Below are 55,092 nucleotides of genomic sequence, written 5' to 3' on the forward strand. Positions count from 1 at the left end.
TCCGGACGAACGCCTGGACCGCGGTGAGCAGGCACAGCACCGCGGTCACCCAGCCGTTCCAGCCGGGCGGAGTGCCCAGCAGGGCTCCGATGCTGTACTTGCCGGTGAACAGGTTCTCGTAGGAGCGCGTTCCGTACGTGTCGGAGCTGAACGTGCGGATGTCGTACACCTGCCAGGCGGCGCTCACCAACCCCAGAATCGCCAGCAGCACGCCCGCGAAGACGGCGGGGCCGGTCCGTGGCGGCGCGGGCGGAACACCGGGGGACGTATCCGACACCGCCGCGCGGCCCGCGATCACGGTGATGATCATCGCGATCGCCCCGACGACACCGGCGATGCCGGTGAGCAGCAGCCAGGTACGGTGCGGTGCGCCCTTGGTCCAGTCGGCGCTGTAGATCCACACCGTCGGCGTCCGGTAGGCGAGGGTCAGCGCCGCGGCCGTGACCAGGGCGGCGCCACCCGCGGGCTTCCCGGACGTCAGGCAGACGACGATGTACACCACCAGGAGCACCACGTCGGACGCGGCGGTGGCCAGCAGCGGATGGTGCTGTCCCGGCAGCATCGCCCCGGACCAGGTCCACACGGTGTCGTGCAGCCCGACGTCCTGGATGTCCCGGATCACCCAGACAAGCTCGATCAGCGCCAGCGCCGCACAGATGATCGCGCCGACGACACGTGCACCGGACGTGGGAACCGTCCCACGGCTCATGGCCATCTCCCCCCAGGCTCACCGTCCAGCCGGAAACCCCGGCCGACGGAGAGCCCAACCCTAGTGGCGGCTTTCCCGACGCGGCACTCCCGCACGGCAGTTGACGCATTGGGTCCTGTGCGGTGCCCGCGGTGTCCGGTGCGTGCTCTGGGGGTCCCCCGGCCGAAGGCTGGGGGAGTGCCGGACGAAAGCCCTCGTACTGGACGTACTTGGGTTTTCGGCCGGTGCGGCGAGTGGGGGTGCCCCCTCTGGGGGAGCGTGCCGGGCGCCGTGGGTGCTGTGCGGGACTTCCGAAACACCCCCTAGGCGCCCCTAGGCGTCCAGCACCGCTCGCAGTCGGTCCAGCCCTCAGTCCAGGTCCTCCTCGGAGACGACGGGCACCGCCGGGGCGATGTCGATCCCCGCCCACAGCCCGCGTCCGCGCACCGCCGTCACCCGGCCGGTGCCGGTCAGCGCGCCCAGCTCGCGCAGCATGCGCTCGTCCAGTTCCGCCGCCCGCGCCTGGTACTCGCGCCAGCGGATTCCCGCCGAACGTCGACCCGTGCACGATCTCGAAGTCCGGCGTGTACGGCCCGAAGTCCGCCCGCGCCTCCGGATCCGCGGAGAAGCTGATCACACGTCGCTCGCATGGTGGACGTGGAACCGGCGTCCGACGGCCCGCCCGGTAGGCTGATCGGCGGGCCGTGACTGGCGCGCTGGGATGGGACCGACCATCGGGGAGCGGCCCGGTCGGGAACGAGTGCCGTGCGCCTGGGCCGAGCCGTGCACGCGAACGCTGTACGAACACGCCGTCCGGAGGCCGACATGCCAGAGCAGCAGCCCCTTTCCACCGAGTCCACCGCCTTCCGTGCCGCCCTCGACGTGATCCGCGCCGTCGAGCCGCGGGTCGCCGACGCCATCGGCCAGGAGGTCCACGACCAGCGCGAGATGCTCAAGCTGATCGCCTCCGAGAACTACGCCTCCCCGGCCACGCTGCTGGCCATGGGCAACTGGTTCAGCGACAAGTACGCCGAGGGCACCGTCGGCCGCCGCTTCTACGCGGGCTGCCGCAACGTCGACACGGTGGAGTCGCTGGCCGCCGAGCACGCCCGCGAGCTCTTCGGCGCCCGCCACGCCTACGTACAGCCACACTCCGGCATCGACGCCAACCTCGTCGCCTTCTGGGCCGTCCTCGCCGACCGCGTCGAGGTCCCCTTCCTGGAGAAGACCGGCGCCCGCCAGGTCAACGACCTCTCCGAGGCGGACTGGGCCGAGCTGCGCCAGGCCTTCGGCAACCAGCGCATGCTCGGCATGTCCCTGGACGCCGGCGGCCACCTCACCCACGGCTTCCGCCCGAACATCTCCGGCAAGATGTTCGACCAGCGCTCCTACGGCACGGACCCGGCGACCGGCCTGATCGACTACGACGCCCTGCGCGTCCAGGCCCGCGAGTTCGAGCCGCTGATCATCGTGGCGGGCTACTCGGCCTACCCCCGTCTGGTGAACTTCCGGATCATGCGGGAGATCGCCGACGAGGTCGGAGCGACCCTGATGGTCGACATGGCCCACTTCGCGGGGCTGGTCGCGGGCAAGGTGCTGACCGGCGACTTCGACCCCGTCCCGCACGCCCAGATCGTCACCACCACCACCCACAAGTCCCTGCGCGGCCCGCGCGGCGGCATGGTCCTGTGCGACGACTCCCTGAAGGACCAGGTCGACCGCGGCTGCCCGATGGTCCTCGGCGGCCCGCTCCCGCACGTCATGGCCGCCAAGGCGGTCGCCCTGGCGGAGGCCCGGCAGCCCGCCTTCCAGGACTACGCCCAGCGGATCGTGGACAACTCCCGCGCCCTGGCCGAGGGCCTGATGCGCCGCGGCGCCACCCTCGTCACCGGCGGCACGGACAACCACCTCAACCTGATCGACGTCGCCGGCTCCTACGGCCTCACCGGCCGCCAGGCCGAGGCGGCCCTCCTCGACTCGGGCATCGTCACCAACCGCAACGCCATCCCCGCCGACCCCAACGGCGCCTGGTACACCTCCGGCATCCGCATCGGCACCCCCGCACTGACCACGCGCGGCCTCGGCACGGCGGAGATGGACGAGGTGGCGGGCTTGATCGACCGCGTCCTGACCACCACCGAGCCGGGCACCACCAAGTCGGGTGCCCCCTCCAAGGCCGCCCACATCCTGGACCCGAAGGTCGCGGAGGAGATCTCCCAGCGCGCGACGGACCTGGTCGCGGGCTTCCCGCTGTACCCGGAGATCGACCTCGGCTGACGGCTCCCCGCCGGAGCCCGGAGCCCGGAGCCCGGAGCCCGGAGCCCGGAGCCCGGAGCCCGGAGCCCGGAGCCCGGAGCCCGGAGCCGGAGTCCAGAGTCACAGCTCAGAGATCGATCAGCTCCTGCCGTGGCTCCTCCCGCGGCGGTCCGGCCTCCCGCCGGGCCGCCGCGCGGCATGCCAGGAAGCCGCCCGCGAACCCGGCGGCGAGCCCACCGGCCGCCCACCACAGGGCATCACCGGACCCGAGCCCGCCACCGCCGGACGCCTCGCGGCTCTCGGCCATGAACCCCTCCCGGGCCAGCCGGTCGTAGACCGCCCGCGGCGCCCGGTGCCACCGGACGTCGTCGTCCTGCACCCCGGGCGTGCCGTCCTTCGCCAGGAACAGCTGGTCCTGCCGCTCGACGGCCACGTCCCCGCCCGGCGCCCGGTGGCTCTGCGGCCAGCCGCCCACCCCGGTCAGCCCCCACACCACGGTGAGCCGCACGGCTGGATACCGCCCCTGGGACCAGGCCGTGGGCACCGGCTCGGTCCGCGTGTACGTCGGCTGCAGCAACTGCCAGAGCCGGTCGAAGGCGGGTTCCCCGGAACGCAGGGCCGTCGTCGTGGTGCCCGTGCCGCCCGAGACGATCATCGCGAGGTCGGGGGAATCGGCCGCCCGCGCCCCGGACGCCCCGGTCAGGGCGAGCGCGCACGCCGTCGCCGCCACCACCCCTGCGCTCGGCGCTCGCCGGCGCCCACCGCGCCCCTGCCTCATCCCCGGTACGTCGTCCGCTCCCCCACGCATACCCCTTCTGCTACACCACCCGAGGCGGATCACATCCCCTCTGTTCCGGACCAGTTCGGGATCGGGCGCCAACACCTGAGAGAATGGTGAGCATGGCCTCTGACCGACCCCGCGTGCTCTCCGGAATCCAGCCCACCGCAGGCTCGTTCCACCTCGGCAACTACCTGGGCGCCGTCCGCCAGTGGGTGGCCCTTCAGGAGACCCACGACGCGTTCTACATGGTCGTCGACCTGCACGCGATCACGGTCCCGCAGGATCCCGCCGACCTGCGCGCGAACACCCGTCTCGCCGCCGCCCAGCTGCTGGCGGCGGGGCTCGACCCGGACCGCTGCACCCTCTTCGTGCAGAGCCACGTGCCCGAGCACGCCCAGCTCGCCTGGATCATGAACTGCCTCACCGGCTTCGGCGAGGCCTCCCGCATGACCCAGTTCAAGGACAAGGCGGCCAGGCAGGGCGCCGACCGCGCCTCCGTCGGCCTGTTCACGTACCCGGTCCTCCAGGTCGCCGACATCCTGCTGTACCAGGCCAACGAGGTCCCGGTCGGCGAGGACCAGCGCCAGCACGTCGAGCTCACCCGTGACCTCGCCGAGCGCTTCAACGGCCGGTTCGGCGAGACCTTCGTCGTCCCGAAGCCGCACATCCTCCGGGAGACGGCGAAGATCTACGACCTCCAGGACCCGTCCCTCAAGATGAGCAAGTCGGCGGCCACGCCGAAGGGCGTCATCAGCCTCCTGGACGAGCCGAAGGCCACCGCGAAGAAGGTCAAGAGCGCCGTCACGGACACCGACACCGTGATCCGGTACGACACGGAGAACAAGCCGGGCGTGTCGAACCTCCTCACCATCTACTCCACGCTCACCGGTAAGACGATCGCCGAGCTGGAGCGGGACTACGAGGGCAAGATGTACGGTGCGCTCAAGACGGACCTCGCCGAGGTGATGGTCGAGTTCGTGACGCCGTTCCGGGAGCGCACGCAGCAGTACCTGGACGACCCGGAGACGCTCGACTCGATCCTGGCCAAGGGCGCGGAGAAGGCGCGTGCCGTGGCCGCGGAGACCCTCGCCCAGGCGTACGACCGGGTGGGCTTCCTGCCCGCGAAGCACTGAGGCGCACGACCGCACACACGTCCCGTGGGCAGAGCGCCGCACATCACTTCGCTCGCGCCTGCCCACAGGACACCCGTGGCCGTACAGTCGATAGCCGGACGGCTGTGTACGTACCGGACGAGAAGCCGGACGAACACGCCGGACGAACAAGCCGGACGAGAACCAAACAGAGCGACGACAGGAGACGACGTGGGGACCGTAACGATCGGCGTGTCGATCGCGGTCCCGGAGCCTCACGGCAGCCTGCTCCAGGAGCGGCGCGCGGGCTTCGGCGACGCCGCTGCTCACGGCATTCCCACCCACGTCACACTGCTGCCGCCGACGGAGATCGACGAGACCGGTCTTCCGGCCGTCGAGGCGCATCTGACGGAGGTGGCCACGGCCGGCCGGTCGTTCCCGATGCGGCTGTCCGGCACCGGCACCTTCCGGCCCCTGTCCCCGGTGGTCTACGTGCGGATCGTGGCGGGCGCGGAGTCCTGCGCCTGGCTGCAGCGGCAGATCCGCGACGACTCCGGTCCCGTCGCCCGTGAGCTCCAGTTCCCGTACCACCCGCACGTCACGGTGGCGCACGGGATCGACGAGGCGGCGATGGACCGCGCCTTCGAGGAGCTCGCCGGCTTCGAGGCCGAGTGGGCCTGCACCGGCTTCGCGCTGCACGAGCAGGGCACCGACGGGGTCTGGCGCAAGCTGCGGGAGTTCACCTTCGGCGGCGGCGCCGTGGTACCCCAGCAGGCGACGCCCGTGGACCGGGGCACCATCCCCACCAGCAGCCGGTAGTCCTACGGCAGACGGCCGGGCTAGATCGGCAGCCGCCGGAACACCGCCCGCGGTACGTGCCGCAGTGCCGACATCACCAGCCGGAGCGCCCCCGGCACCCACACCGTCTCCGAGCGCCGCCTGAGCCCCAGTTCGATGGCCGTGGCGACCGCCTCGGGCGTGGTGGCGAGGGGGGTCTCCGCGCGGCCGGCGGTCATCTTCGTCCGGACGAATCCGGGGCGTACGACCATGACGTGCGCGCCGGTGCCGCGCAGCGCGTCGCCCAGGCCCTGGGCGAAGGTGTCGAGGCCCGCCTTGCTGGAGCCGTAGATGAAGTTCGAGCGGCGGGCCCGTTCGCCGGCCACCGAGGAGAGCACCACCAGCGAGCCGTGCCCCTGCGCCTGGAGGGCCCGCGCGCTGATCAGGCCCGCCGACACGGCGCCCGTGTAGTTGGTCTGCGCGACGCGGACCGCGCTGACCGGCTCGCGCTCGTCGATCGCCTGGTCGCCGAGGATGCCGAAGGCGAGCAGGACCATGTCGATGTCGCCCTCGGCGAAGATCTTGCCGAGAACGGCTTCGTGCGCGTCGGGGTCGAGGGCGTCGAAGGCGACGGTGCGCACGTCGGCCCGCAGGGCGCGCAGCTGCTCGGCCGCCTGCTCCAGGGCGGGGGAGGGGCGGCCCGCCAGCCAGACGGTGCGGGTGCGGCGGGTGATCAGCCGGCGCGCGGTGGCCAGCGCGATCTCGGACGTACCGCCGAGGACGAGCAGGGACTGGGGGATTCCGAAAGCGTCCTTCACGACAACTCCTGGAGGTTGAGCCGACTAGAGGTTGGGCCACTAGAGGTTGAGCCGACGGGAGAGGTCCGACGTGAAGACCCCGTTCGGGTCCAGTTCCGCGCGCAGGGCCCGGAACTCGTCGAGCCGTGGGTACATCGCGGCGAGCAGTTCCGGCCGCAGCCGGGAGTCCTTGGCCAGGTAGACGCGCCCGCCGGCGGCGGCCACCTCCTCGTCCAGCTCGTCCAGGAGGGTCCCGAGGCCCGGCAGCCCGGCCGGGACGTCCAGGGCGAGCGTCCAGCCGGGCACGGGGAAGGACAGCCAGCCGGGGTCGGCGTCCCCGAAGCGCTTGAGGACGGCGAGGAAGGACGGGCAGCGCCGCTCGGAGACGCGGTGCACGATGCGGCGCAGGGTGTCCTCCTGGCCGTGCCCGACGACGAACTGGTACTGGACGAGGCCGGCCCGGCCGTAGATCCGGTTCCAGTGGGGGACGCCGTCCAGGGGGTGGAAGAAGGCGGAGAGGGGCTGGAGCCCACCGGTCCGCGCGCGGGGAGCCTTGCGGTACCAGATCTCGTTGAACCATCCGACGGTGGTGCGGCCGAGGAGGCCCTCCGGTACGAGGGCGGGCGCGGCGGGGAGCCGCCGGGGGCGGAAGGACAGCGGGCGCCGCCACGCGCGCGTGCCCTCGCCGAGTGCCTCCAGGGTCGCGTGGTCGCCGCGGGTGAGGACGGCACGGCCGGTCGCGGCGCCCCGGGCGAGCAGGTCGATCCAGGCGACCGAGTAGCGATAGCGGTGGTCGGTGGCGGTGAGCCGGGCCATGAGGTCGTCGAGGTCGGCGGCCCGCTCGGTGTCGACGGCCATGTACGAGGTCTCGACCGGCTGCAGCCGCAGCGTGGCCGTCAGGATCACCCCGGTCAGTCCCATGCCGCCGGTGGTCGCGTCGAACAGGGGGGTGCCCGGGCGTACCGTGCGGATCCCGCCGTCCGCGGTGAGCAGTTCCAGCGACAGCACATGGCGGGAGAAGGCGCCGGAGACATGGTGGTTCTTGCCGTGGATGTCGGCGCCGACCGCTCCGCCGACGGTCACCTGGCGGGTGCCGGGGGTCACCGGCACGAACCAGCCGAGCGGCAGCAGCACCTCCATCAGCCGGTGCAGGGAGACGCCCGCGTCGCACCGTACGGTCCCGTCGTCGGCGTCGATCGCGTGGACGCGGTCGAGGCCGGTCATGTCGAGCACGGCGCCGCCCGCGTTCTGCGCCGCGTCCCCGTACGCCCGTCCCAGGCCCCGCGCGATGCCGCCCCGGGTCCCGCAGTCGCGGACGGCGGCCACGGCCTCCTCGTAGGTCCGCGGGCGGACCAGATGGGCGGCGGTGGGCGCGGTGCGGCCCCAACCCGTGACGCGGACGGTGTCTCCAGGCATGTCGGCGACCGTATCGCCCCTGTGTGAACCACTAGTTGTGGAACATCCCCGCCCTCCCCGAAATGGGTGATTAATGGGATGTCGCTCAATATTGCCGTAATCAAAGCGGCCCGGGCGTGAACAGTGGATCCACATGGACGACATGGATCGCGACCTGGACCACCGGATCCTTTCCGCACTCCACGCCCGGGGTGCCGACCCGTGGGTGGCGTCCGCCGCCCGCGGACTGTCCCTGGCCGGTGAGCACGGCGCGCTGTGGCTCACAGCGGGTCTTGCCGGAGCCGCCGTGGACGGTGCCCGGCGTGGCCCCTGGTTGCGCGGCACGGCGCTCGTCGCGGGCGCGCACCTCGCCAGCATGGGCGTGAAGCGGATCGTGCGCCGCGCACGCCCCGCGCACGTCGAACCCCTGGTGCGGACCGCCGGCCGGTACTCCTTCCCCAGCTCGCACGCCGCCTCCGCCGGGGCCGCCGCGGTCGCCTACGGAGCACTCGGGGTGTACGCGGTGCCGCCGCTCGCCGCCGCCATGTGCCTGTCCCGCCTGGTCCTGGGCGTGCACCACCCCTCCGACGTGGCGGCGGGCGCGGCCCTGGGGATGCTGACCGCGCGGGCGGGAGCGCGCTGGATGAGGGAGAGCGCCCGTGGCTGATGTCGCGCTCCTGGAACACCGCCCGGCCGGCGAGCGGCCACCCTCACCCCCGCACCGCCCGGGCAGCCTCCTGGGCGGCCTGCTGAAGGCCACCCGCCCGAAACAGTGGGTCAAGAACATCCTGGTCCTGGCCGCCCCGGCCGCCGCCGGGCGGCTCTTCTCCCGGCATGCGCTCACCCAGGTCTGCCTGGTCTTCATCCTCTTCACCGCCTGCGCCGCCGCCGTCTACCTGATCAACGACGCCCGCGACGCCGAGGCCGACCGCGCCCACCCCACCAAGTGCCGCCGCCCCGTAGCCGCCGGCCGCGTCCCCGTGCCCGTCGCCTACGCCACCGGGGGCACCCTGGCCGTGCTCGCGCCGGCGGGCGCGGTCTGGCTGGCCTCGCCGGCCGTCGCCGCCGTGCTGACGGCGTACCTCGGCATGCAGCTGGCGTACTGCCTCACCCTCAAGCACGTGCTGGTCGTCGACCTCGCCGTGGTCACCACCGGCTTCCTGATCCGGGCGGTGATCGGCGGGGTCGCGCTCGGCATCCCGCCGTCCCGCTGGTTCCTGATCACCACCGGCTTCGGGGCGCTGTTCATGGTGTCGGCCAAGCGCTACTCCGAAGCCGTGCAGATGGCCGGGCGGCCGGGTGCCACCCGCGCGCTGCTCACCGAGTACACCACCGGCTACCTGCGCTTCGTCTGGCAGCTGGCGGCCGGCGTCGCCGTCCTCGCCTACTGCATGTGGGCCCTGGAGGAGGGCGGTGTGCCGCACACGAGCGTGCTGCCCTGGCGGCAGCTGTCCATGATCGCCTTCGTCCTCGCGATCCTCAGGTACGCCGTCTTCGCCGACCGCGGCATCGCGGGCGAGCCCGAGGAAGTGGTCCTGCACGACCGCGCCCTGACCCTGATCGGCGCGGCCTGGCTGGCCATGTACGGCCTGGCGGTGGCCAATTGGTGACCCCGGTACGGCGGGGCGAACTGCTCGGCTTCGCCACCGTGGGCCTCGTCGCCTACGCCACCGACCTGGCCCTCTTCACCTGCCTGCGCGGCCCCGCCGGCTGCGGCCCGCTGACCGCCAAGGCCCTCTCCTTCGCGGCCGGCTGCACGGTCGCGTACGCCGGCAACGCCCTCGGCCCCTACCGCGACACCCGGCCCAGCGGCCTGCGCCCGTACGCCGCCTTCTTCGCCGTGAACCTCGCCGGCGCCCTCGTCCAGCTCCTCTGCCTCACCATCAGCCACTACAGCCTCGGCCTCACCTCCCAGCGCGCCGACACGGTCTCCGGCGCCGGAATCGGCATGGCCCTGGCCACAGTCCTGCGCTTCTGGGGTATCCGGACATTGGTCTTCCGAGACGAGGGCAGAAGCGGATCATGGACTGGCTGAAAAAGCTCCCCGGAGTCGGGCCCCTGGTCGCCCGCCTGATGACCACGCACGCGTGGCGCTCGTACGAGCGTCTGGACCGGGTGAAGTGGACACGGCTGGCCGCCGCCATGACCTTCGTCAGCTTCATCGCGCTGTTCCCCCTGCTGACCGTGTCCGCCGCGGTCGCCGCCGCCACGCTCAGCCCGGCCCAGCAGCACGACGTCGAGAGGAAGATCGCCGAGCAGTTCCCCGGCATCTCCGACCAGCTGGACATCAGCTCGCTGGTCCAGAACGCCGGTACCGTCGGCGTCATCGCGGGCGCCCTGCTGCTGCTCACCGGCATCAACTGGGTCGGGCAGGTGCGCGACTGCCTGCGCGCCGTGTGGGAGCTGCCCGACACCGAGGAGAACCCCCTGCTGCGCAAGGGCAAGGACGCCGGGATCCTGATCGGGCTCGGCGGCGCCCTGCTGGTCACGCTCGCCGCCTCCATCGTCGCCTCCGCGGCGGTCGGCCGGGTGGCCGGCGGTCTCGGCCTCGCCGAGCACGGCTGGGGCAGCGTGCTGCTGCGCGTCGTCGCGTTCGCCGTCGCCGTCCTCGCCGACTTCCTGGTCCTGCTGTACGTCCTGACCCTGCTGCCCGGCGTCGAGCCGCACCGCCATCGCCTGTTCGTCGCGGCGCTGACCGGAGCGGTCGGCTTCGAACTGCTGAAGCTGCTGATCAGCGGCTACATCCAGGGAGTCGCCTCGAAGAGCATGTACGGCGCGTTCGGCGTCCCCGTCGCCCTGCTGCTGTGGATCGACTTCACCGCGAAACTGGTCCTGTTCTGCGCCGCCTGGACGGCGACGGGGAGCAAGGACGTCGAGCTCAGGAACGAGTCCGCCGGCGTACGAGATCCGGCAGCGGCCACCGGCGGTTGACCAGGAACGCCCCGCCGCCCAGCAGCACCAGCAGCCCCCCGGCGATAGCCCCGGCGATGCCGACGCCGCGCCAGCCGCCGGAGGGGGCGGCGGCCACCGGCCTCGACGACGACCCGCCGGCGCCGGTGCCCGTACCGCCCGTCTGCCCGGGCGACGCGCCGGCGCCGGGCCGTGAGGTCGCCCGGGCGGCGCTCTTCGGCGGTACCAGCTCGCCCACCGGCTGGACCTTGCCGACCGCCTGGAAGCCCCAGTCGAAGAGCCGGGCGGCCTCCTTGTAGACCTCGTTGTGCTCGCTCTTCTCCGGGTTCATGACGGTGACCAGCAGCACGTGGCCGCCTCGTTCGGCGACGCCGGTGAAGGTGGCGCCCGCGTTGGTGGTGTTGCCGTTCTTCACGCCCGCGATGCCCTGGTAGACCGGGACGTCGGTGTCGCCGCTGAGCAGCCGGTTGGTGTTCCGGATGTCCCCGGAGCCGAACTTCGCGGTCACGGTCGAGCAGTAGTCCCGGAAGTCCTTCTTCTGCATCCCCGAGCGGGCGAACAGCGTCAGGTCGTACGCCGAGGACACCTGCCCCGGCTCGTCGTAGCCGTCGGGACTGATCACATGGGTGTCGAGGGCCTGGAGGTCGTCGGCGTGGGCCTGCATGTCCTTGACGGTCCGGCCGATGCCGCCGTTCATCCGGGACAGCACGTGCACCGCGTCGTTGCCGGAGCGCAGGAAGACGCCGAGCCACAGGTCGTGGACGGTGTAGGTGTGGTTCGCCTTGACCCCGACCAGGCTGGAGCCGGCGCCCATGCCCGCCAGGTCGGCCGGCACCACCTTGTGCTCGGTCGTCTTCGGGAAGCGCGGCAGGACCGTGTCGGCGAAGAGCATCTTCAGCGTGCTCGCGGGAGGCAGCCGCCAGTGCGCGTTGTGCGCGGCCAGCACCTCCCCGGACTCGGCGTCGGCGACGACCCAGGAGCGCGCGGTGACGTCCTTGGGCAGCACCTGGACACCGCTGCCGAGGTCGACCTGCGTGCCGGGCCGGCCGAGGCGGGTGCCGCCGACCGTGGACATGCCCGCCGGGGGAGTGGCCGACGGGCTCGTCGAGGGGGTGGCCGACGGGCTTGTCGGGCTCGACGGGCTCGTCGGGGTCTTTGTTGAAGGGGTCGGCGCGGCGACGGCGGCGGGCGTGGCGAGGGAGGCGGACAGCAGGGCGACGGACGTGACCAGCAAGCTCCCACCCCGGGCGCGGCGCCCGACGGACCCCGGCGATACTGAACGTATGAAGCTCAGCCGCCCCGTGTCCTGGTTCCTGCTCGCCTTCGGGGTGTGGAGCTGGGTCATCTGGGTCACTTTCGTCAAGAATCTCGTCAAGGACAGCAGTGGTCTCGCCTTCGACGACGGTCACCCGACGGCGTACTTCTGGGTGCACCTGACGCTGGCGGTCGTCTCCTTCGTATTGGGGACGGCCATCGGGGTCATCGGGTTGCGCGGCCTGCGCGCACTGCGCCGGACGTCATAACGGGAACGACGGGGGACAAGGCTAAGTGATCATCGTCTTCGTGCTGGTCGCCCTCGCGGTCCTGGCCGTCGTGGCGGCCCTGCACTGGTACGTCTGGCGCCGCCTGGTCCGCGACACGACGGCGGGTCCCGGCACGGCACGCCGCGCGGGCACGGCCGTCTTCGTCGCCGGTCCGGTGCTGATGATCGCCGCCCTGGTCGCCGAACGCGCCGGCGCCCCGTTCTGGCTCCAGCGCACCCTCGCCTGGCCCGGCTTCCTGTGGATGCCCCTGGCGCTCTACCTGCTGCTGGCGGTGGTGGCCGGGGAGGCGGTACGGCCCGTGCTGCGACGGCTGTCGGAGAGGCGGGGGCGAACCGTCCCGTCGCCGGTGGCCGTACCGGCGGTGGCGGCTACGGTGGCCGTACCGGATGCCGTACCGGCAATGGAGCAGCCGGAGGCTCCCGAGGAGACCGAGGCGCCCGCCCAGGCGTCCCCACCCCCATCCCCACCCTCCCGTCGCCTCTTCGTCTCCCGGGTCGTCGGCGGCGCCGCCGCCACCGCGGCCGTGGCGACCGTCGGCTACGGCACCTACGGCGTGCTGCGCGGTCCGAGGGTGAAGCGGGTCACCGTCCCGCTGGCCAAACTCCCGCGCGCCGGGGGCGGGTTCCGGATCGCCGTCGTCAGCGACATCCACCTCGGCCCGGTCCTCGGCCGGGACTTCGCGCGGAAGGTCGTCGAGACCGTCAACGGCACCCAGCCCGACCTCATCGCGGTCGTCGGGGACCTGGTGGACGGCAGCGTCAAGGACCTGGGTCCGGCGGCGGCGCCGCTCGCGGGGCTGCGGGCCCGGCACGGCGCGTACTTCGTCACTGGCAACCACGAGTACTTCTCCGGTGCCGAGCAGTGGGTGGCGGAGGTACGGGAGCTGGGGATGCGCCCGCTGGAGAACGCCCGTACCGAACTCCCGTACTTCGATCTCGCCGGCGTCAACGACCTCCAGGGCGAGGGCGAGGGGCACGGCCCCGACTTCCGCAGGGCGCTCGGAGACCGGGACACGGCACGCGCGTGCGTGCTGCTCGCCCACCAGCCGGTACAGATCCACGAGGCCGTCCGGTACGGCGTCGACCTCCAGCTCTCCGGCCACACGCACGGCGGCCAGCTCTGGCCGGGCAACCTCGTCGCGGCGGCAGCCAACCCGACCGTCGCGGGGCTTGAGCGCTACGGCGACACCCAGCTGTACGTCAGCAGGGGCGCGGGTGCCTGGGGGCCGCCCACGCGCGTGGGCGCCCCCTCGGACATCACGGTGATCGAACTGGCGACCCTTTGAACAACCCGTGAAGGAACTGAGATATCCGGCCGAAACAACACCGGGGTAAGTTCTTTCTCATCTAGGCAGATTGCTCTTCCCTCGCGTTAAACACGTGTGATTAGGTGAGCCGCGCCACTAGGGGGTGGCGCTTTTGTGCAGGGCCTGGGTAGGGCTCGGGCAGGGCCTGGGGAGGGCACCACCATGCGATCGCTTCGCATGCGGATTCTTGCGACTTTTCTCGTTCTGGCAGCCGTGGGAGTCGGTGGCTGGCAGATGCTTCCGTCACAGGGGGACAAGGACAAGACCATCACGGTCGGCACGACGGACGCCGTCACCTCGCTCGACCCGGCCGGCGCCTACGACGCGGGCTCCTGGGCGCTGTTCGGCAACGTCTTCCAGTCACTGCTGACCTTCGAGCCGGACGGCGTCACGCCCGTGCCGGACGCGGCGAAGAGCTGCGGGTTCGTCGGCAGCGGGCTGACGGCCTACCAGTGCGAGCTCCGGGCCGGGATCACCTTCCCGAGCGGCCGGGCGATGACCGCGCAGGACGTGAAGTACTCCTTCGACCGGGTCAAGAAGATCAAGTCCGAGGTCGGCCCGGCGTCCCTGTTCTCCACCCTCGCCTCGGTGACCACCGTCGGCGACACCGTCACCTTCCACCTCTCCTCACCGGACGCCACCTTCCCGTTCAAGGTGGCCACCGGCGCGGGTTCGATCGTCGACCGGGAGAAGTACCCGGCCGACGGCCTGCGGACCGGCAGCGAGGTCGACGGCACCGGACCGTACCGGCTCACCGGGTACACCAAGGACAAGCTGGCCACCCTGGAGCCGAACTCCTCCTACAAGGGCGACGTGAACGGCACCGGCCGTCCCGTCGAGCTGCGCTACTACGGCGACTCCGACAAGCTGGACGCCGCCTGGAAGGCCAAGCGGATCGACGTGGCCACCCGTACGCTGCCGCCGGGCGTCCTGTCCGGCCTGTCCGCCAGCGACCCGGGCCGGCGCGTCACGGAGTCCGACAGCTCCGAGACCCGCAACCTCTACCTCAACACCCGCAAGAACTCCCCGCTGCACGACGTGCCCGTCCGGCGGGCCCTGGCCTGGCTGGTCGACCGGGAGCAGCTGGCCGCGAAGGTGTACGACGGCACCGTCGACCCGCTGTACTCGCTGATCCCGGCCGGCCTCACCGGCCACTCCACGTCGTTCTTCGACGACTACCCCAAGCCGAGCACCGCGAAGGCGAGGCAACTGCTCACCGAGGCCGGCATCACCACCCCGGTGCGCTTCACCTTCGGCTACGGCAAGGGCCGCGGCGCCGCCGCCGAGGAGGCCGCGGCGCTGAAGAAGCAACTGGAGGCCGGCGGCCTGTTCAAGGTGGACCTCAAGGGCTACGAGTGGACCGACTTCCAGAAGCGCTGGGCGGACGGCAAGCTGGACGCCTGGGCGGTCGGCTGGGTCGCCGACTACCCCGACCCGGACACCTTCGGCGCCTCGCTCGTCGGGACCGGCTCCACGATGAACACCGGCTACAGCAACAACCTCGTCGACCACCTGATCACCGACAGCCAGCAGTACGCCGACCGCAGCCAGGTCGCCCAGGACTTCCGCACCCTCCAGGACGACGTGGCCGAGGACGTGCCGCTCATCCCGCTCTGGCAGCGCAAGGAGTACGTCGTCAGCAACGAGGACGTCGGCGGCGGCCAGTACCTCGTCGACGGCACCGGCCTGTTCCGCCTGTGGCGCCTCGACTGGATCTGACACGGCCACTGCACGCCCATACGGGCGTGCACTCCGGCGGGGTCACCGCGACCGCGAGTCCCTCGCCGGGGGCCGGTGGTCCTGGGTGGCACCGGTCTGTTCAGGACCGTACGGGCGCGCGCTCCGGCAGGGTGACCGTGACCGCGAGGCCTTCGCCGGGGGCTGTCCGGACGGTCACCTCGCCCCCGTGCGCGTGCACCACGCCCTGCACGATGGCCAGGCCCAGGCCGCTGCCCGCGCCGCCGCCCGCTCGGAAGAAGCGGTCGAAGACGCGGGCCGCGTCCTCCTCGGCCAGGCCGGGGCCCTCGTCGGCGACGCACAGCCGCACCACCCCGTCCGCGCGCTCCACGGCCAGCCGTACCGGCACGTCGGCGGGCGTGTGCGTGCGGACGTTGGCCAGCAGGTTGCCCAGCACCTGTCTCAGCCCCGACTCGTCGGCGCGCACCAGCAGCACCCCGTCCGCGGCCACGGTGACCGGCCGGTCCGGCTGCTGCACCGTGAGGTCCTCGGCGGCCTCCCGCACCAGCCGGCCGACGTCGACGTTCTTCAGGCGCAGTTCGGGACGCTGGTCGAGGCGGGCGAGGGTGAGCAGCTCGTCGACGAGCCGGCCCATGCGATCGGCCTCCGCGTTCATCCGGTCCCAGGCGCGCTTCCGCTCGCCCGGCTCGCTCAGCATCCCCTTGTCGTACAGCTGGAGGTAGCCGCGTATCGCCGCGAGCGGGGTGCGCAGCTCGTGCGAGGCGTCGGCGACGAAGCGGCGCAGCTGGGCCGCTGAGCGCTCGCGCGTGCGGTACGCCGACTCCACCTGGTGAAGCATGGAGTTGAGGGCCAGCCGCAGCTGCTCGACCTCCTGCGTCGGATGGTGGCTGGAGGGCACACGCCGGGTGAGGTCGCCCTCGGCGATGGCGGACGAGGTCTCCACCATGTCCTCCAGCGGCCTGAGCCGGCGCCGCACGCTGAACATGGTCAGGCAGCACAGCAGCGCGAGCAGAAGCGTGCCGACGGTGAGGTCGAGCTTGAGGGCCTTGGCTATGCCGTTGTGCAGGGCCTCGGTGGAGGTGGCCAGCAGGATGTACGGGCCGTCGGCGAGGCGGGTCGCGGTCACGCGGTAGGCGGCGCCGTGCACGGTGACGTCACGCGGGCCGGGGTCCGCGGCGAGGGCGCGCGGGTCGGTGACGGCGGCGGCGAGCGAGCGCTGCGCTTCGGTGGGCTGGATGTCGAAGAGGGCGAGAGGCTTCCCGCGGCTGTCGACGGCGGTGAAGATCGAGTCCGGTGTGGGCTGCTGATCCTCGTGCCGGGGCGCGACGCGGTCACGGACGAAGTCCAGTACGCGCAGTGAGTCGACCTGTTGCAGGGTGAGCCCCGAACTTCCCAGCGAGCCCCGCATCTTGGTCAGCTCGGTGTCGATCTGGCCGATCAGATAGTGCCGCATACCCATCACGCTCACCGCGGTGGCCACCACGATGCCGACGGCGAGCAGTCCGACGTTGGCCAGGGTGAGCTTGCCGCGCAGGGAGTGCACCCCGCGCCTGGCGCGTGGCCTCATGCGAGCCCGTATCCGACCCCGCGCCGGGTGGTGATCACGGGCGGGCCCAGGGCGTCGAGCTTGCGCCGCAGATAGCTGATGTACGTCTCCACGACGGTCGACTCGGCCGGGGCGTGCTCGTACTGCCAGACATGGCGCAGCAGTTGCTCCTTCGGTACGATCCGGCCGCTGTTGCGCACCAGGAACCGCAGCAGCGCGTACTCGGTCGGGGTCAGCTCGACCGAGCGGCCCGCGCGGTGCACCGAGTACGTCGTCTCGTCCAGCTCCAGATCGCCGTATCTGAGGGGCGGACGCTCGGGGATGACATCGGCCGGGCGAGTGCGGCGCAGCACCGCGCCGATCCGGGCGACGACCACGTCGATGTCGAACGGCTTGGTGATGTAGTCGTCGCCGAAGCCGAGCGCGCCGACCATCTCGGCGGGGGAGTCGCGCGCGGTGAGGAACACCAGCGCCAGATCCGGCTGCCGGGCGCGCAGTTCGCGGCCCAGGGCGCGGCCGTCGCCGTCCGGCAGCATGATGTCGAGCAGGGCGGCGTCGGGCCGGGTGCGCTCGGTGAGCGCGAGGGCCTCGCGGACGCCGCCAGCGGTCATCACCTCGAAGCGGTGGTAGCGCAGGGCGATGGCGAGGACGTCCGCGATGCTCTCCTCGTCCTCCACCACCAGCACGGTTCCTGGAGCCGTCATGCCCCCAGTATCGGCGGAGCCACTGACAGCGGGGGCGGATCGAGCTTTGGAGTTCCTTGAGAGTCATGCGTGTCACGTGCCCACGCGCGCGTGCCGGTGCCGATCCTGTAGCCCAGGACCTGGGGGACCGACCGATGAAGTAATGATCTGCTAAGGAGCGTTGAGCGTGACGGCATGGGCACGGTGGTGCTACCGGCATCGGCTGGTGGTCCTGTTGTTGTGGGTGGGGGCGCTGTTCGGCCTGGGCTTCGCGGCCTCGACGGCGGGCACGGACTACGCGAATGTCTTCTCCCTCCCGAACACGGACTCCAAGCGGGCGTACGACCTGATGGAGAAGGCCTTCCCGGACAGCGCGGGCGACACCGACACGGTGGTGTGGAAGACCGAAGGCGGATCGGTGCGCGACGCGTCCGTGAAGTCCCGCGTCCAGCCCGCGCTGGACGAGATCGCGAAGATGAAGGGCGTCGGCGAGGTCGCCGGCCCCTACACGGGCGCCCGGGGGGCGGCGCAGATCAGCCGGGACGGGCGGATCGCCTACGCCCGGATCACGTTCACCGAGCAGGCCAACGCCGTACCGAAGGAGCTCGTCCAGCACGTCCTCGACACCGCACAGAAAGCCGAACGCGGCGGTCTGGAGGTCGAGTTGGGCGGCCAGGCCATCCAGCGGGTGCAGCAGCCGCCGCAGGGTCTGTCGGAGATGGTCGGCATCGTCGCCGCGGCCGTCGTGCTGTTCCTGGCCTTCGGCTCGTTCCTCGCGATGCTGCTGCCGATCGGGATCGCGGTCTTCGGCGTCGGCACGGGCCTGTTCTCCGTCCAGCTGCTCAGCCACACCACCGACATCCCCGACATCGCGCCGCTGCTGTCCTCCCTGATCGGCCTCGGCGTCGGCATCGACTACGCGCTGTTCATCGTCACCCGGCACCGGCGCGGCCTCACGCGGGGCATGGACCCCGAGGAGTCGGCGGTCACCGCCCTCAACACCTCCGGCCGGGCGGTGCTGTTCGCGGGCGGCACGGTGTGCATCGCACTCGCCGGCATGCTGGTGACGAACCTGCGCTTCCTGGACGGCGTGGTCATCGGCACCTCGCTCACGGTCGTGCTCAGCGTCCTCGCGGCCACCACCCTCCTCCCCGCCCTGCTCGGCTTCCTCGGCCCGCGCGTGCTCAGCCGCAGGCAGCGGCGCCGGCTCGCCGCCTCGGGCCCGGAGCCGGAGCAGGAGAGGGCGAGCAGCCTCGCCGCCCGCTGGTCGGGGACCGTGCAGAAGCGCCCGCGGACGATCGCCGCCCTCGCCCTCGTCGTCATGGCCGTCCTCGCCCTGCCGGTGCTGTCCCTGCGCCTGGGCGCGACGGACCAGGGCAACGACGACGCGTCCACCACGACCCGCAAGGCCTACGACCTGCTCGCCGAGGGCTTCGGCCCGGGCTTCAACGGCCCGCTCCAGGTGGTCGTCTCCAGCGGTGACACGGCCGCCCTGGTCAAGGACATCCAGGCGACCAAGGGGGTCGCCCAGGCCGGCGCGGTGCCCGCGCGCGGGGGCGTGACGGTCGTACAGGTGGTCCCGAAGACGTCACCGCAGTCGAAGGAGACCGACGACCTCATCGATCGCCTGCGGGACGAGGTGATCCCGGAGGCGAGGGTGCAGGCGCACGTCGGCGGGGTCACCGCGATCTCCAAGGACTTCGCGTCCGTCACCGGCGACCGCCTCCCCTACTTCGTCGCGACGATCATCGGCCTGGGCTTCCTGCTCCTGCTGGTCGCCTTCCGCTCCCTGGTGGTGCCGCTGACGGCCGCCGTGATGAACCTGATCGCGGCGGCGGCCTCCTTCGGCGTCCTCGTCGCGATCTTCCAGTGGGGCTGGGGCCTGAGCCTGCTCGGCCTCGGCAAGGAGGGCCCGATCAACGCCTTCCTGCCGGTCATCATGCTGTCCCTGCTCTTCGGCCTGTCCATGGACTACCAGGTGTTCCTGGTCAGCCGGATGCACGAGGAGTGGGTGCACACGAAAGACAACGCGCGCGCGGTCCGCGTCGGCCTCGCCGAGACCAGCCGGGTGATCAACTCCGCGGCCCTGATCATGGTCTGCGTGTTCATGGCCTTCGTCCTCAGCGGCGACTCGGGCGCGGCGATGGCGGGCGTGGGCCTGGCGGCGGCGGTCGCGCTCGACGCGTTCGTCCTGCGTACGGCACTGGTCCCGGCCGCGATGCACCTCATGGGGAAGGCCAACTGGTGGCTCCCGGAGTGGCTGGAGAAGCGCCTGCCGCACCTCGCGGTGGAGCCGAAGGAGGAACCGGCGGAGGCTGCACCCGCCGCGGCTGCGGAAGGCTCCGCCTCGGTGGTCCACGGCTATGTCCGCACGCCCGACGGCGAGCCGGTCGGGGACGCGGCGGTGACCCTGCTGTCCAAGGGCGGTCGCCAGCTGGACCGGGTGACATCCCTGGCCGACGGCTCGTACATCGTGTCGGTGCCGGGTCCGGGGTCTTATCTGCTGGCGGTGACTGCGGGGGCGCACGGCTCCAGGGCGCGGCATGTGGTCGTGGGGGACGGGCCGTTGGTGTATGACGTGGAGGTGGCGGAGGGGGAGGTGGACGCGGTCAATTAGCTTTCTTCTGCCCGGCCTTGAGGATCTGGTCGACGTCGAGGGTGACCTTGGCGCCGATGGAGTCCGGGAGGGTGACGAGCTCGCCGGGGGCATGGGGGCGGTGGTACTGGTACTTGCCCCCGGCCGGTTCGGCGAGCACGTGAAGACGCTGGTGTTTTCGGTCCACGATGACGTAGACGGGCACCTCGGCCTCCGCGTAGGCGGCGACCTTCGTCTTCAGGTCGTCCTTCCAGTTTCCGGAGGTGACCTCCAGGACGAGTCGGAAGCACACCGGGTCGTACGCGTTGTTCTCGGCGTAGTGGTCGTCGATGTCGGCGTCGACCACCACGAGGTCGGGGATGGCGTAGTCCTCGGCACCGGTCGGCAGCCAGAGCCCGACGTTCTGGAGCACCTCGGTTTCGTCGTCGTCGAGTCCCGCCGCGATGAAGGGGCGCATGAGTTTCGTCAGCGCGCGAGCGTGAGGGACATCCGGGGATGGGGCCACGATGAGGTGGCCTCCGATGATCTCGACGCGGTAGCCCGGATGGCGCTCCATGATCTCGTCGGCGATGGCCGTGAGCGAGAACGGCTCGTCGTCGAAGGGCTGCTCGACGGATGCAGCGGACATCGCGTGCCTCCTAGGGGCTGGTGTCGAGAGCATCATCGTAGGCAGGCCGGGTGCTGGATGTCCCCTTCGCGCCCGTCCACCCGAAAGTGATCACTCCCCCTGCCGCTCCCGCCCCGCCGGATCCGGCAGCGCCCTCGTCATCCCCGGCAGGAAGTCCGTGAACAGCTCGTGCACCTCCCGCACGAGCGGCCGCAGCACCCGGAACCGCGCCAGGTACACACCCCGCGAGGTGAGCCGCGCCCCCCGCTCGGCGAGCCGGTAGCTGCGCTCGCGCCCCTCGGTCCGGTCGAAGATCCAGTACAGGACGAGCCCCATCTGGGAGAGCCACATCAACTCGGGCAGGATGTCCCGCAGTTCCTCCGGCACCTTGGTCTTCGTACCGGCCAGCACCTCCCGGTGAACGCTGATGGCCTCCACGCGCGCGTGCTCCGACTCGGGGGAGAAGGGGCTGAGCGGGCTGTCGGGGTCGGCGGCGTTCTTGAAGAACTGCACCGCGAACTCGTGGTACGGCGTGGCGATGTCCAGCCAGACCCGCAGCACGCCCGCGAGCCGTGCCTCGAGGTCGGTCTCCCGGTCCAGGACCTCCCGGACCGCCACCCGGTGCTCGGCGGCGATCCGGTCGTAGAAGCCCTGGATCAGGTGCTCCTTGCCCTCGAAGTAGTAGTACGCGTTGCCGACGGAGACCCCGGCCTCCTTGGCGATGGCCCGCATGGTCGTCTTGTCGTAGCCCCGCTCCTGGAACAGCCGCATCGCCGTCTCCAGGATCAGCGCGCGGGTCTGCTCGGACTTGCTGGCTTCGTTCTTCGCGGACACGGACAAGAGCCTAACGAGTACCGCAGGTCCCGCCGTCACAGCCCGGCGGGTCATAGCTCCACCCCCGGCTCGGGTGGTACGACCACCCGTCTCCTCGCCGGTACGCCTTCCCTCCCCACTGCGCCCCCCGCCACATCGCCGCCGCCAGCACCGCGCCCTTGGCCAGCGCGGCCCCCGTCGGAGTGCTGAGCCGGTGGGCGAGCGGGCGGTGCTCGCGCAGCGCCCAGAGGACCACGACCCAGGCGGCCGCACCCCGGTAGACCTGCCCGGCGTCCCCCACCACGGTGACCTCGTCGAGGGTCCCGCCGTGATCCAGCGAGGGGAACCGCGCCCGCGCCTCCTTTGACCCCGCCGGCACCAGCTCCAGCGGCACCAGCTGCCGCTGCCGTACGAGCCAGTCCCGTACGTGGGTGCACAGGGTGCAGTCGGCGTCGTACAGCACGGTCAGCCCGCGGACCGGGACGCGCACGGCGCCCCGGTCCCCGGCCCTCGCCACCGTGCTCACGCCCCGGCCTGCGGTGCGGCCCAGCCCTGCGGCGCGACGGGCGGGATCTGCTCCCGCTCCATGATCCCGCGCCGGCGGATCCGGTTCAGCACGTACACGTTGCCCAGGTGCATCACCCCGAGCACCAGCAGCACCACGCCCAGCTTGGTCGACAGCGCCTCGAAGATCTGGCGGGTGTCCTCGATGGTCTCGTCGCCGCTCAGGTACAGCGCCACGAAGCCGAGGTTGACCAGGTAGAAGCCGACCACCAGGAGGTGGTTGACGGCGTCGGCGAGCTTCTCGTTCCCCTGCAGCACGTCCGCGAGGAACACCCGCCCGTTGTGGCTGAGCGTCCGGGCCACCCAGACGGTCAGCCCGATGCTGACGACCAGGTAGATGACGTAGGCGATGACCGTGCGGTCCATGCCCCCACCCCTTCTCGACATTTCTTGAACGCGTTCAAAACGCTGACAGCAGAGACTGTAGACCTGTTTTTGAACATGTTCAACTCAATGGAGGGGGCTGCCGTGAGCCGGGCGTCAGGGGCGCCGGCCGAGCTCCGGCCGCTTGGTGTAGTCGGTGAACCCGAGGACGTTCCCCCACGGGTCGGCGACCTCCACGGTCCACCCCGTGGCCACGGAGAAGGCCTCGTCGAGCGGCTCGATCCCGGCGTCGGCGAGCTTGCGGACCGCCATGCGCGCGTCCGGCACCTCCAGCCACAGCCGGGTCGAGGGCCAGGCCGGCGGCCGCTGCCCCAGCCCGTACTCCACCCGCAGCAGAATCCCGGGCGTCTCGCCCCCGACCTTCAGCAGCGCGATACCGGCCTCGTCGAACCGGAACCCCACGACGAACCCGGCCCGCTCGTAGAACTCCACGGCCTCACCGAGGTCCCCGACGGGCAGCACCACATTGTCGAACCCGAGCAGTTCGTAGGACTCTTCATCTGACATGCCATCAGATTAAGTAGACGCGCCCCCGGACCGAGGAGCCCGAACCGCCCGGGTCACCCACCCGGACGAGACGACGTCACAGCGGGGCGAGCTCCGTCCGCCCCTCGAACCGCCCGCCGGCCTGCGCGGCGAGCCAGTGGACGCGGTCCAGATCCTGCTCTCCCCGCACATGCACGTGAACGGTGTGGTCGGCGCTGTGTTCGTACTGGTAAAGGTCCCGGGAGTTCACCGACAGCGTCAGATAAGCGTACTTCTGGGAGATCGACTCGAGCCCCGCCTCCGGCACCTCGGGCCACTCGTTCAGGTCCCAGCGCACGGCGGCGGCGTCCTGGGGCCCCAGGGCCCGGACGAACGGCTCGGCGAGTTCCAGTGGGTGACACCAGTCATGCACGGAGACGGGCAGACACTCCACCGGATCGTCCCCGTTCTTCGCCGACCGCCCGTCCGACTCCTCCCCCGCCCACCAGTCCAGCCCGGGCAGCACCCGCAGCGCCCCCGCCAGCCCCTCCCGGGACCGGAGCAGCGCCTCGAAGTCCACCTCGGCGTACCGGTACGAGGATCCGGCCTGGGCCAAGAGCGACGACGAGTTCACCCGCCCGGCGCTGCGCACGTACAGCGACTGGCGGGGCTACCGACAGGTCAAGGTGGTCAAGGGCAGCAAGTCCATATCCGACAAGGGCGACCCGCAGTCGCAGTCCCTCTCCGTCACGCGCTACTTCCAGGGCACCGGCGGTGAGGTCAAGGACTCCACCCGCAAGTACACGCTCCTGACGGACGACGCACCTCAGTACGCCGGCATGACCGCGGAGACCATCACCTACCGCGACTCCGACGGCCAGGTCCTCAACCGCACCCTCAACTACCCCTGGTCGAAGCAGACCGCGTCCCGCTCCCGAGAGAACGAGGACGGCACGGACGCGGCGCCGCTCCTCGCCCACCGCACGGGCATCAAGCGGACGGACGCGATCCAGATGCTGGACGACGACGGCAGTTGGCGGGCCGTCCGCACCCTCACGGAAGTCGACCCCACGTACGGTCTCCCGGTCCAGGTCGAGACGGCGGTCGTCAAGCCAGACGGAAGCGGCGAGACGCTCTCCGAGCAGACCTGCACCAGGACGTCGTACGTCCACAACACGACGGCATGGCTGATCGGCCTGCCGAAGGAGCAGCGCACCACGGGCACGTCCTGCGCCGGCTACGACACGGCCGACCCGGCGACCAAGCTCAAGTCGGCGGTGCGCAACAGTTACGACAAGCTCGCCTACGGCTCCACGCCGGCCAAGGGCCTGGCCACTTCGGTCGCCGAGATCGACGGGGCGGGCACCTCGTACCCGGTCGTCACCGACACGACGTACGACGACCTGGGCCGCGTCCGCACGGTCACCAAGCCGGGCGCCGGTACCAGCGAGACGCAGTACACACCCGAGGCGGGCGGTCCGGTCACCGCGACCAAGACGATCAACGCCAAGGGACAGGCCACCACCACGACGCTCGACCCCGGCCGCGTCCTTCCGCTGACAGTCACCGACGCCAACGGGCGTGTGACGCGCAGCGAGTACGACGACCTCGGCCGTCTGGTGAAGGGCTGGTCACCGTCCCGTTCGTCGGGCGGCAAATCACCCAACATCAAGATCACCTACGACCCGGCGATCGCCACGTCCGACGAGAACCACCCGGCTGCCGTGACCGTCCAGACGCTGCGGGACGACGGCTCCTACGCCGACGAGGTCACCCTCTACGACGGCCTGATGCGCGAAGTCCAGACCCAGACCGAGGCCCACGGCCCCGGCCGGATCATCGCGGACACCACGTACGACGATCACGGCCTGGTCGACAGGCAGACCGGTGCCTACCTCGCGAAGGGCGAGCCCGACACGGGGCTCTTCGAGCCCAGGTCGAGCACGCTGATCCCCACCTGGACCAAGCACCGCTACGACGGCCTGGACCGCGAAATCCGCGCGGCGGTGTACCACGACGGCGACTACAAGTACTCGACGTACACCAGCTACGGCTTCTCCAGCACATACGTGAACCCGGCCGGCTCGACGGCGCCTCGGACGAAGACCTCCTACGACGCGCTCGGCCGCGTCACCTCCGTCAAGCACTACACCCAGGACGACTCCGACTCCAGCGCGGGGCGCACCACGACGTACGAGTACGACGCCCGGGGCAACCGAGCCAAGGTCACCGACCCGGCGGGCAACGCGTGGACGTACACCTACGACGCCCGCGGCCGCGTGACGTCCTCCGACGACCCCGACACCGGGACGACGCAGACGTGGTACGACACCGCGGACCGGCCCAACCGTGTGAAGAACGCACGCCAGCAGGACGTCTTCACCGAGTACGACATCCTCGGACGCGCCAGGTTCCTGCGGTTCGGGTCGCCGACCGCCAGCCCCGTCAGGGAGTACACGTACGACGACGCGCCCGGCGGCATCGGCAAGCCGTACGCCTCGATCCGGCACACCGACAACGGGGACTACGTCAACCGCGTCACCGGCTACGACGCCGACTACCACGTCACCGGCAGCGAGACGGTCATCCCCGCCAACTCGATGACGACGGGCCTGGCGGGGACGTACGCCTACTCCTACACGTACACGCCGACGGGCAAGCCCGCGACGGCCACCCTGCCCGCGACAGGCGGACTGGCGAGGGAGAAGGTCGTCACCCGCTACACCACCGACGGCCTGCCGGAGTCGACGTCAGGCCTGACCTGGTACACGGCCGACGTCACCTACTCGCCCTACGGCGAGCCGCTGCGCACCGTCTCCGGGTCCCAGCCCTACCGCGTGTGGACGACCAACTTCGTCGACCCGCACACCGGCAGCCTCCAGCGCACCGTCACCGACCGCGAGACGGCCGACCCGCACCGCATCGCCGACAGCCACTACTCCTACGACACCACCGGCACGATCACGTCCAACGCCCGCGAGCTCACCGACGCGGCGGGCGACACCTGGGACACCCAGTGCTTCACGTACGACGTCCTGGGCGAACTGGTGCACGCCTGGACGTCGGCCGTAGCGCCGGGCGGCAAGGGCACGGGCTGCAAGGCGTCCAACGGCAAGACGTGGGGCTACCGCACGGACTACACAACATCCTCCGGCCCGGTCACCGACGCCCCTGACGCGGCGACGGACACCACAAGCCCCGACGCCGACCTGACTTCGACGCTCTCGGCGGCGGCCCCGGACACGACCACCCTCTCCACGGGCGCAACGGCCTACTACCAGTCGTTCACCTTCGACTGGCTCGGCAACCGCGCGACGATGACCGACCACGACCCGACGGACGCGACGAAAAACGCCACGTACAGCTACGGCTACGGCAAGACGGTCGCCGCGACGAGTACGACCCCGGCGTACACCGCCCAGCCGCACACGGTGACGTCGACCAGTTCCAGTCCGTCCGGCAAGGGCAGCGCCTACACATACGACGCGACCGGCAACACAACCGTCCGGAACCTCTCCAACACCACCCAGAACCTGACCTGGTCCCCGGACAACATGCTCGACTCCCTCACGGCCGACGGCAAGAAGACGACGTACGTCTACGACGCCGACGGCAACCGTCTGCTGGAGAACTCGTCCGCCGGCTCCACCCTGTACCTGGGCGAGACCGAACTGACGACGAACACGTCGGGCACCATCACGAAGGCGTCGCGTTCGTACACCCAGTCGGGCGCGCCCACAGTGGTCCGCACGACGACCAACGGCGCGACAACGGGCCACAAGCTCAACGTCCTGATCGCCGACCAACTGGGCACGGCCAACACGTCGGTGGAACTGTCCAGCACCCAGCCGATCATACGCCGCGCGTTCAAGCCCTACGGCGAGACCCGCGGCACGAAGCCGTCGAACTGGCCGAACAGACGCAGCTACCTTGGCGTGGGCATCGACGACACGGCCACAGGCCTGACCCATATGGGCGCCCGCGAATATGACCAGAATTCGGGTCGATTCCTCTCGGCGGACCCGGTCATCGACCTCGCGGCCCCGCTGCAGATGAACGGCTATGCGTACAGCGGTAACAGCCCGATCAGCAAGAGCGACCCGACGGGCCTGTGGTGCTCCAGTTGCAATGATGGCCAGGGCTGGACACGGCCCGACGGCGGGACCCAGGGCGACCCGAACGGTGGACGCAACTCCGACGGTTCCGTACGCGGCACCCCGAACAGCGGAGGATATTCCGGCGGCAGCTCCGCAGGCCAGTCCGTCGTGGTTGACCTCGGTGACGGCAAGTCCACCTTGCCACCCAAGAAGATCTACCGGGAATTTCAGAGGAAGCTTCCAGGTATTGGTCAGCTGCAGCGGAACAGGGTTTACTTCAGCGATCTCAGCTACGAGCTCATGGTGGAGCTCTACTTCCGTGAGCGCTGCAGCTTCAGCTTCACCGACGGATGCAGTGATCTCCGTCAGTTCTATGACGGCTGGAAGCACGTCGACAGCATCGACGCGGTTGACACCTGCCCCGTGTGCGACAACGTCGGGTTTCAGGCAATATTGGAGCGCGTGATCGCCGGGCGGGCCGGAAAGGTGAAATGGGGGAGCTCATGCACCCAGTGTTTCCTGGCCGGCACCGATGTCCTCATGGCGGACGGCAAGACCAAGAACATTGAGGATGTGAAGATCGGGGAGAAGGTTCTCGCCACCGACCCGGAAACCGGAGAATCCGGTCCCCGGACAGTCACAGCCCTGATCGTCACCGAGCACGACAAGCACTTCAACGAACTGTCCATTGCCACACCCGATGGCATCGAGAAGCTCACCGCTACCTACGAGCACCCTTTCTGGTCCCCGTCAGAGCACGCCTGGCTCAAGGCCGCAGCCCTCAAGCCTGGCATGACGCTGCTCACGGACAAGGGCCACACGGTCCTCGTCACGGGGAACCGCCCCTTCAGCAGGTACGCCCGCACGTACAACCTCACGGTGGACGACCTGCACACGTATTATGTGCTGGCGGGCAAGACTCCGGTTCTGGTTCACAACAGCAACTGCCTCTTCGGCACCCCACTCAAGGATGGGATTTTCGGCCAGAGCAAGGCCGCAACCCAGACCCGAATCCAAGAGGTCGTTGACTTCTACGACATGAACGGGCGACCGCCTGCCATGACGCATCAGGGCGGCAGGAGAGGCCGACCTGCGGGAGAGTACGGCAACGGAAATGGGCAGCTTCCAGATAGGCCGCTCGGCTACTACACGGAGAGCGATGTTTGGCCTTCCGGTAGAGGGACGGGAAATCGAGGGGTGGAGCGTCTCGTATTCGGAGGGAAGGGTGAGGTGTACTACACATCCAATCACTACGACAATTTCATCCGGCTTCGATGAGGAGTTGGCGAAAGGCTGAGGCAACGTGCAGTGGCGACCGATCTCTAGCGTCATCCCAGGGCTGTCTGCCCCGCCCTATCTGCTTCCAGAGGCTGGCCGAGATGAGGTCAGGCGTCGCGTAGAGGGTCAGGGATTCGCAGTCCGATGCGTCGACGCCTCACGCTTCGAATCGGAGCGTGACGCCTCTCTGGCGGTCGGGCGGGAGCTTGACTTCCCGAGCTACTTTCGTGGTGGCTGGGATGGGTTCTTCGACTTGCTGTCTGCTGAGTTTCAGGAGAAGCCGCGTCGATTGATCGTGGGGCTTCTGAACTCGGATGTTCTTGCAAGTCGGGATTTGCGCCTGTTCGTCAACACGTCGTGGCACCTGCAGGATGCGACGGAAACGATCGAGTCTGAGGGTGGCGGCGAATGGCAGCTAGAATTCTTCTACTGGGGGACCTGGCGCCCAGAAGGGTAGTGAGGTTGGCCCTCTGCCTGTGATCGCGTCGTGAGCGTTAGCGAACTACAGGCCCCACCGGAACCTTCCGGTGGGGCCTGTGCGGTGTCTGACGGCAGTAGTTGACGCTGCGGCAACACCCACGGATTTCCACGCACAACCACGGACACCAGCGGACTGCGAAACTGCCGTTGACCTGCGAATATACAGGTAGAAGGGGGACGCGTAGCACACGTATTATGTGCTGGCAGGTCAGACGCCGGTCCTCGTTCACAACAGCAATGGGTGTCCGACTATCGATGACAGTCACATCGTGAATAACCACACACCCGAGGGAATGCTCTCAAGTGATCGTTCCAAGACGGAATGGTTGCCTGAGACCTCGCAGGCGTCACGTTCGGCTCTAATCAACGATGTGCTGAAGCGTGGTCGGGTAGTAAAGGACACGCAGAACCGCGATGGAATCGTCAAGGAATTCACGTATGAGGAGCCGATCGGATACGCGCGAGATCGTGGTAGGACGCCGCTCTACACGCTGCGTGTCTACTACGACCCTGACCTCAACCATGTACGAAACGCCTTCCCTGTGAGATGAGGGCCTGTGAAGATCTCTTTTTCGCCGAGTCTGGACTATACAGATCATGGGCGAGAGCGCACGCGCGCGGGCGATCTGGCTGCTGTATCCAGGGCTGATCTGAGGTGGTACTACTTCCTCGGACGTCTTTCGATCTCCCGCTCAGGCGTCGAGGTTGGACCCCCGTGGGGTTGGGTGCCGCTGTTCGATGCGATGTACTGCGTTCAGCAGGTGATGGTCTTCGCTCAAGGAGGAAACGCGCTTGGGAAGATCGACTTCACCGAGAATGATGAATTCATCAGCTTCGAGCTGGACCGAGATGGCCTGCGTGTAGTTCCGACCTATCTGGAGTTCGAGCTGCGTTGCTCCGTCGATGAATTTGTAGCAGCTGGCGTCAATTTCATTCGTGAGGAGCTACAGAGGGTGGTAACGGAATATCCCTCGCTCACTCGTAACCAGCATGCGCGTGCGCTGGCGATGGAAGTGGATCTGGAGATTTCTGAGGCGTAGAGGGCGCCTCTGTACAGTGCAAATATGAAGCTCCGTCAGGAGCGTCCTGGCAGGGCTTCTGCGTGGTGTGACGCAGCGGCAACAACCACGAACAAACCCGGCCGAACGCGCACTCCAGTGAACCGCCGAATACCGCTTGACCTGCGAAAACGCAGGCGGGGAGGAGTTGCGTAGCAGGCGTACTATGTATTGGCGGGTAAAACTCAAATTCTCGTGCACAATTCGAGCTGTGTTGTCAGGTGTGACGCAGGTTTTATGATGGGGCAGCTCACCAGAAATGGCTCTGCCAAGGCGTCTCAGTTGGAGCAGTTCGGGCATGCGAACGGGTGGGTCCGTAGCCGGACGGAGAACAGGCCCATTAAATTCTGTGACGCTAACGGGATTCTCCGGCTCGTCATCAAGAAGGGCACTGGCAGGGCTCCAGGAAGCAGTGGCCCGCACGTTGAAATGAGAAATGCCAATGGGGGGCGAATCGACTCGTTCGGGAATCCCGTTGCTCGGAAGAGTCCCGGAAATCACACGCCCATCGAATGGGATCTGGGATGAATGACTACAGGAAAGTAAGTTGGTTGGCCGTTTACCACTTGGAAGAGAGCTATGTGCTCGACATTCAGGCTAGCCCGGGGCTCTTGGCCGTTGAGGCGGATCTGGCTCTGCACGTCGATCACCCGCAGCACAGGCCCGCTTTGCCCGGTGAGAGACACTGCTACCTACGAGGAACGCTGCAGTTCTCGCAAGTGGTGGATTTGCATTGGGTCGATCAGGGTGCTCCGCCGGCAAAGGATGCAAGTGGCGAGCTGGACTACGGGACCGTTGACTCGCTTGAGGTGGATGGGGATCTGTACATCATGACAGGCGACTTCGGGCGTATCTCTGTGACTGCTTCCAAACTGTCGATTCGGTTGCATGACTGAGGAATGAGGTTCCTCGAAGCGCTGTGGCAATCCATCGCTCCGAATTGAGCATGATGCCTACTGCTGGACGGCGGCACTTCTGCTCTGTCGTCCTGCTTCGCAGATCTGCAACAGGCGAGTTGCAGCGCCCCAGAGGCCCCGCCGGAATGTCTGAACTCTGGCAGAGCCTCTTTGGCCTCCGCCATTGAGGCGATCCCACCGGTTGCGGAACGGCACCCGAATGGCGCTTCCCGCACTGCTCAAACTGCGGTGGGAAGACGCTCGCTGGTGGTGACTGAGGGTCCTTGATCGGTCCTGAAGGCGGATATCAGGGCGTCGAGTTGGCGAGGGCCGGTGGTCAGGATCGTCTGCGGTTCATCGCTTTCACGGAGGAGGATCGTGCCGGTGGGGGTGGTGGCGAGGTAGACGCAGGAGGAGGCCTCCTCGCTGTACGTGGACTTCTGCCAGTTGGGTTCGGTCATGGCCGGCCTTCAGATGTCGTGGGCGATGCGGTGGATGAGGTCACGGGAGGCGTCGGCTTCCAGGGTGGCCTCCTCCATGCGGTCCAGGATGAGGCGATACTTGGCCAACTGTGCGACCGAGTCGATGAGTTCGCTGCCATGTGCCGCGTCGAGCTGCGCTGTGTCGAGTGCGGGAACCGGCCCGTGCGCGTAGTCGAGGCCGTGTCCGACGGTGGGGAAGACCGTGCCGTCGAAGGGAATCACCCGGAGGGTGACGTGCGGCTGTTCGCTCATCTTGATGAGGTGGTCCAACTGGGCGCGGGCCACCTCCCGGCCACCGAACCGCATACGCAGAGCGGCCTCGTGGATGATCGCCGTGTACTGGGGTGGCCGTTCCCGGTACAGGACGGCCTGGCGCTTGATCCGGTGAGAGATGCGGTACTCGATCTCGTGCGGGCGTAGCTCCGGGACCACTTGGCGGAAGAGGGTGCGGGCGTGCTCCGGGGTCTGGAGCAGTCCTGGGATGTTGATGACCTGGGCCACGCGCAGGGCGACCGCATGGTGTTCCATCTCCGCGACGTCCAGAAAGCGGGGCGGCAGGGTCTCTCGGTACTCCTCCCACCAGCCCCGTTCGCGGTGCGTCGCCATGGCCACGAGTGTGTCGATCAGGGACGCGTCAGTGCAGTCGTAGTTGTGGGCCAGCGTACGGATGCGCTGCTCACTGAGGCCGAAGCGCCCGGTCTCGATGTTGCTGATGCGTGCCTGGTTGGCGCCGATCATCTCGCCGGCCTCGCGAGCGGTGAGTCCCGCACTCTCACGCAGCTTGCGCAGTTCCGCCCCCAGACGGATCTGACGTGCCGTGGGTGTCTGCCGTGGCGGCATGCGTGTCCGCTCCCTTGTCGTACACAGTCACCCGCAGGGGTGGATCGTCGGATGCATCTGCAGTTTCCGTAGTAACCATTCTACGGTCGCCGCTACGGTGAGTCGCAGCTGCTTCAAGTCCCCCCACCGCAGGAGGCGTCCAGCCATGGCCACCGTATCCCCGTCCGGGTGCGAAGCACCCCCGACTTGGGCGTACGCCCTCCAACTGCCCCACGACGCCCGCGCCGCCCGGATCGCCCGGGTCACCCTCCGTGCCGTACTCACCGGGCACGGCATGGCCCAACTCCAGGAACACGCCGAACTGCTGGCCTCGGAACTGGTCACCAACGCCTACCGGCACTCCACCGGCCCCGTGACACTCCGCCTTCGGGGGATGGGCGGCAGCCGTCTGAGAGTGAGTGTCTGGGACACCAACCCCCACATTCCGCCGCCCTTCGACAAGCGTCAGGGCCGCCGTCCCTGCCCCGTTCCGGCGGGCGCCACCAGCGGACGGGGGCTGTTCCTCGTGTGCCACTACGCGGACGCCTGGGGCGGCTACCCACTCGGAGACGATCTCTTCGGACGGGGTGGGAAGCTGCTGTGGTGTGAGGTCTCGTGACGGCCCCGTGCCCTCAGGGAGAGCGGCGAAGGCCCCGCCCCAGGCGGACAGCGGGTGCTGACCGGGCCGGCCGTACGCGAGCCAGGGGCCGGCGCCTGCCCTGGCGGACGGCTTCACAGTACGCGTGTTCGGGGACTCGCTTGTGGGACGGAATCTCGGTGTCGGCGGGTGGAGGCACCCGTATGCTGGGCCACGGAGTCGGTTCCCGTCCCTGGTGGAGGTCATGATGAGTACGCCCACACCGGAAGGGTTCAGCTACCCGCCGCCCCGGCCACGCCTGTCGGTCGAGGAGCTGCTGGCCGCGAAGAACACCCAGCCGATCCGGTCCCTGGACGACCTCGCCGCCGACACCTTCGAGTCGGACGAGGAGCTGGAGGAGTTCCTCGCCTTCACGTACGCCGAGCGCCACCGAGACGTCGCCTGAGGACCCATGCAACCCGTCATCCTCGACACCGACGTCGCCTCCCTGTCCCACAAGCGCAAGCTCACCGGGCCGCTCGCCACTCGTCTCATCGGTCGCAAGCCGCTGATCACCTTCGTGACCTACGGTGAACTGACCAAGTGGATGGAGATCCGTCACTGGGGCGCCCGCAGCCGCCAGGAACTCGCCGACTGGCTCGCCGACATCCCCGTCGTTCCCGGTGACGAGCCCGTCGCCGCCACCTGGGGACGGCTCTCGGCCGCCGGGATACAGCGTGGCCGGCCCCGCCCGACCAACGACATGTGGATCGCCGCCTGCGCACTCACCTACGACCTGCCGCTGGCCACTCTCAACCTCAAGGACTACGAGGACTTCCGCCTCCACCACGGCCTCCGCGTCCTCGGCGCGGAGTAACAGTCGCAGCTGGAGTGGCGGAAGGCCCCGCCCCCGGTGAACAACGGGGAGCGGGGCCTTCGGGTGACGTGCCGGGGTCGGCAGGTCTCAGTACCGGCGCGTGATCAGCGCGCGCTTGACCTCGGCGATCGCCTTCGTGACCTCGATGCCGCGCGGGCAGGCGTCCGTGCAGTTGAAGGTCGTGCGGCAGCGCCAGACGCCGTCGCGGTCGTTGAGGATCTCCAGGCGCTGCTCGGCGGCCTCGTCGCGCGAGTCGAAGATGAAGCGGTGCGCGTTGACGATGGCGGCCGGGCCGAAGTACTGGCCGTCGTTCCAGAAGACCGGGCAGGACGACGTGCAGGCGGCGCAGAGGATGCACTTCGTCGTGTCGTCGAAGCGCTCGCGGTCCTCGGCCGACTGGAGGCGCTCACGCGTGGGCTCGTTCGTGTCCTTCGTGATGAGGAAGGGCATGACGTCCCGGTACGCCTGGAAGAACGGCTCCATGTCCACGACCAGGTCCTTCAGGACCGTCAGGCCCTTGATGGGCTCGACCGTGATCGGCTTCTCGGGGTTGATGTCCTTGATCAGCGTCTTGCACGCCAGGCGGTTCTTGCCGTTGATCCGCATGGCGTCGGAGCCGCAGATGCCGTGGGCGCAGGAGCGGCGGAAGGTCAGCGTGCCGTCGACATCCCACTTGATCTTGTGGAGACCGTCGAGGACGCGCTCCTTCGGGTCGATCTCCAGCTGGAAGTCTTCCCAGGTCGCCTCGGCAGAGACCTCCGGGTTGAAGCGGCGGACCCGGAAGGTGACCGTGATGTAGGGGGACGCCGCCGACTGCGCGTCCGCCTCGGCCTTGTCCATAACGGGGGTTGCCATCAGTACTTACGCTCCATCGGCTGGTAGCGGGTCTGGACGACCGGCTTGTAGTCCAGGCGCACGGTCTCGGTGCCGTCGTCGCCCACCTCGCGGTACGCCATGGTGTGGCGCATGAAGTTGACGTCGTCGCGGTTGGGGTAGTCCTCGCGGTAGTGACCGCCGCGCGACTCCTTGCGGGCCAGGGCGGAGACCGCCATGACCTCGGCCAGGTCCAGCAGGTTGCCCAGCTCGATGGCCTCCAGCAGGTCGGTGTTGAACCGCTTGCCCTTGTCCTGGATCGCCACGTTCTTGTAGCGCTCGCGCAGCTCGGCGATCTTCTCGACGGCCGTCTTGATCGTCTGCTCGGTGCGGAACACCATGACGTTGGCGTCCATGGTCTCCTGCAGCTCGCGACGCAGGACGGCGACCCGCTCGTTGCCCGTGGAGGTGCGCAGGCGCTCGATCTGCTCGACGACGAGGGTCTCCGGGGCCTCCGGCAGCTCGACGAAGTCGGCCTTCTGGCTGTACTCCGCCGCCGAGATACCGGCCCGCTTGCCGAACACGTTGATGTCCAGCAGGGAGTTCGTGCCGAGACGGTTGGCGCCGTGCACCGAGACGCAGGCGACCTCGCCGGCCGCGTACAGGCCCGGGACGACCGTGGTGTTGTCGATCAGGACCTCACCCTCGACGTTCGTCGGGATGCCGCCCATCGCGTAGTGCGCGGTGGGCTGGATCGGGATCGGGTCCGTGTACGGCTCGATGCCCAGGTAGGTGCGCGCGAACTCCGTGATGTCCGGGAGCTTGGCGTCCAGCTGCTCCGGCGGGAGGTGCGTGAGGTCCAGATAGACGTGGTCGCCCTCGGGACCGCAGCCGCGGCCCTCGCGGATCTCCGTGTAGATGGAGCGGGAGACGACATCACGGGACGCGAGGTCCTTCATCACCGGCGCGTACTTCTCCATGAAGCGCTCGCCGTCCTTGTTGCGGAGGATGCCGCCCTCACCGCGGGCGCCCTCCGTCAGCAGGATGCCCATGCGCCAGATGCCGGTCGGGTGGAACTGGAAGAACTCCATGTCCTCCAGCGGCAGGCCGCGGCGGTAGACCGCCGCCTGGCCGTCACCCGTCAGCGTGTGGGCGTTCGACGTCACCTTGAAGAACTTGCCGCAGCCGCCGGACGCGTAGATCACGGCCTTCGCCTGGAAGACGTGGATCTCGCCGGTGGCCAGCTCGTACGCGACCACACCCGCCGACTTCTTGACGCCGTCGACCTCGGTGATCAGCTGGTCCAGGACGTAGAACTCGTTGAAGAACTCCACGCCCTCCTTCACGCAGTTCTGGTACAGCGTCTGGAGGATCATGTGGCCGGTGCGGTCGGCCGCGTAGCAGGACCGGCGGACCGGGGCCTCGCCGTGGTTGCGGCTGTGACCGCCGAAGCGGCGCTGGTCGATCGTGCCGTTCGGGGTGCGGTTGAACGGCAGGCCCATCTTCTCCAGGTCGAGGACGGAGTCGATGGCCTCCTTCGCCAGGATCTCGGCGGCGTCCTGGTCGACCAGGTAGTCACCGCCCTTGACCGTGTCGAAGGTGTGCCACTCCCAGTTGTCCTCCTCCACGTTGGCCAGCGCGGCGGCCATGCCGCCCTGCGCGGCGCCCGTGTGGGAGCGGGTGGGGTAGAGCTTGGTCAGCACGGCGGTGCGGCTGCGCTTCGTCGACTCGATGGCGGCGCGCATACCGGCGCCACCGGCGCCGACGATGACTGTGTCGTACTTGTGGATCTTCATGATTCTCGCAGCCCCGTGCCTAGCGGATGTTCGGGTCGAAGGTGAAGATCACCAGCGTGCCCAGCAGGATGGTGAACACCGTGGCGGTGTAGAGCAGGCCCTTGAGCCACAGCCGGGTGTTCGCGCGCTCCGCGTAGTCGTTGATGACCGTGCGCAGGCCGTTGGCGCCGTGCAGCATGGCGAGCCACAGCATCAGCAGGTCCCAGACCTGCCAGAACGGGGACGCCCAGCGGCCCGCCACGAAGGCGAAGCCGATCTTGGAGACGCCGCCGTCCAGGACGAGCTGGATCAGCAGGTGGCCGATGACCAGGACGACCAGCACGACGCCGGACAGGCGCATGAACAGCCAGGCGGCCAGCTCGAAGTTGCCCCGCGTGGACTTGGGGGACTTCTTCGTGCGCTTGCGCGGGGCCTCGATGAGGGGCGCCGGGTTGTCGACGTTGTAGAGCGAGCCGCCTTCGACGGGGCCGATCCCGGACGCGGTCTTTTCAGTCGTGGACATACGGCGTCAGCTCCCGAAGAGGACTCGAGCGGCGTGGCCGAGGACCGGATAGATCGCGCCGAGCATCAGGACGACCCAGACGCCGACGACGGTCCACAGCATCTGCTTCTGGTAGCGCGGGCCCTTCGACCAGAAGTCGACGGCGATGACGCGCAGGCCGTTGAGCGCGTGGAAGAGGATGGCGGCGACGAGGCCGTACTCCAGCAGCGCGACGATCGGCGTCTTGTACGTGGCTACGACCTTGTCGTAGTCCTCGGGGGAGACACGCACGAGAGCGGTGTCCAGCACGTGAACGAACAGGAAGAAGAAGATGAGGACGCCGGTGACTCGATGAGCCACCCAGGACCACATTCCTTCCCGGCCGCGGTACAGCGTTCCAGCCGGCACGGAAGAACCCTCCGGGAGCGGGGACTAGGGCCGCGCCGGCTTCGGTTGTCGGTCGGGCCCGGCCGGGTACGGTCCACCGGCCCTCAGCATCGTATCGAGACGTTGTGGCTGGGCTCCGCGGGGGGTTGCCGGTGTGATCAAACTGGCATCTAAAGGTGCACGGACGGGCTATTTAGGGACGGCCGGTGGGGTGGGGGTTCTCCAGGGCGCTGATCAGACGCCCTCTTGCGAGGTGCCGCAGCTCCTCTGCCGCCACCACGCGTTCCTCGTCCGGATCGTTCGCCAATCGTGATCGGATGCCTTCGAGGATGCGGTCAAGGGCTTCCGTCGGTGTGGAGTCACCCAGACAGATGACGAACACGTGTCCGAAGCGCGCCTCGTAGGCCGCGTGGGCCGCGCTCAGGGCGGTGTGGGCCGCCGAGTACGTGTCCGCGGGCAGGGCCGGCAGGGACTCCGCCGCCAGGGCTTCCGCGAGGTCGGCCGGGGACAGGTCGTAGGCCGCCTCGTCCGCCGCGGCGAGGAGGGAGTCCAGGTCCGGGTAGGGGCGGTGGGCCGCGATGCGCTGGGCCCAGCGGAGGCTGTGCAGGCAGGTCAGAAGGGTGGCGTGGGCCTCGTCGGCGGGCGCGGTGTTGAACCCCTCGACTGCGGTGGCGGACGGCGGGGTACGGGTCTGCCCGGGGAGGGCCGGTATGGCCACTCGCCCGGAGGGGTACGGGTGCGCAGGCAGCGTGGGTCCTCGCGTCACATGTGTGTGGTGGGGATCTTGTGAGAGGTGTGTCGTCACGTTATCGAGAATGGTCACGGTGTGTCCGAGGGATGCCCGAATTTCACTCGGACGGGAGAGTTTCGGAGCGTGTGGATGACGGACAGTCGGCGACCGGGCCGTAGGTTGGGCACGTGAGCCAGCACAGGCGCCGGGCGCCGGAGCAACGGGTGAGTCGGAAGCGGGCGATAGTCGCCGCCGCCTTCGTCGGCACGGTTGGGCTCGGCGTGGGAGTCGGGTTCTGGGCCTCGGCGGACGGCGACAACGAACCCGGCGGGAGCGCGCGGCGGTCCGCGGACGGGGCCGCCTCCGCGTCGCCGAAGCCGAGCCCCACGCCCAGCCGCTCCTACCCGCTGTCCCAGGCGCCCCGCACGATCCCCGCCGTGCGCTCCCACACCCCCGCCCGCGGCCCCGGCTGGCGCCCCGCGCACGGCGAGCGCGTGGTGGTCAGCGACGCTGACCTGGCCGACGAGGGCAAGCTGATCGCCGGTGAGCTGGGCCTGTCGTACGCGGGCGAGCGGGGTGACGTGCGCGCCGGGGACGTACGGCTGGCGCTGAACGACGACGAGGGCGCGAACCCGGAGTCGTACACCATGACCGTGCGCGGCGGGCGCGTGAACATAAGCGGGCCCGCCGACGCGGGCGTCTTCTACGGCACGCGCACCCTCAAGCAGGAGGTCCACGGCGGCGGTACGGCACCCGAGGGCGTCGTACGCGACCAGCCCGCCAAGCCGCGGCGCGGGTTCAACCTGGACATCGCCCGCAAGCCGTACTCCGCCTCCTGGATCGAGGACCGCGTCAAGGAGCTCGGCGACCTGAAGTTCAACGAGCTGGGGCTGCACTTCTCCGACGACCAGGGCTTCCGGATCGAGTCCACGAGCCACCCGGAGATCGTCTCCAAGGACCATCTGACCAAGGCGCAGGTCAAACGGATCGTGGACCTCGCGGCCAGTCGGCACATCACGGTCGTCCCCGAGATCGACTCGCCCGGACACCTCGGTGCCGTCATCGCCGCCCACCCCGACCTGCAGCTGCGCGACGCGCGGGGCGTCCCCACACGCGGGGCGGTCGACATCTCCAAGGCCAGCGCGGCGGCCATCGTGGACGACCTCCTCGACGAGTACGCAGGGCTGTTCCCGGGCTCCGAGTGGCACCTCGGCGGTGACGAGTACCAGGCCCTGACCGTCGCCGACCCGCAGGCCTCCTACCCGCAGCTGGCCGCCGCCGCGCGGGACGCCTACGGCGCCGGCGGCACCGTCTCCGCCCTCGCCACCGGCTGGCTGGGCGACCGCGCCGACACCGTCCGCGCCCACGACCGCACGATGCGGGTGTGGAACGACGGGTTCTTCCGGGGATCGTCCGTGCAGCCCGCGAAGGACCTCCAGGTCGCGTACTGGACCGGCAAGGAGATCGGTGCCCGGCAGCCGGTGGAGTACCTGAGCGCGGGGCGGAAGGTGCTCAACTACAACGACGAGTTCCTCTACTACGTCCTCGGGGAGCCGCAGACCTTCGTCTACCCGACCGGCAAGCGGATCTACGAGCAGTGGAACCCACGGATCCTGCGCGGCACCACCGCCGTCCCGGCCCGGTACGACGGGCAGATCCTCGGCGGGTCCTTCGCCGTGTGGTCCGACATCGCGAACGCGCAGACCGAGGCGCAGGTCGCCGCGGGGATCCGGATGCCGCTGCGGGCGACCGTGCAGAAGCTCTGGGATCCGGGCAAACCGGCGCTGACCTGGACCCAGTTCCAGAAGCTGGCGGACCGCCTCGGCTGAGCGCCGCCGTATCCCGGTGGACGCGCGGCATCGGCGAACCGTATCTTCCCGAAGCCGCGCGGGTGCCTCAGGGGAGAGTCGCGCCCGGCGTCTCGACCACACCCCGGGGGACCTACCGTGATCTGCTCACGCTGCCACCACTTCGCCGCCGCGCCCGGCGGCACCCTGTGCGCCCGCTGCGCCGGCACGCCGGAGCCGCCCGCCCCGCCGTTCGCCGGGGCGTCCACCGCCTGGCTGCGCTCGCCGGTCGGGCTGGGCCGGGCCGCGGCGGCGGTGCTCGGGCTCGTCATCGCCACCGACCTGTTCGCGATCCACGCCGACCTCCTCCAGTTCGACGTCTCGGGCGACCTCGTGGACGGCGCCTACGGCACGGCCGTCGTCCGGCGCGCCGACCACGCCGACGCCCTGTACCGGGCCTCCGGCATCGCCCAGTCGATCGCGTTCGTGGCCTGCGTCGTCGTCTACCTGTGCTGGTTCTACCGGGTCCGGGTCAACGCCGAGGTGTTCAACCCCGGCGGCCAGAGCAGGAAGCGCGGCTGGACGATCGGCGGCTGGTTCACCCCGGTGGTGAACCTCTGGATGCCACGCCGGATCACCCTCGACGTCTGGGAGGCCAGCAGCCCCTGGGGAGCGCCCCGCTCGCACGCGCCGGTCAACGCCTGGTGGACGCTGTGGATCATCTCGCTCCTCGCCGACCGGGCCTCGTTCAGCGCGTACCGCCGGGCCGACGGCGCGCAGGGGCTCCACGACGCCGTCCGGCTGATGCTGTTCTCCGACGTCGTCGACCTCGCGGCCGCCGCGCTCGCCGTCCTCGTCGTACTGCGGCTGACCGGCATGCAGCATCGGAAGGCCCTCGGCGGACCCGTTCCGCTGGCCGAAACCATGCCCCTGTGACACTCCCGGGCCGTCGCACGCAGTAAGGGGAAATGCGGGCTCCGTAAAGGTCGGTGCCCTGGCGAGGGAGGATTCCATGAGCCTGGTGGAACTGATCGCTCAGGCCGACGAACGCGGGCTGGCCGCCAGCGGACTGGCTTGTTTGGATCGGTGCGTGCCCCTGCTGGGCGGCGACGACGAGGTCCTGCGGCCGTTGTGGGGAAGCCTCGCGGACACCGGTGACTGGGCGGCGGGCCTCCAGCAGGCGCGTGCCACGCTCGGCTCCGCCCGCCCGGGCGTGGCGACCGAGGACGAGGCCGCGGGCCTGGCCCGCCGGATGCTCGACGCCGCACCCGCCGAGTGCACCGGTGCCGGTGCCCGGGCCTGGGCCGACGCCTGCTCCGTGGCCTCCCTCCAGATCCACCGGCTCCTCGACCCCGCCGCCGACGCCTCCTCCGTCGACTCCCGCCGCGCGGGCAGCACGGAGGGCATGACACCCCTGGTCGCCGCCGAGCTCCGCCGCCAGCTCACCGTCCTGGAACTCCTCGCCACCCACGGCCCGGCCGGCCTTCGCGGCGCCCTGGAGACGACCACCGAGGGCCGCCGAGTTCTACGCGCGGTGGTGTCCCGACGAGCCCGGGGGCGCGGCTGAGGCCTGTCCGGCGGATCGGCTCGCAGGGACGGGCGGTGCCTCGTCGGCACTGGTGAGCGGCGCGAATGAGGGAGGGCACCCCGCGTCCGCGACATGATCCGCCTGACAGGCCGGGGCCTGTCACGAAAGTCCCGGCTGCCCGGAGACGCCCGGCACGCTCACTCGCCGCCGCAAGGGCGCGGGAGGTGCCCCCGCTCGCCGCACCGGGCGAGCACGCACCTACGGCGCGACACCGGTCGGCACCGCGGGCGTCGGGCCCGCTGTGAAATCCCGGTCCGCCGGCGGCTCACAGCACCACCCACTTCACCACCGCCTCCCCGCACGCCGAGGCGTGGGTGTAGAACTCCGTGAGGTCGCGGTGGGCCGCCGCGAAGACGCCGTGGGTCTGCGGCTCGGTGGTGGGGCCGCCGTAGCGGGGGAGCAGTTCGTCGCGGGAGCCGTGCCACAGGGCCGCGAAGTCGGCCGAGGCGAGGTAGGCGGCGACGGCGGCGGTCTCGGCCGCGGTCAGCAGCAGGAACGGGGGCAGCCCGAGCGCCGAGTGGAACACCGCGCGGCCACCCAGGACCACCTGGGCGCGCGGGTCGTCCTCCGCGAGGTCCGGGGGCGAGCCGGCGTACAGCAGTTCGTGGTCCAGGTAGCGCTGGTCCAGCACCTCCTCCCGGCACAGGCGGATCCGCTCCCGGACGGCCTCCCAGTCGTCCTCGAACAGCCGCTCCAGCGAGCGCACGTCGTCTCGTAACTCCCCGGGCGGCACCGCGCGGAGATGGAAGCACATAGTCATCATGATCAATAGCGCACGGGAGGCGCCGAACATCACTCCCGCCCCAAACCCGCGAGCCCGGGCAGGTCCTGTGACAGTCCTGCGGCGGAGCGGGGTCGGTGTTGCGCCGATCACGGAATCGGCCCGGATCGGCGTGACGCAAGGCCCACCGGACCCGCTTTCCCCTATGTGACTACCCAGTACGTGACACAGCAGCAGACCAGGCCGCACGCCGCGGCGAAGCCCGTGCGGTGGGCGGCGGACGTGGTGGCGACCATGCGCGAGGGCGCGCGGGTACGGCTCGACTACTCGGCGCAGAGCCTGTGGCGCGTCGACCGGATGATCGAGGAGATACGGCGCGAGGGCACCCCTGCCGAGGCGGTGCGGGACGTGCTGCGCGGCTTCGGGGCGTACGCCGGTGAGGTGATCGTCCGGCAGACCGGCGCCGAGTGGTGGGCGTCCGGCGGCGACCACTGGGTCCGCACGCCCGACGGACGCCTGTGGGACCCGGTCGACGAGGCCCACCGCTGCTTCGGCGGACACGGGTCGCTGCGGCTGCTGTGCCGGGACGCGCTCGCGGGGACGGGACCGCGGCACTGAGCGCACCGGCGCTGTGACACTTCCCTGGGCTCCGACGCTGATGACCTTGAGGCACCGCACTGAGGAAACGGTTCTTGGCCAGGGAGGGGACACCGGCCGCGTGGGGGCGTACGACGGGGAACTGGGCGCGGCCGTCGCGCGGGCCCAGGAGGGCGACGAGGCGGCCTTCGCGGTGGTGTACCGGCTGGTGCAGCCCGGCCTGCTCGGCTATCTGCGCGGCCTGGTCGGCGACGAGGCCGAGGACGTGGCCTCCGACGCCTGGCTGGAGATCGCCCGCGACCTGGGCCGGTTCAAGGGCGACGGGGCGGGGTTCCGCGGCTGGAGCGCGACCATCGCCCGGCACCGCGCCCTGGACCATCTGCGCCGCCGGCGGGCCCGGCCCCGGGCGACGGAGCTGGAACAGGACGTACTGGAACTCCCCGGCCGGCACAGCACCCATGAACAGGCCCTGGAGTCCATCTCCACGGCGGAAGCGCTGGCCCTGCTCCGCCGGCTGCCGCCCGACCAGGCCGAGGCCGTGCTGCTGCGCGTGGTCGTCGGGCTCGACGGTCCCGCCGCCGCCCGGGTACTCGGCAAACGCCCCGGCGCGGTGCGGACGGCCGCGTACCGCGGGCTGAAGCGGCTCTCCGGGCTGCTGGGTGCGGCGGAAGCGGCGGAAGCGGCGGAAGGTGTGACGGACGGCGGATCCGGCACGCTGGGGGAGTCGAAGTGACCGAGGACGGCGGCCCCCGCCGCCCAGGAATGGACGCGCACATGGGTGAACGCCACGACGGAGGCGGCCCATCCCCCCGACGGCACGCCGAGGAACTGCTCGGCGCCGCGCTGCGTCCGCACACCGTCGACGCGGAGGCCGAGCGGCGTGCCGCCGAAGCCTTCCGGGGCGCGCGGGACGCCGGGGCACTGCGGGCGCGGACCCGGCGCCGGGACGACTGGCGGCCCCGCGAGCGGGTGCGTGTGCCGCGCTCGGCGCGGGCGACGCTGCTGATGCTGCTGGCGAGTCTGACCCTGGGCGGAGTGGCGGTCGCGGCCATCGGCGTGGCCGGCTCCTCCGGCGAGGCCCCCGGCGACCGGTCCCGACCGGACGCCTCGGCCGGGGTACCGGACCGGGCCGCCGGGCGGACACGGTCCCCCGCGCCCGCCTCCCCGTCGTCCGGACCGGCGTCGCCGGAGCACCCGGCCACCGCCAAGGACACCCTGGCCCACTGCCGTGCCTACGAGAAGGTCGCGGACCACGGCAAGGCGCTGGACGCGACGGCCTGGCAGCGGCTGGTCGCGGCGGCCGGCGGCGAGACGAACGTCGCCTCCTACTGCGCCGGGCGGATCGCGGCGGCCGCGGACGACGGCAAGACCCCCGGAGCCAAGGGCGCGGCCAAGGCGAAGTCAAAGGTGAAGGCGAAGCCAAAGACGCAGGCGAAGCCAAAGACGCAGGCGAAGCCAAAGACGCAGGCGAAGCCAAAGACGAAGGCGAAGTCGAAGGCGAAGAAGTGACGGCGCGCCCCGCGCCGTTCGCCGCCAAGGCAACGGCCGGAGCCGCCACCCCCCACAGGAGAGGCCCCGGCCGTCGCGCGGCACGGACCGCGCGGCGGCCCGTATTTGCTACAGCGCCATGAGTGCGTTTTCTGTCACACCCAGCCACAGTCCACCGCGTCCAGGGTTAGTTGCATCTTGGACGGACATGGACGAGAAGCGGTTTCAGGTCGTAACGTGCCTTTCGCGCCGGGGCGCGGAGGACGCACGACCACCGCAGCCGTCTGCGGTCCCGAACACCGCAACCATCAATTGAGGAACCACGACGGCGAGGACCCGGTCCGCGAGAGCGGCGCCGGTTGAGGCGCAAAAGAGGGAACCAGGTGCTGGGGGACGACGCGGAGCTGACCGCCGCGGTACGTGCGGCACAGGCCGGGAACGAGACCGCGTTCCGTACGGTCTACCGCGCGGTGCAACCGCGGCTGCTCGGGTACGTACGGACACTGGTCGGCGACCCGGACGCGGAGGACGTCGCATCCGAGGCCTGGCTGCAGATAGCCCGTGACCTGGAGCGTTTCAGCGGAGACGCGGACCGCTTCCGCGGCTGGGCGGCCCGTATCGCCCGCAACCGCGCCCTGGACCACATACGGATGCGCGGCCGCCGTCCCGCCATCGGCGGCGACGAGACCGAGCTGACCGGCCGGGCCGCCGAGTCCGACACCGCGGGCGAGGCCATGGAGGCCCTGGCCACCGACAGCACCCTCTCCCTCATCGCACGCCTCCCGCAGGACCAGGCCGAGGCGGTCGTGCTGCGCGTGGTCGTCGGCCTCGACGCCAAGAGCGCGGCCGAGACGCTCGGCAAGCGCGCGGGCGCCGTACGCACCGCCGCACACCGTGGCCTGAAGCGGCTCGCGGAGCTGCTCGGCGAGGATCCGGAATCGGCGGCAAGGCTCGACGCGCTGCCGCCCCAGCGAGAACCGCGCCACCGCGCGGTGACGTCCGCCACTGTGACGCATACGCGTCCGCGGACGCAGAAGGACATGTGATGGCCGACGAGCAGTACAGGTGGCTGAACCGCAAAACGGCAGAACGTCTACTGCGCGGGGAGTCATTCGAAGCCGTCGACTCCGCCGCCCGCCCCGAGGCCGAACGGCTCGCCAAGTCCCTGGGCGCCCTGTCCGCCGACGCCACCGTGGCCGACACCGAACTCCCCGGCGAGGAAGCGGCGCTGGCCGCGTTCCGGAAGGCGCGCGAGGCCCGCGAGGACGCCGCCGCGCAGGCCGGCGCCGGTCACGCGGCCGGCGCCCCCGACGGACCCGCCGACGCCGGGCTGATCCGCATCGGCGGCCGGCCCCGCGCCGTACGCCGCCCCGCCTGGGGCCGCCCGGTGCGCCTGGCGCTCACCGCCGCGCTGGCCGTGGGCACGCTCGGCGGGGTCGCCATGGCCGCCGGCAGCGGGGTGCTGCCGACGCCGTTCCGCGACGACACCCCCGGGCCCGCCGCCTCGGCCTCCGGTGCCGCGACCCCCGAGCGCACGCCCGCCCCGTCCTCCCCGGAGGGCACCACGGGCGGCACGTCCGGTCTGCTGCCCCCGAACGGCGGCACGAGCGGCACCCCCAGTGCCGGCACCTCGCCCGGCGCGAGCCGGGAGAACCAGGCCGAGGGCGGTGCCACCGGCTCGCCCGGCACCTCCCACGGCACCGGCACCTGGTGGAGCGGCGCACGCTCGGTCTGCCGCGACATCCGGGCCGGAAAGGCGGTCGCCCCCGACCGCAAGCGCACCCTGGAAGGCGTGGCGGGCGGCTCCGCGCGCGTGTGGAAGTACTGCAAGGGCGTCCTCGAGTCGTCGTCCGGCAACGCGACCGGTGACGAGGACCGGAACGGCAAGGACGGCCGGGGCGGCAAGGACGGTAGGGACGGCCACGGCGGCGACGGCGGGCAGAACGGCAACGGCGGCCAGGGCGGCGGTGACGACGACGGCCACATAGGGCCGGGCGGCGACGACCACCACCGCCACGGAGGCTTCGTCACGCCGTCCCCCACGGCCTTCGCCCCGCTGTCGCCGCAGCACACACAGACCCCGTCGACGCCCTCGTCCCTGTCGCCGAGCCCCCCGTACGCCGCGCTCTGACCTGCTCTTTCGTAGGCCGGGAAACTTTTTTGGGGTAGCGCGTAACGTTTTCGGCCCCGGGTACGCAGTACAGAGTGAGCCGACTGGTCATCGGCCGTCGCACTGAGCCGGGGTTCCCCCCGTACCTACGGCTCGTGCACCTGGCGCGGGCGGGACACGTTCCCCCGGTCCCGCCCGCGCCCCGCAATCCCTCACCCTCTGGCGCTCACCAGTGGACGACGACCTTGTCGCCGTTCCTCACCTGCGCGAACAGCTCCGCGATCGCCGCCTCGTCCCGCACGTTGACGCAGCCGTGGGAGCCGCCGGCGTAGCCGCGCGCGGCGAAGTCGTACGAGTAGTGCACCGCCTGGCCCCCGCTGAAGAACATCGCGTAGGGCATGGGGGAGTCGTAGAGCGTCGACACGTGGTGCCGTGACTTCCAGTAGACGCGGAAGACGCCCTCCCGGGTGGGGGTGTACTGGGAGCCGAAGCGGACGGACATGGTGGACACCGTCCGCCCGTCGATCATCCAACGCAGCGTCCGGGTGGTCTTGCTGATGCACAGCACCCGGCCGGTCAGACAGCGCGGGTCCGGCGCGGCGGCCGGCTGACCGCCCATCAGGTACAGCTCCCACGTGCCCGGCTGGTGCGTCATGCCGATGAGCCGCCGCCAGGTGACGGTGTCGGTCCGGCCGGTCTGCGGCAGTCCGCGCTTGCGCTGGAAGCCCTTGACGGCCTGCTCGGTCAGATCGTCGTACGTCCCCGTCGGCCCGTCGAACAGCCAGTCGATCTGCCGCAGCCGGGCCTGCAGCTCGCGTACGTCCGGGCCGTTGTCGCCGCGGGACCACAGCACGTCGGCCGGCGCGGGGGCGGGGGCGGCGCTCGACTTCGGGGCCGCCGGGGCCGCCGGGGCGGGCGCCCGACTGCTCGGCAACCGGATGTGCACCGGCGAGCGCTGCTTGCCGTCGGCGCCCGGGGCCTGCGCCTTGCAGCCGCAGAGGACGGTGAGCGCGACGATGGAGCAGAGTGCGGCGGTCGAGCGTCCGATGCGGCTCATGCCCCAGATGCTTCCCCGCGTGACCGCCGCCGAACAACGGGGCATGGTGAGGAGTACCGAACCCACCTCGGAGGCACACACCATGGCGCGTGAGTCGGAGTCCGGACTGCCGATCGAGCCGGTCTACGGGCCTGAGGACCTGGCCGGCTGGGACCCGGCCGGAAAGCTGGGCGAGCCGGGCGCGTACCCCTTCACCAGGGGCGTGTACCCCAGCATGTACACCGGGCGGCCCTGGACGATGCGCCAGTACGCCGGTTTCGGCACCGCCACCGAGTCCAACGCCCGCTACCGGCAGCTGATCGAGCACGGCACCACGGGCCTGTCCGTCGCCTTCGACCTGCCCACCCAGATGGGCCACGACTCCGACGCTCCCCTCGCCCACGGCGAGGTCGGCAAGGTCGGCGTGGCCGTCGACTCGATCGACGACATGCGGGTGCTGTTCGGCGGGATCCCGCTGGGCGAGGTCTCGACGTCGATGACGATCAACGCGCCGGCGGCCCTGCTGCTGCTCCTCTACCAGCTGGTGGCGGAGGAACAGGGCGTGCCGGCGGACCGGCTGACCGGAACGATCCAGAACGACGTCCTGAAGGAGTACATCGCGCGCGGGACCTACATCTTCCCGCCGAAGCCCTCCCTGCGCCTGATCGCGGACATCTTCAAGTACTGCAAGGCCGAGATCCCCAGGTGGAACACCATCTCGATCTCCGGCTACCACATGGCCGAGGCGGGCGCATCGCCCGCCCAGGAGATCGCCTTCACCCTCGCGGACGGCATCGAGTACGTCCGTACGGCGGTCGCGGCCGGCATGGACGTCGACGACTTCGCGCCCCGCCTGTCCTTCTTCTTCGTCGCCCGTACGACGATCCTGGAGGAGGTCGCCAAGTTCCGGGCCGCGCGCCGGATCTGGGCCCGGGTGATGAGGGAGGAGTTCGGCGCGCGGGACCCCAAGTCGCTGATGCTGCGCTTCCACACCCAGACGGCGGGCGTCCAGCTGACGGCCCAGCAGCCCGAGGTGAACCTCGTCCGGGTGGCCGTCCAGGCCCTGGCGGCGGTGCTCGGCGGCACGCAGTCCCTGCACACCAACTCCTTCGACGAGGCGATCGCCCTCCCCACGGACAAGAGCGCCCGGCTCGCCCTGCGCACCCAGCAGGTGCTGGCCCACGAGACCGACGTGACCGCGACCGTCGACCCGTTCGCGGGCTCGTACGCCGTCGAGCGGATGACGGACGACGTGGAGGCGGCGGCCCTGGGCCTGATGCGGAGGATCGAGGACCTGGGCGGCGCGGTCGCGGCGATCGAGCGGGGTTTCCAGAAGGAGGAGATCGAGCGCAACGCGTACCGCATCGCCCAGGAGACGGACGCCGGCGAACGGGTCGTGGTCGGCGTCAACCGCTTCCGGTACGACGAGGCGGAACCGTACGAGCCGCTCCGCGTGGACCCGGCGATCGAGACCCAGCAGGCCGAGCGGCTCGCCCGGCTGCGGGCGGAACGGGACCAGGGCGCGGTGGACTCGGCCCTCGCCGCCTTGAAGAAGGCGGCGGAGGGCGAGGACAACGTCCTGTACCCGATGCGGGAGGCGCTGCGGGCGCGGGGGACGGTGGGGGAGGTGTGCGGGGCGCTGCGGGAGGTCTGGGGGAGTTATGTGCCGAGCGATGTGTTTTGAGCGGGGCAGTTCCCTCGAATGAGTGATCGAGGGCGGAAATCGCACGTCCGCGGTTAGGCTCGTGTCGGGTATTCCCGAAAGGAGGGTGCCGTGGCTGTGATGATGCACGAGTCGTCGCTCAGCGATGCTGCCGACCGGCTCTGGGAGGAGCTGCCCGGGCACCGGGTGGAGATCCTCAACGGGAGCATTGTTGTGACACCGCCGCCGGACGGCTCGCATCAGGAGACGCCGACCTGTCTCGTCGAAGAGTTCCTGGCGATCAAGGCCAGGGAGGCAGGCCTCAGATACCTCGGGGGGATCGGGCTATGGCTGCCGACTGGACCGGATGACTATGCGGTGCCGGACTTCTCTGTCGTCGACGCCGACTACAAGGACGCCCTCGTCGAGAAGAACTGCTACGCGCCGCACGTCTTTCGCCTGGTCCTGGAAGTGACTTCCTCCAACTGGACCAATGACACGGCTACCAAGGTCGACATCTACGCACGCGCCAACATCCCGGTGTACCTCATCGCCGACCGCAAACACGACGAGGTCCTCCTCTACACCAACCCGGCCGACGGCACATACCCCGCCCCTCTCCGCTACAAGCGAGGCCAGACCGTCCCTGTCCCGGACTCCGTAGGCGTCGCCCTCGACCTCCCCGTGGACATGCTCCTCGACGGCGACGACTAGCTAGCGGCAGCCCACTCCCGCCAGATACTCCCCGACCCCCGCCTCCGAGTCCCCCGCCCAGCCCACGTAACCGTCCGGGCGGACCAGGAACACGCCCGGGCCGTAGGACTCCGGGGCGGCCGGGAGCGTCCGTACCCCCGCGACGGAGGTCGCCGCGCCGAGCAGGGTCCAGTGCGAGCCCCGGAAGGCGTCGAACAGTCGTACCCCGTCCACTGTGCCGTCGGGTGCCCGGTCGCCCGCCCGTACGCCGGACGGGGCGGTACGCGTGTCCTCGGTCAGGGAGGACTCCGGATAGCCCAGGCCGAGCTGGACCGTCGCCTTGCCACGCTGCACCTCGCCGCGGTGCACGCTTGTCGACAGGCCCAGCATGGCCGCCGCGTTGGGGCGCCGTTCCTCCTCGTAGGTGTCCAGCAGCGCCTCGGGCGCGCCGTCCCGCAGGACCGCGCCCAGCTTCCAGCCCAGGTTGTACGCGTCCTGGACGCTGGTGTTCAGCCCCTGCCCGCCGGCCGGTGAGTGCACGTGCGCGGCGTCGCCCGCGAGGAACACGCGGCCCACCCGGAAGCGGTCCGCGAGCCCCGTCCGGGGCCGGAAGCCCGAGACCCAGCGCAGCTCGGTGACGTCCTGGGGGTCCAGGTGGGTGCACGCGGCGACCAGCTCGCGGACGCCTTCCAGGGGCTGCTCGGGTTCGGTGCCCTCGGGCAGCCTCGCGGCCAGCTGGAAGTCCTCCGTGCCGGCGAGCGGGCAGAGCATGAGGCCGGTGCCGTCGGCGCCGGGGAACGCGTGCCAGTACTCCCGGTCGAGGCCCTTCACCCGCACGTCCGCCACCAGGAACGGGTTCGGGTCGACCGTCTCGCCGGTCATCCCGACCCCCACCGCCCGCCGCACGGCCGAACGCCCGCCGTCGGCCCCGACGACGTACCGCGCGCGCAGGGTCGTACCGCCGGCGAACCGTACGCCCACGCCCTCGGCGTCCTGCTCCAGACCCGTCACCTCGCGCCCGAAGGCCACCTGCCCGCCCAGCTCCACCAGCCGCGCGTACAGCACCTCCTGCGTCCGCCACTGGGCGATCATCAGCGGCTCGGTGTACGGCGCGCCCTCCTCGGCCTCCAGGGGCTCGAACAGCGGCTGCTCGCCGACCTGTTCACCGTCCTTCCAGACCATCCGCACCGGGTAGGGCCCGCCCGCCGCGCGGATCGCGTCGAGGACGCCGAGGTCGTCGAAGACCTCCTGCGTGCGCGGCTGGATCCCCTTGCCGCGCGATCCGGGGAGCAACCGGTCCGCACGCTCCACGACCAGCGCGTCCACCCCGCGCCGGGCGAGGTCGATCCCCAGGGCCAGTCCGGTGGGCCCCGCTCCCACGATCAGGACGTCGATGTCCATCACGAGCCTCCTTAACGTTGTTAAGTGTCGTCGACGACGAGAGTGCCCTTAACGCTGTTAAGCTGTCAAGCGTGAGTACGGAACGCCGAGCGCCCCTCGACCGCACCCGGGTCGCGGACACCGCCCTGAGGCTGCTGAACGAGGTGGGCCTGGAGGGCCTGACCCTGCGCGCCATCGCCAACGAACTGGGCGTCAAGGCACCCGCCTTGTACTGGCACTTCAAGGACAAGCAGGCGCTGCTGGACGAGATGGCGACGGAGATGTACCGACGGATGGTCGCCGGCACCGCGCTCGACCCCGCCGACACCTGGCAGGAGCGGCTGCTGAAGGCGAACCGAGGGCTGCGCGCCGCGCTGCTCGGCTACCGGGACGGGGCCAAGGTCTACAGCGGCTCACGCTTCACGGGTGTCGACCACGGGCGCGAGATCGAAGCGACCCTGCGCGTCTTCACCGCCGCCGGCTTCACCCTGCCGCAGGCGGCCCGGGCGGCGATGACCGCGAACCTGTACACCATCGGCTTCGTCACCGAGGAGCAGGGCGTGCGGCCCCTCCCGGACGAGCGCCGGGAGGGCTACGACGTCGAGGAACGCGCCCGGCGGCTGGCCGACTACCCCCTGGCGGCCGAGGCGGGGAAGCTGCTCTTCGACGACTACGACGACCAGTTCGAGGAAGGCCTCGCGCTGGTGATCGACGGGATCCGGGCGCGCTACGGCGTCGACTGAGACGCCGACGGGGAGTTCAGCGTCGCCTTCCCCAGCGCCGCCCGCATCCGCGGCGTCAGCGGCTTCTCCACATAGCGGTTCATCAGCCAGGCGAGGAGCAGCATGAAGACGACCGTCAGCAGGAACGTCCCGTAGGCCGGTACGCGCAGGTCGCGGTGGAGGACCTTGATGACCACCCAGCCCAGGTGCTCGTGGACCAGGTAGAAGGGGTAGGTCAGCGCCCCGGCCACCGTCAGCCAGCGCCAGTCGGCCCAGTGCAGCCAGCCGAGGGCGATCGCCGCGACGGCGAGGAAGCCGAGCGTCACCACCAGCATGATGCCGAACGAGGTGCGGTGGCCGAAGGCGTGCGGGTTCGAGGCGTTCCACAGGGCGCGCACCGCGTAGTGCTGCCCGATCAGCCAGCTGACGGCCACGATGCCCCAGGCGTAGACGTCACTCCGGTCGCGGTGGACCAGATAGAGGCCGACGCCGCCGACGAAGAACGGCGCGTACTCCGGCATCAGCACGATGTCGAGCAGCGGCTGGTGCGCGCCCTGCGCGATCGCCGCCGCGAGGATCCAGCCCGCACAGAAGAAGATCACGCGCCGCCGGCTCGCCCCGGGCAGCACGACCAGCAGCGCGAAGAGGGCGTAGAAGCGGATCTCCGCCCACAGCGTCCAGCACACCCCGAGCACCCGGTCCACGCCCAGCGGCTGCTGGAGCATCGTCAGGTTCACCAGCGCGTCGCTGGGCGACACCGCCTTGAAGGTGACCGCGGGCAGCGCGAACACCGCCGTCACGAGCACGATCGCCAGCCAGTAGGCGGGCAGCAGCCGGGACGCGCGGGAGGCGAAGAACGACTTCAGGGACCGGCCCCAGCCGCTCATGCAGATCACGAACCCGCTGATCACGAAGAAGACCTGGACGCCGAGGCAGCCGTAGGCGAAGTACGTGTGCAGCGTGGGGAACTGGAGCTTCGGCGAGCTGCCCCAGGCGCGGGTGACGTCACCGTCGCGGCCGCCGTAGTGGTACAGGGCCACCATCAGCGCGGCGACCAGCCGTAGCCCGTCCAGGGCGCGGAGACGGCTCCCGGCGGCCCGCACCGCCGGGGGCGGGGCGGGCGGGGTGTCTTCCTGAGCGGGTACGGCCGGGGCGGGTTGTGACCGCGCCGTCGTCACAACCGTTTCGGTCATGCTGGTATCCCTCGCGATGCGCTGCGGGTCGTCAATGCCGCAGAACGTCAATCCTGCGGAACGTCAATGACGACCCTATGGCTTCACCCTGAGGGCTACTGTTCGACAGCCGCACGCTTCGCCGACCGGTTCCCATCGGTTCACCTGGGCGCCGCTTTGGTTTCCTTCCGTTCTCCCGCGCGGCTGCCGACGAACCCGCGACAGAGGCCGATGCGCTATCGGCGCACCGCCTTGCGCAGTGCCTTCGCCCGGCGTACCACCCGCCTGGCCGTGGCATTGCGGGGGATGAACGCCAGGCGTTCGGGGAGGCCGCCGGGCAGGCCGAGGGCGGTGAGGCGCTTGCGTTTGAAGTAGCGGCGGGTGCGCGGGCCGAGGTGGGCGGAGAGGTGGCGTTCGGCCGCCGGTCGCAGCCCCGGGTAGATCTGCGGCTGCATGGCGAAGCCGACCGCGGTGATCAGCTTGCCCAGGGTGCCGGCGGCGATGGGGTCCTCGCCCGGACCGCCCGCCAGATCGGGGATCAGCGCGTCGGCGAGGACGACGGGGACCCGGTTGCTGTTCTGGTAGGGCGTCAGGCGGTCCAGGAGCCGCGCGGTGCCGACGCGGGCGACGGGCAGGCCGTAGAACGCGGAGGCGGTGAACAGGGCCGTGGAGAAGCAGCCGACGACCAGTGCGGGCGGGGTCTGCTCGAACAGCACCTCGGCGAGCACCGGCACGTCCAGGACGGTGAGGTCCACGCCGAGCTTCGCGGCCTCGGTCTCCAGGGCGCGGCTGTAGCGGGCCGGCGCGGTCGGGTGCGGCTTGAAGACGATGCTGCGGTGGCCGCGCTCGACCGCGCCCCGCATCATCCGCACATGCAGGTCCTCCTCCTCCTCGGGGGTGAGGATGCTCAGCGCGGACAGGTACTGGCCGAGGAGCAGCGCCGCGTTCCCGGGCAGCGCGGGCAGGTCCGTGACGGTGGCGGTGAGTTCGGCCATCACCTTGAGGAACGCGTCCGTCGGCACGACCTCGGCCGGCACGTCGAACTCGGTGAGCAGCAGCGGCGTCAGCCCCGGCACCAGGTCCAGGTGGAGCAGGCGGCGCACCCGGGTGCCGATGAGCGGGTCGAGCTTGTTGCGGGTGGGGCCGTAGCTCATCAGGCCGTCGGCGTAGACGTCGATGACGGCCTCGGGGAACAGTTGGGCCACGGTCAGGGCGGGGGCGACCTGGATGGACTCCAGGACCAGCTCCACATCGTCGTCCCCGAGGTCCCACAGCATCCGCAGGTAGCGCTCGAACAGCGGGACGTCGTCCGCGCGCGGGGCCCAGGCACCGGGGTGGAAGGGGCGGATCACCTCGTTCCAGGACAGCACGTCGTCGAAGTGGTCGCGCAGCGGCTCGAAGCCCGGCATGGTGTCGACGGCCGGGGTGGTCTCCGGGGTCGCGGAGTTGTTGAGGACCAGCAGGAGTCTGCGGTCCTCCTCCTCGAAGCAGTCGGAGTCGAGCGCGGCGGCCAGGGTGGCGGCGCCGTAGAGCGTGGAGACGCAGAAGATCCGGGTGGTACGGGGCATCAGGCAGCCGCCTTCGCTGTGGTGATCCGGCGCCGCAGCCGCCGCAGCTTGGTGGAACGGTCGAAGTCCATGGTGTCGAGCACGTCGCCGAGCGCTTCCTGCGGCATGCGCTGGATGGCCGCCGCGCTCATCCACCGCAGCTGCTTGGCCACGGCCGGTTCCCACTTGGACTCGTCCGAGAGATGGTGGGCGATGATCGCGCAGTAGGTGCGGACCGCCTTCGGCAGCAGCCGGTCGGCGTCCGGGTCCGCGGCCGTCTCCTCGATGACCTGGTCGAAGGCGCGGATGAAGTCCAGCTGGCGGGCGTCACCGATCTGCGTGAGGGAGGAGGCGACCCCGCGCCGGTAGAACACGCCCAGCAGGCTCACCACGGCGAACGACTCCGCCTCACGGTGCAGCTTCCAGATCCACGGCCGGTCCTCGGCCGTGCGCAGCCCGTCGGTGAAGTGCAGCAGGCGCCTGTCCAGCAGCCGGCGGTGATAGACGCCGGCCCAGGCGAAGGCGTAGTCCACCGAGGTCGTCCGGTCGGCGGGCAGGATCGCGTCGCGCGGGTTCATCACCCGGCGGCGCCGCCCGTGCGGCACCCGTTGCACGGTGCGCGCGCGGGCCGTGGCCTGGACATGGTCGGTACGGACGAAGTCGCAGCCCAGCTCCTCGATGGCGGCCACCAGCTGGGCGTAGTAGCCCGGGGCCAGCCAGTCGTCGCCGTCCAGGAACGTCAGGTACTCGCCCCGCGCCGCGTCCAGGCCGGTGTTGCGCGCGGTGGCGAGTCCTCCGTTCTTCTCATGACGGATGTAACGCACCTGGGCGACATCGGAAAGCTCCTCGGCCGCGCGTTCGAGAATCGCCGGTGTTTCGTCTTTCGAATGGTCGTCGACCAGGACGAACTCGAAATCGGAACGGGCGTTCAGTCGAA

The 55,092-nt window shown here is 70.3% G+C and carries 55 protein-coding genes and 1 pseudogene (2 of these 56 cut by a window edge); 29 read left to right on the plus strand and 27 right to left on the minus strand.

Annotated features, from left to right (window positions below; genetic code table 11):
• A protein-coding gene (locus ACH45E_RS31715) for a hypothetical protein (protein ID WP_361448219.1) crosses the window boundary here: on the minus strand, positions 1-709 show its 5' portion. It extends 290 nt beyond the left edge of the window; the window shows 709 of its 999 coding nt (coding positions 1-709); the start codon lies at positions 707-709; the stop codon falls past the left edge of the window.
• Between the two features lie 348 nt (positions 710-1,057).
• Positions 1,058-1,253: pseudogene (rocD, locus tag ACH45E_RS31720) on the minus strand (ornithine--oxo-acid transaminase); the annotation flags it as partial.
• Positions 1,254-1,513: 260 nt separating this feature from the next.
• On the opposite strand from rocD, the gene ACH45E_RS31725 reads away from it, so the two are divergent.
• A complete protein-coding gene (locus ACH45E_RS31725; protein ID WP_361448222.1) occupies positions 1,514-2,965 on the plus strand; it encodes a glycine hydroxymethyltransferase in 1,452 nt (483 codons plus the stop codon).
• Positions 2,966-3,071: 106 nt separating this feature from the next.
• Here the strand turns inward: ACH45E_RS31725 and ACH45E_RS31730 are convergent, their stop codons facing one another.
• Positions 3,072-3,722, minus strand: a complete 651-nt coding sequence (locus tag ACH45E_RS31730) for a hypothetical protein (RefSeq protein WP_399042013.1) — start codon at positions 3,720-3,722, stop codon at positions 3,072-3,074.
• Positions 3,723-3,844: 122 nt separating this feature from the next.
• Here ACH45E_RS31730 and trpS point away from each other — a divergent pair, with 122 nt between their 5' ends.
• Together trpS and ACH45E_RS31740 are read left to right on the plus strand one after the other, a co-directional pair.
• Positions 3,845-4,858 (plus strand): tryptophan--tRNA ligase, encoded by a 1,014-nt coding sequence (gene trpS / locus ACH45E_RS31735; RefSeq protein WP_361448228.1) that lies wholly within the window; start codon positions 3,845-3,847, stop codon positions 4,856-4,858.
• 189 nt (positions 4,859-5,047) lie between these two features.
• Entirely contained in the window at positions 5,048-5,635 is a 588-nt protein-coding gene (locus ACH45E_RS31740) for a 2'-5' RNA ligase family protein (RefSeq protein ID WP_361448231.1), read from the plus strand.
• A gap of 20 nt (positions 5,636-5,655) precedes the next feature.
• Here ACH45E_RS31740 and ACH45E_RS31745 read toward each other — a convergent pair whose 3' ends face one another.
• Positions 5,656-6,411: a decaprenylphospho-beta-D-erythro-pentofuranosid-2-ulose 2-reductase gene (locus ACH45E_RS31745; protein WP_361448234.1), complete on the minus strand. Its 756-nt coding sequence runs from the start codon at positions 6,409-6,411 to the stop codon at positions 5,656-5,658.
• 39 nt (positions 6,412-6,450) lie between these two features.
• Positions 6,451-7,806, minus strand: coding sequence for an FAD-binding oxidoreductase (locus tag ACH45E_RS31750; protein WP_361448237.1), 1,356 nt, complete (start codon positions 7,804-7,806; stop codon positions 6,451-6,453).
• Positions 7,807-7,939: 133 nt separating this feature from the next.
• Between ACH45E_RS31750 and ACH45E_RS31755 the strand changes: the two genes are divergently transcribed.
• The 4 genes from ACH45E_RS31755 to ACH45E_RS31770 are packed head-to-tail and all read left to right on the plus strand — an operon-like array spanning position 7,940 to position 10,716.
• Positions 7,940-8,452 carry a phosphatase PAP2 family protein gene (locus tag ACH45E_RS31755; protein WP_361448240.1) on the plus strand — a complete coding sequence of 171 codons (513 nt, stop codon included), beginning with the start codon at positions 7,940-7,942 and terminating at the stop codon, positions 8,450-8,452.
• On the plus strand, positions 8,445-9,395 hold the full coding sequence (locus ACH45E_RS31760; RefSeq protein WP_399041965.1) for a decaprenyl-phosphate phosphoribosyltransferase: 951 nt from the start codon (positions 8,445-8,447) through the stop codon (positions 9,393-9,395). The genes ACH45E_RS31755 and ACH45E_RS31760 overlap by 8 nt, the downstream gene beginning before the upstream one ends.
• Positions 9,389-9,820 carry a GtrA family protein gene (locus tag ACH45E_RS31765; RefSeq protein WP_361448243.1) on the plus strand — a complete coding sequence of 144 codons (432 nt, stop codon included), beginning with the start codon at positions 9,389-9,391 and terminating at the stop codon, positions 9,818-9,820. The genes ACH45E_RS31760 and ACH45E_RS31765 overlap by 7 nt, the downstream gene beginning before the upstream one ends.
• Entirely contained in the window at positions 9,808-10,716 is a 909-nt protein-coding gene (locus ACH45E_RS31770) for a YihY/virulence factor BrkB family protein (protein ID WP_361448246.1), read from the plus strand. Before ACH45E_RS31765 ends, ACH45E_RS31770 begins: the two co-directional genes overlap by 13 nt.
• Here ACH45E_RS31770 and ACH45E_RS31775 read toward each other — a convergent pair.
• Entirely contained in the window at positions 10,664-11,929 is a 1,266-nt protein-coding gene (locus ACH45E_RS31775) for a D-alanyl-D-alanine carboxypeptidase (RefSeq protein ID WP_361448249.1), read from the minus strand. The two genes, ACH45E_RS31770 and ACH45E_RS31775, sit on opposite strands and share 53 nt — an antisense overlap.
• Before the next feature lie 49 nt (positions 11,930-11,978).
• Here ACH45E_RS31775 and ACH45E_RS31780 point away from each other — a divergent pair, with 49 nt between their 5' ends.
• From ACH45E_RS31780 to ACH45E_RS31790, 3 genes are all read left to right on the plus strand, one after another.
• Positions 11,979-12,218: an SCO4848 family membrane protein gene (locus tag ACH45E_RS31780; protein WP_361448252.1), complete on the plus strand. Its 240-nt coding sequence runs from the start codon at positions 11,979-11,981 to the stop codon at positions 12,216-12,218.
• A gap of 25 nt (positions 12,219-12,243) precedes the next feature.
• Positions 12,244-13,524: a metallophosphoesterase gene (locus tag ACH45E_RS31785; protein ID WP_361448255.1), complete on the plus strand. Its 1,281-nt coding sequence runs from the start codon at positions 12,244-12,246 to the stop codon at positions 13,522-13,524.
• 183 nt (positions 13,525-13,707) lie between these two features.
• Complete coding sequence (locus ACH45E_RS31790; protein WP_361448258.1) at positions 13,708-15,264, plus strand: ABC transporter substrate-binding protein; 1,557 nt, start codon at positions 13,708-13,710, stop codon at positions 15,262-15,264.
• A gap of 100 nt (positions 15,265-15,364) precedes the next feature.
• Here the strand turns inward: ACH45E_RS31790 and ACH45E_RS31795 are convergent, their stop codons facing one another.
• Positions 15,365-16,810 (minus strand): HAMP domain-containing sensor histidine kinase, encoded by a 1,446-nt coding sequence (locus tag ACH45E_RS31795; RefSeq protein ID WP_361448261.1) that lies wholly within the window; start codon positions 16,808-16,810, stop codon positions 15,365-15,367.
• On the minus strand, positions 16,807-17,493 hold the full coding sequence (locus ACH45E_RS31800; RefSeq protein ID WP_361448264.1) for a response regulator transcription factor: 687 nt from the start codon (positions 17,491-17,493) through the stop codon (positions 16,807-16,809). Before ACH45E_RS31800 ends, ACH45E_RS31795 begins: the two co-directional genes overlap by 4 nt.
• A 166-nt stretch (positions 17,494-17,659) precedes the next feature.
• Between ACH45E_RS31800 and ACH45E_RS31805 the strand changes: the two genes are divergently transcribed.
• Complete coding sequence (locus ACH45E_RS31805; RefSeq protein ID WP_361448267.1) at positions 17,660-20,089, plus strand: MMPL family transporter; 2,430 nt, start codon at positions 17,660-17,662, stop codon at positions 20,087-20,089.
• Here the strand turns inward: ACH45E_RS31805 and ACH45E_RS31810 are convergent.
• The 6 genes from ACH45E_RS31810 to ACH45E_RS31835 form a co-directional block, all read right to left on the minus strand.
• The gene (locus ACH45E_RS31810) at positions 20,082-20,696 is read right to left on the minus strand and encodes a Uma2 family endonuclease (protein WP_361448270.1); all 615 of its coding nucleotides are present in this window, start codon (positions 20,694-20,696) and stop codon (positions 20,082-20,084) included. The two genes, ACH45E_RS31805 and ACH45E_RS31810, sit on opposite strands and share 8 nt — an antisense overlap.
• 90 nt (positions 20,697-20,786) lie before the next feature.
• Positions 20,787-21,563: a TetR/AcrR family transcriptional regulator gene (locus tag ACH45E_RS31815; RefSeq protein ID WP_399041970.1), complete on the minus strand. Its 777-nt coding sequence runs from the start codon at positions 21,561-21,563 to the stop codon at positions 20,787-20,789.
• The gene (locus tag ACH45E_RS31820) at positions 21,520-22,014 is read right to left on the minus strand and encodes a DCC1-like thiol-disulfide oxidoreductase family protein (RefSeq protein ID WP_361448276.1); all 495 of its coding nucleotides are present in this window, start codon (positions 22,012-22,014) and stop codon (positions 21,520-21,522) included. The genes ACH45E_RS31815 and ACH45E_RS31820 overlap by 44 nt, the downstream gene beginning before the upstream one ends.
• On the minus strand, positions 22,011-22,418 hold the full coding sequence (locus ACH45E_RS31825; RefSeq protein WP_361448279.1) for a hypothetical protein: 408 nt from the start codon (positions 22,416-22,418) through the stop codon (positions 22,011-22,013). The genes ACH45E_RS31820 and ACH45E_RS31825 overlap by 4 nt, the downstream gene beginning before the upstream one ends.
• Before the next feature lie 114 nt (positions 22,419-22,532).
• A complete protein-coding gene (locus tag ACH45E_RS31830; protein ID WP_361448282.1) occupies positions 22,533-22,943 on the minus strand; it encodes a VOC family protein in 411 nt (136 codons plus the stop codon).
• A gap of 76 nt (positions 22,944-23,019) precedes the next feature.
• The gene (locus ACH45E_RS31835) at positions 23,020-23,553 is read right to left on the minus strand and encodes a hypothetical protein (protein WP_399041973.1); all 534 of its coding nucleotides are present in this window, start codon (positions 23,551-23,553) and stop codon (positions 23,020-23,022) included.
• A 34-nt stretch (positions 23,554-23,587) separates the two neighbouring features.
• On the opposite strand from ACH45E_RS31835, the gene ACH45E_RS31840 reads away from it, so the two are divergent.
• The 4 genes from ACH45E_RS31840 to ACH45E_RS31855 all read left to right on the plus strand — a co-directional run bounded on the left by ACH45E_RS31840 (position 23,588) and on the right by ACH45E_RS31855 (position 30,710).
• A complete protein-coding gene (locus ACH45E_RS31840; protein WP_399041975.1) occupies positions 23,588-28,276 on the plus strand; it encodes a polymorphic toxin-type HINT domain-containing protein in 4,689 nt (1,562 codons plus the stop codon).
• 25 nt (positions 28,277-28,301) lie between these two features.
• Entirely contained in the window at positions 28,302-28,733 is a 432-nt protein-coding gene (locus ACH45E_RS31845) for a barstar family protein (RefSeq protein ID WP_361448288.1), read from the plus strand.
• A gap of 580 nt (positions 28,734-29,313) precedes the next feature.
• On the plus strand, positions 29,314-29,796 hold the full coding sequence (locus ACH45E_RS31850) for a hypothetical protein (protein ID WP_361448291.1): 483 nt from the start codon (positions 29,314-29,316) through the stop codon (positions 29,794-29,796).
• A 542-nt stretch (positions 29,797-30,338) separates the two neighbouring features.
• The gene (locus tag ACH45E_RS31855; protein WP_361448294.1) at positions 30,339-30,710 is read left to right on the plus strand and encodes a hypothetical protein; all 372 of its coding nucleotides are present in this window, start codon (positions 30,339-30,341) and stop codon (positions 30,708-30,710) included.
• 239 nt (positions 30,711-30,949) lie between these two features.
• Here ACH45E_RS31855 and ACH45E_RS31860 read toward each other — a convergent pair whose 3' ends face one another.
• Positions 30,950-31,171: a DUF397 domain-containing protein gene (locus ACH45E_RS31860; protein WP_361448297.1), complete on the minus strand. Its 222-nt coding sequence runs from the start codon at positions 31,169-31,171 to the stop codon at positions 30,950-30,952.
• Positions 31,172-31,180: 9 nt separating this feature from the next.
• On the minus strand, positions 31,181-32,032 hold the full coding sequence (locus ACH45E_RS31865; protein WP_361448300.1) for a helix-turn-helix transcriptional regulator: 852 nt from the start codon (positions 32,030-32,032) through the stop codon (positions 31,181-31,183).
• A 145-nt stretch (positions 32,033-32,177) separates the two neighbouring features.
• On the opposite strand from ACH45E_RS31865, the gene ACH45E_RS31870 reads away from it, so the two are divergent.
• The 3 genes from ACH45E_RS31870 (at position 32,178) to ACH45E_RS31880 (ending at position 33,465) form a co-directional block, all read left to right on the plus strand.
• Positions 32,178-32,630, plus strand: coding sequence for an ATP-binding protein (locus ACH45E_RS31870; protein WP_361448303.1), 453 nt, complete (start codon positions 32,178-32,180; stop codon positions 32,628-32,630).
• Between the two features lie 223 nt (positions 32,631-32,853).
• On the plus strand, positions 32,854-33,054 hold the full coding sequence (locus ACH45E_RS31875) for a hypothetical protein (RefSeq protein WP_361448306.1): 201 nt from the start codon (positions 32,854-32,856) through the stop codon (positions 33,052-33,054).
• A 6-nt stretch (positions 33,055-33,060) separates the two neighbouring features.
• Entirely contained in the window at positions 33,061-33,465 is a 405-nt protein-coding gene (locus ACH45E_RS31880; protein WP_361448309.1) for a type II toxin-antitoxin system VapC family toxin, read from the plus strand.
• Between the two features lie 87 nt (positions 33,466-33,552).
• Here ACH45E_RS31880 and ACH45E_RS31885 read toward each other — a convergent pair whose 3' ends face one another.
• The 5 genes from ACH45E_RS31885 to ACH45E_RS31905 form a co-directional block, all read right to left on the minus strand.
• The gene (locus tag ACH45E_RS31885; RefSeq protein ID WP_361448312.1) at positions 33,553-34,320 is read right to left on the minus strand and encodes a succinate dehydrogenase iron-sulfur subunit; all 768 of its coding nucleotides are present in this window, start codon (positions 34,318-34,320) and stop codon (positions 33,553-33,555) included.
• A complete protein-coding gene (gene sdhA, locus ACH45E_RS31890) occupies positions 34,320-36,074 on the minus strand; it encodes a succinate dehydrogenase flavoprotein subunit (protein ID WP_361448315.1) in 1,755 nt (584 codons plus the stop codon). Before sdhA ends, ACH45E_RS31885 begins: the two co-directional genes overlap by 1 nt.
• 19 nt (positions 36,075-36,093) lie before the next feature.
• On the minus strand, positions 36,094-36,576 hold the full coding sequence (locus ACH45E_RS31895) for a succinate dehydrogenase hydrophobic membrane anchor subunit (RefSeq protein ID WP_361448318.1): 483 nt from the start codon (positions 36,574-36,576) through the stop codon (positions 36,094-36,096).
• Positions 36,577-36,582: 6 nt separating this feature from the next.
• A complete protein-coding gene (gene sdhC / locus ACH45E_RS31900; RefSeq protein ID WP_361448321.1) occupies positions 36,583-36,963 on the minus strand; it encodes a succinate dehydrogenase, cytochrome b556 subunit in 381 nt (126 codons plus the stop codon).
• A 172-nt stretch (positions 36,964-37,135) separates the two neighbouring features.
• The gene (locus ACH45E_RS31905) at positions 37,136-37,708 is read right to left on the minus strand and encodes a 2-oxo-4-hydroxy-4-carboxy-5-ureidoimidazoline decarboxylase (protein ID WP_399041982.1); all 573 of its coding nucleotides are present in this window, start codon (positions 37,706-37,708) and stop codon (positions 37,136-37,138) included.
• A 152-nt stretch (positions 37,709-37,860) separates the two neighbouring features.
• Here ACH45E_RS31905 and ACH45E_RS31910 point away from each other — a divergent pair, with 152 nt between their 5' ends.
• From ACH45E_RS31910 to ACH45E_RS31920, 3 genes are all read left to right on the plus strand, one after another.
• Positions 37,861-39,501, plus strand: a complete 1,641-nt coding sequence (locus ACH45E_RS31910; RefSeq protein WP_361448327.1) for a glycoside hydrolase family 20 protein — start codon at positions 37,861-37,863, stop codon at positions 39,499-39,501.
• Between the two features lie 117 nt (positions 39,502-39,618).
• Positions 39,619-40,395, plus strand: coding sequence for a DUF4328 domain-containing protein (locus tag ACH45E_RS31915; protein ID WP_361448330.1), 777 nt, complete (start codon positions 39,619-39,621; stop codon positions 40,393-40,395).
• Between the two features lie 76 nt (positions 40,396-40,471).
• Positions 40,472-41,026, plus strand: coding sequence for a hypothetical protein (locus ACH45E_RS31920; protein WP_361448333.1), 555 nt, complete (start codon positions 40,472-40,474; stop codon positions 41,024-41,026).
• Positions 41,027-41,312: 286 nt separating this feature from the next.
• Here ACH45E_RS31920 and ACH45E_RS31925 read toward each other — a convergent pair whose 3' ends face one another.
• Entirely contained in the window at positions 41,313-41,801 is a 489-nt protein-coding gene (locus tag ACH45E_RS31925; RefSeq protein WP_361448336.1) for a DUF1877 domain-containing protein, read from the minus strand.
• 189 nt (positions 41,802-41,990) lie between these two features.
• Here ACH45E_RS31925 and ACH45E_RS31930 point away from each other — a divergent pair, with 189 nt between their 5' ends.
• The 5 genes from ACH45E_RS31930 to ACH45E_RS31950 all read left to right on the plus strand — a co-directional run bounded on the left by ACH45E_RS31930 (position 41,991) and on the right by ACH45E_RS31950 (position 45,984).
• A complete protein-coding gene (locus ACH45E_RS31930) occupies positions 41,991-42,386 on the plus strand; it encodes a hypothetical protein (protein ID WP_361448338.1) in 396 nt (131 codons plus the stop codon).
• 40 nt (positions 42,387-42,426) lie between these two features.
• Entirely contained in the window at positions 42,427-43,098 is a 672-nt protein-coding gene (locus tag ACH45E_RS31935; protein WP_399041985.1) for an RNA polymerase sigma factor, read from the plus strand.
• 41 nt (positions 43,099-43,139) lie between these two features.
• Positions 43,140-43,874: a hypothetical protein gene (locus ACH45E_RS31940; protein WP_361448341.1), complete on the plus strand. Its 735-nt coding sequence runs from the start codon at positions 43,140-43,142 to the stop codon at positions 43,872-43,874.
• Positions 43,875-44,236: 362 nt separating this feature from the next.
• Positions 44,237-44,899, plus strand: a complete 663-nt coding sequence (locus tag ACH45E_RS31945; protein WP_361448344.1) for an RNA polymerase sigma factor — start codon at positions 44,237-44,239, stop codon at positions 44,897-44,899.
• Positions 44,899-45,984 (plus strand): hypothetical protein, encoded by a 1,086-nt coding sequence (locus tag ACH45E_RS31950; RefSeq protein WP_361448347.1) that lies wholly within the window; start codon positions 44,899-44,901, stop codon positions 45,982-45,984. The genes ACH45E_RS31945 and ACH45E_RS31950 overlap by 1 nt, the downstream gene beginning before the upstream one ends.
• 205 nt (positions 45,985-46,189) lie before the next feature.
• Here ACH45E_RS31950 and ACH45E_RS31955 read toward each other — a convergent pair whose 3' ends face one another.
• Positions 46,190-47,020: a L,D-transpeptidase family protein gene (locus tag ACH45E_RS31955; RefSeq protein WP_361448350.1), complete on the minus strand. Its 831-nt coding sequence runs from the start codon at positions 47,018-47,020 to the stop codon at positions 46,190-46,192.
• Positions 47,021-47,102: 82 nt separating this feature from the next.
• Between ACH45E_RS31955 and ACH45E_RS31960 the strand changes: the two genes are divergently transcribed.
• Both ACH45E_RS31960 and ACH45E_RS31965 read left to right on the plus strand, forming a co-directional pair.
• Entirely contained in the window at positions 47,103-48,683 is a 1,581-nt protein-coding gene (locus tag ACH45E_RS31960) for a methylmalonyl-CoA mutase family protein (RefSeq protein WP_361448412.1), read from the plus strand.
• 99 nt (positions 48,684-48,782) lie between these two features.
• Positions 48,783-49,355 (plus strand): Uma2 family endonuclease, encoded by a 573-nt coding sequence (locus ACH45E_RS31965; protein ID WP_361448415.1) that lies wholly within the window; start codon positions 48,783-48,785, stop codon positions 49,353-49,355.
• Here ACH45E_RS31965 and ACH45E_RS31970 read toward each other — a convergent pair whose 3' ends face one another.
• On the minus strand, positions 49,356-50,735 hold the full coding sequence (locus ACH45E_RS31970) for an FAD-dependent oxidoreductase (protein WP_361448353.1): 1,380 nt from the start codon (positions 50,733-50,735) through the stop codon (positions 49,356-49,358).
• Between the two features lie 71 nt (positions 50,736-50,806).
• On the opposite strand from ACH45E_RS31970, the gene ACH45E_RS31975 reads away from it, so the two are divergent.
• Entirely contained in the window at positions 50,807-51,457 is a 651-nt protein-coding gene (locus ACH45E_RS31975) for a TetR/AcrR family transcriptional regulator C-terminal domain-containing protein (RefSeq protein WP_361448356.1), read from the plus strand.
• Here ACH45E_RS31975 and ACH45E_RS31980 read toward each other — a convergent pair.
• The 3 genes from ACH45E_RS31980 to ACH45E_RS31990 form a co-directional block, all read right to left on the minus strand.
• Positions 51,442-52,629, minus strand: coding sequence for an acyltransferase (locus ACH45E_RS31980; RefSeq protein ID WP_361448359.1), 1,188 nt, complete (start codon positions 52,627-52,629; stop codon positions 51,442-51,444). The two genes, ACH45E_RS31975 and ACH45E_RS31980, sit on opposite strands and share 16 nt — an antisense overlap.
• A 215-nt stretch (positions 52,630-52,844) precedes the next feature.
• Positions 52,845-54,176, minus strand: a complete 1,332-nt coding sequence (locus ACH45E_RS31985) for an alpha-2,8-polysialyltransferase family protein (protein WP_361448362.1) — start codon at positions 54,174-54,176, stop codon at positions 52,845-52,847.
• Positions 54,176-55,092, minus strand: the 3' portion of a protein-coding gene (locus ACH45E_RS31990) for a glycosyltransferase family 2 protein (RefSeq protein WP_361448365.1). Its footprint extends 70 nt past the window's final position; 917 of the gene's 987 nt are visible here — the last part of the coding sequence; its start codon lies beyond the right edge, outside the window — the gene reads right to left on this strand; its stop codon occupies positions 54,176-54,178. Before ACH45E_RS31990 ends, ACH45E_RS31985 begins: the two co-directional genes overlap by 1 nt.

Source organism: Streptomyces sp. NPDC020299 (assembly GCF_044387825.1).
GTDB lineage: Bacteria > Actinomycetota > Actinomycetes > Streptomycetales > Streptomycetaceae > Streptomyces.

Excerpts from the sequence above, each read along its gene's own strand:
- ACH45E_RS31725 (WP_361448222.1), top strand. The coding sequence starts at position 1,514 with ATGCCAGAGCAGCAGCCCCTTTCCACCGAGTCCACCGCCTTCCGTGCC.
- ACH45E_RS31730 (WP_399042013.1), bottom strand. The coding sequence starts at position 3,722 with ATGAGGCAGGGGCGCGGTGGGCGCCGGCGAGCGCCGAGCGCAGGGGTG.
- trpS (WP_361448228.1), top strand. The coding sequence starts at position 3,845 with ATGGCCTCTGACCGACCCCGCGTGCTCTCCGGAATCCAGCCCACCGCA.
- ACH45E_RS31750 (WP_361448237.1), bottom strand. The coding sequence starts at position 7,806 with ATGCCTGGAGACACCGTCCGCGTCACGGGTTGGGGCCGCACCGCGCCC.
- ACH45E_RS31755 (WP_361448240.1), top strand. The coding sequence starts at position 7,940 with ATGGACGACATGGATCGCGACCTGGACCACCGGATCCTTTCCGCACTC.
- ACH45E_RS31770 (WP_361448246.1), top strand. The coding sequence starts at position 9,808 with ATGGACTGGCTGAAAAAGCTCCCCGGAGTCGGGCCCCTGGTCGCCCGC.
- ACH45E_RS31780 (WP_361448252.1), top strand. The coding sequence starts at position 11,979 with ATGAAGCTCAGCCGCCCCGTGTCCTGGTTCCTGCTCGCCTTCGGGGTG.
- ACH45E_RS31790 (WP_361448258.1), top strand. The coding sequence starts at position 13,708 with ATGCGATCGCTTCGCATGCGGATTCTTGCGACTTTTCTCGTTCTGGCA.
- ACH45E_RS31795 (WP_361448261.1), bottom strand. The coding sequence starts at position 16,810 with ATGAGGCCACGCGCCAGGCGCGGGGTGCACTCCCTGCGCGGCAAGCTC.
- ACH45E_RS31800 (WP_361448264.1), bottom strand. The coding sequence starts at position 17,493 with ATGACGGCTCCAGGAACCGTGCTGGTGGTGGAGGACGAGGAGAGCATC.
- ACH45E_RS31810 (WP_361448270.1), bottom strand. The coding sequence starts at position 20,696 with ATGTCCGCTGCATCCGTCGAGCAGCCCTTCGACGACGAGCCGTTCTCG.
- ACH45E_RS31815 (WP_399041970.1), bottom strand. The coding sequence starts at position 21,563 with ATGACCCGCCGGGCTGTGACGGCGGGACCTGCGGTACTCGTTAGGCTC.
- ACH45E_RS31825 (WP_361448279.1), bottom strand. The coding sequence starts at position 22,418 with ATGGACCGCACGGTCATCGCCTACGTCATCTACCTGGTCGTCAGCATC.
- ACH45E_RS31830 (WP_361448282.1), bottom strand. The coding sequence starts at position 22,943 with ATGTCAGATGAAGAGTCCTACGAACTGCTCGGGTTCGACAATGTGGTG.
- ACH45E_RS31855 (WP_361448294.1), top strand. The coding sequence starts at position 30,339 with ATGAATGACTACAGGAAAGTAAGTTGGTTGGCCGTTTACCACTTGGAA.
- ACH45E_RS31860 (WP_361448297.1), bottom strand. The coding sequence starts at position 31,171 with ATGACCGAACCCAACTGGCAGAAGTCCACGTACAGCGAGGAGGCCTCC.
- ACH45E_RS31865 (WP_361448300.1), bottom strand. The coding sequence starts at position 32,032 with ATGCCGCCACGGCAGACACCCACGGCACGTCAGATCCGTCTGGGGGCG.
- ACH45E_RS31870 (WP_361448303.1), top strand. The coding sequence starts at position 32,178 with ATGGCCACCGTATCCCCGTCCGGGTGCGAAGCACCCCCGACTTGGGCG.
- ACH45E_RS31875 (WP_361448306.1), top strand. The coding sequence starts at position 32,854 with ATGATGAGTACGCCCACACCGGAAGGGTTCAGCTACCCGCCGCCCCGG.
- ACH45E_RS31880 (WP_361448309.1), top strand. The coding sequence starts at position 33,061 with ATGCAACCCGTCATCCTCGACACCGACGTCGCCTCCCTGTCCCACAAG.
- ACH45E_RS31885 (WP_361448312.1), bottom strand. The coding sequence starts at position 34,320 with ATGGCAACCCCCGTTATGGACAAGGCCGAGGCGGACGCGCAGTCGGCG.
- sdhA (WP_361448315.1), bottom strand. The coding sequence starts at position 36,074 with ATGAAGATCCACAAGTACGACACAGTCATCGTCGGCGCCGGTGGCGCC.
- ACH45E_RS31895 (WP_361448318.1), bottom strand. The coding sequence starts at position 36,576 with ATGTCCACGACTGAAAAGACCGCGTCCGGGATCGGCCCCGTCGAAGGC.
- ACH45E_RS31920 (WP_361448333.1), top strand. The coding sequence starts at position 40,472 with ATGAGCCTGGTGGAACTGATCGCTCAGGCCGACGAACGCGGGCTGGCC.
- ACH45E_RS31925 (WP_361448336.1), bottom strand. The coding sequence starts at position 41,801 with ATGTGCTTCCATCTCCGCGCGGTGCCGCCCGGGGAGTTACGAGACGAC.
- ACH45E_RS31935 (WP_399041985.1), top strand. The coding sequence starts at position 42,427 with ATGACCTTGAGGCACCGCACTGAGGAAACGGTTCTTGGCCAGGGAGGG.
- ACH45E_RS31940 (WP_361448341.1), top strand. The coding sequence starts at position 43,140 with ATGGGTGAACGCCACGACGGAGGCGGCCCATCCCCCCGACGGCACGCC.
- ACH45E_RS31950 (WP_361448347.1), top strand. The coding sequence starts at position 44,899 with ATGGCCGACGAGCAGTACAGGTGGCTGAACCGCAAAACGGCAGAACGT.
- ACH45E_RS31955 (WP_361448350.1), bottom strand. The coding sequence starts at position 47,020 with ATGAGCCGCATCGGACGCTCGACCGCCGCACTCTGCTCCATCGTCGCG.
- ACH45E_RS31960 (WP_361448412.1), top strand. The coding sequence starts at position 47,103 with ATGGCGCGTGAGTCGGAGTCCGGACTGCCGATCGAGCCGGTCTACGGG.
- ACH45E_RS31965 (WP_361448415.1), top strand. The coding sequence starts at position 48,783 with ATGATGCACGAGTCGTCGCTCAGCGATGCTGCCGACCGGCTCTGGGAG.
- ACH45E_RS31970 (WP_361448353.1), bottom strand. The coding sequence starts at position 50,735 with ATGGACATCGACGTCCTGATCGTGGGAGCGGGGCCCACCGGACTGGCC.
- ACH45E_RS31980 (WP_361448359.1), bottom strand. The coding sequence starts at position 52,629 with ATGACCGAAACGGTTGTGACGACGGCGCGGTCACAACCCGCCCCGGCC.
- ACH45E_RS31985 (WP_361448362.1), bottom strand. The coding sequence starts at position 54,176 with ATGCCCCGTACCACCCGGATCTTCTGCGTCTCCACGCTCTACGGCGCC.